48 protein-coding genes (2 of these 48 running past the window's edge) are annotated in these 57,671 nt (G+C 45.7%); 20 read left to right on the plus strand and 28 right to left on the minus strand.

Annotation, left to right across the window (positions count from 1 at the left end; all coding sequences use genetic code 11):
* Positions 1–7,484 carry the 5' portion of a non-ribosomal peptide synthetase gene (locus OCU74_RS20650; protein WP_087482884.1) on the minus strand. The gene continues 6,259 nt to the left of window position 1, outside the view, so 7,484 of the gene's 13,743 nt are visible here — the first part of the coding sequence; its start codon is at positions 7,482–7,484; its stop codon lies off the left edge, out of view.
* 1,208 nt (positions 7,485–8,692) lie between these two features.
* On the opposite strand from OCU74_RS20650, the gene OCU74_RS20655 reads away from it, so the two are divergent.
* Together OCU74_RS20655 and OCU74_RS20660 are read left to right on the plus strand one after the other, a co-directional pair.
* Entirely contained in the window at positions 8,693–9,307 is a 615-nt protein-coding gene (locus OCU74_RS20655) for a 3'-5' exonuclease (protein ID WP_087482883.1), read from the plus strand.
* Positions 9,308–9,532: 225 nt separating this feature from the next.
* Positions 9,533–10,683, plus strand: a protein-coding gene (locus tag OCU74_RS20660; RefSeq protein ID WP_087483081.1) for an IS3 family transposase whose coding sequence is annotated in 2 segments (ribosomal slippage) — positions 9,533–9,770 and positions 9,770–10,683 — 1,152 coding nt in all. Because the reading frame shifts where the segments join, the coding sequence is not laid out codon by codon here.
* Between the two features lie 36 nt (positions 10,684–10,719).
* Here OCU74_RS20660 and OCU74_RS20665 read toward each other — a convergent pair.
* From OCU74_RS20665 to OCU74_RS20700, 8 genes are all read right to left on the minus strand, one after another.
* Positions 10,720–10,866 (minus strand): hypothetical protein, encoded by a 147-nt coding sequence (locus OCU74_RS20665; RefSeq protein ID WP_159457472.1) that lies wholly within the window; start codon positions 10,864–10,866, stop codon positions 10,720–10,722.
* 90 nt (positions 10,867–10,956) lie between these two features.
* On the minus strand, positions 10,957–11,520 hold the full coding sequence (locus OCU74_RS20670; protein ID WP_087482551.1) for a uracil phosphoribosyltransferase: 564 nt from the start codon (positions 11,518–11,520) through the stop codon (positions 10,957–10,959).
* 11 nt (positions 11,521–11,531) lie between these two features.
* Complete coding sequence (locus OCU74_RS20675) at positions 11,532–12,785, minus strand: AAA family ATPase (protein ID WP_087482552.1); 1,254 nt, start codon at positions 12,783–12,785, stop codon at positions 11,532–11,534.
* The gene (locus OCU74_RS20680) at positions 12,782–13,690 is read right to left on the minus strand and encodes a radical SAM protein (protein ID WP_087482553.1); all 909 of its coding nucleotides are present in this window, start codon (positions 13,688–13,690) and stop codon (positions 12,782–12,784) included. The genes OCU74_RS20675 and OCU74_RS20680 overlap by 4 nt, the downstream gene beginning before the upstream one ends.
* Positions 13,687–14,916, minus strand: a complete 1,230-nt coding sequence (locus tag OCU74_RS20685; protein WP_087482554.1) for an ankyrin repeat domain-containing protein — start codon at positions 14,914–14,916, stop codon at positions 13,687–13,689. The genes OCU74_RS20680 and OCU74_RS20685 overlap by 4 nt, the downstream gene beginning before the upstream one ends.
* Before the next feature lie 452 nt (positions 14,917–15,368).
* Positions 15,369–16,355, minus strand: coding sequence for an aldo/keto reductase (locus OCU74_RS20690; RefSeq protein ID WP_087482555.1), 987 nt, complete (start codon positions 16,353–16,355; stop codon positions 15,369–15,371).
* A gap of 95 nt (positions 16,356–16,450) precedes the next feature.
* Complete coding sequence (locus tag OCU74_RS20695) at positions 16,451–17,398, minus strand: Gfo/Idh/MocA family oxidoreductase (protein WP_087482556.1); 948 nt, start codon at positions 17,396–17,398, stop codon at positions 16,451–16,453.
* A 167-nt stretch (positions 17,399–17,565) separates the two neighbouring features.
* Complete coding sequence (locus OCU74_RS20700) at positions 17,566–18,807, minus strand: LysR family transcriptional regulator (protein WP_087482557.1); 1,242 nt, start codon at positions 18,805–18,807, stop codon at positions 17,566–17,568.
* Between the two features lie 252 nt (positions 18,808–19,059).
* On the opposite strand from OCU74_RS20700, the gene OCU74_RS20705 reads away from it, so the two are divergent.
* From OCU74_RS20705 to OCU74_RS20740, 8 genes are all read left to right on the plus strand, one after another.
* Positions 19,060–20,091 carry an amidohydrolase family protein gene (locus tag OCU74_RS20705; RefSeq protein ID WP_087482558.1) on the plus strand — a complete coding sequence of 344 codons (1,032 nt, stop codon included), beginning with the start codon at positions 19,060–19,062 and terminating at the stop codon, positions 20,089–20,091.
* A gap of 3 nt (positions 20,092–20,094) precedes the next feature.
* The gene (locus OCU74_RS20710) at positions 20,095–20,772 is read left to right on the plus strand and encodes a 4-carboxy-4-hydroxy-2-oxoadipate aldolase/oxaloacetate decarboxylase (protein WP_087482559.1); all 678 of its coding nucleotides are present in this window, start codon (positions 20,095–20,097) and stop codon (positions 20,770–20,772) included.
* Positions 20,765–21,838 carry a 4-oxalomesaconate tautomerase gene (locus OCU74_RS20715; protein WP_087482560.1) on the plus strand — a complete coding sequence of 358 codons (1,074 nt, stop codon included), beginning with the start codon at positions 20,765–20,767 and terminating at the stop codon, positions 21,836–21,838. Before OCU74_RS20710 ends, OCU74_RS20715 begins: the two co-directional genes overlap by 8 nt.
* Before the next feature lie 53 nt (positions 21,839–21,891).
* Positions 21,892–22,770, plus strand: coding sequence for an amidohydrolase family protein (locus OCU74_RS20720; protein WP_087482561.1), 879 nt, complete (start codon positions 21,892–21,894; stop codon positions 22,768–22,770).
* Between the two features lie 2 nt (positions 22,771–22,772).
* Positions 22,773–23,129, plus strand: coding sequence for a protocatechuate 3,4-dioxygenase (locus OCU74_RS20725; RefSeq protein ID WP_087482562.1), 357 nt, complete (start codon positions 22,773–22,775; stop codon positions 23,127–23,129).
* On the plus strand, positions 23,122–23,961 hold the full coding sequence (locus OCU74_RS20730) for a class III extradiol dioxygenase family protein (RefSeq protein WP_087482563.1): 840 nt from the start codon (positions 23,122–23,124) through the stop codon (positions 23,959–23,961). Before OCU74_RS20725 ends, OCU74_RS20730 begins: the two co-directional genes overlap by 8 nt.
* A gap of 570 nt (positions 23,962–24,531) precedes the next feature.
* Complete coding sequence (locus tag OCU74_RS20735; protein ID WP_087482564.1) at positions 24,532–25,362, plus strand: shikimate dehydrogenase family protein; 831 nt, start codon at positions 24,532–24,534, stop codon at positions 25,360–25,362.
* Between the two features lie 23 nt (positions 25,363–25,385).
* Positions 25,386–27,251 (plus strand): bifunctional sugar phosphate isomerase/epimerase/4-hydroxyphenylpyruvate dioxygenase family protein, encoded by a 1,866-nt coding sequence (locus tag OCU74_RS20740; protein WP_087482565.1) that lies wholly within the window; start codon positions 25,386–25,388, stop codon positions 27,249–27,251.
* Positions 27,252–27,351: 100 nt separating this feature from the next.
* Here the strand turns inward: OCU74_RS20740 and OCU74_RS20745 are convergent, their stop codons facing one another.
* Positions 27,352–27,591 (minus strand): RNA recognition motif domain-containing protein, encoded by a 240-nt coding sequence (locus tag OCU74_RS20745; protein ID WP_087482566.1) that lies wholly within the window; start codon positions 27,589–27,591, stop codon positions 27,352–27,354.
* A 168-nt stretch (positions 27,592–27,759) separates the two neighbouring features.
* On the opposite strand from OCU74_RS20745, the gene OCU74_RS20750 reads away from it, so the two are divergent.
* From OCU74_RS20750 to OCU74_RS20760, 3 genes are all read left to right on the plus strand, one after another.
* On the plus strand, positions 27,760–28,461 hold the full coding sequence (locus OCU74_RS20750) for a hypothetical protein (protein ID WP_143693296.1): 702 nt from the start codon (positions 27,760–27,762) through the stop codon (positions 28,459–28,461).
* Positions 28,462–28,563: 102 nt separating this feature from the next.
* The gene (locus OCU74_RS20755) at positions 28,564–29,037 is read left to right on the plus strand and encodes a hypothetical protein (protein WP_087482568.1); all 474 of its coding nucleotides are present in this window, start codon (positions 28,564–28,566) and stop codon (positions 29,035–29,037) included.
* A gap of 68 nt (positions 29,038–29,105) precedes the next feature.
* On the plus strand, positions 29,106–29,603 hold the full coding sequence (locus OCU74_RS20760; protein ID WP_087482569.1) for a GNAT family N-acetyltransferase: 498 nt from the start codon (positions 29,106–29,108) through the stop codon (positions 29,601–29,603).
* Between the two features lie 314 nt (positions 29,604–29,917).
* Here the strand turns inward: OCU74_RS20760 and OCU74_RS20765 are convergent, their stop codons facing one another.
* The 10 genes from OCU74_RS20765 to OCU74_RS20810 all read right to left on the minus strand — a co-directional run bounded on the left by OCU74_RS20765 (position 29,918) and on the right by OCU74_RS20810 (position 40,769).
* The gene (locus OCU74_RS20765; RefSeq protein WP_087482570.1) at positions 29,918–31,429 is read right to left on the minus strand and encodes a tripartite tricarboxylate transporter permease; all 1,512 of its coding nucleotides are present in this window, start codon (positions 31,427–31,429) and stop codon (positions 29,918–29,920) included.
* 14 nt (positions 31,430–31,443) lie between these two features.
* Positions 31,444–31,953: a tripartite tricarboxylate transporter TctB family protein gene (locus OCU74_RS20770; protein WP_087482571.1), complete on the minus strand. Its 510-nt coding sequence runs from the start codon at positions 31,951–31,953 to the stop codon at positions 31,444–31,446.
* An 82-nt stretch (positions 31,954–32,035) separates the two neighbouring features.
* Positions 32,036–33,031: a tripartite tricarboxylate transporter substrate binding protein gene (locus OCU74_RS20775; RefSeq protein WP_087482572.1), complete on the minus strand. Its 996-nt coding sequence runs from the start codon at positions 33,029–33,031 to the stop codon at positions 32,036–32,038.
* Between the two features lie 687 nt (positions 33,032–33,718).
* On the minus strand, positions 33,719–33,940 hold the full coding sequence (locus OCU74_RS20780; RefSeq protein WP_087482573.1) for a VF530 family protein: 222 nt from the start codon (positions 33,938–33,940) through the stop codon (positions 33,719–33,721).
* Between the two features lie 120 nt (positions 33,941–34,060).
* The gene (locus OCU74_RS20785; RefSeq protein ID WP_087482574.1) at positions 34,061–34,294 is read right to left on the minus strand and encodes a thioredoxin family protein; all 234 of its coding nucleotides are present in this window, start codon (positions 34,292–34,294) and stop codon (positions 34,061–34,063) included.
* Between the two features lie 9 nt (positions 34,295–34,303).
* Positions 34,304–35,353 carry a permease gene (locus tag OCU74_RS20790; protein WP_087482575.1) on the minus strand — a complete coding sequence of 350 codons (1,050 nt, stop codon included), beginning with the start codon at positions 35,351–35,353 and terminating at the stop codon, positions 34,304–34,306.
* Positions 35,354–35,590: 237 nt separating this feature from the next.
* A complete protein-coding gene (locus tag OCU74_RS20795) occupies positions 35,591–36,163 on the minus strand; it encodes a sigma-70 family RNA polymerase sigma factor (RefSeq protein WP_087482576.1) in 573 nt (190 codons plus the stop codon).
* Positions 36,164–36,255: 92 nt separating this feature from the next.
* Positions 36,256–37,488, minus strand: a complete 1,233-nt coding sequence (locus OCU74_RS20800; RefSeq protein WP_087482577.1) for an anaerobic sulfatase maturase — start codon at positions 37,486–37,488, stop codon at positions 36,256–36,258.
* Between the two features lie 198 nt (positions 37,489–37,686).
* On the minus strand, positions 37,687–39,543 hold the full coding sequence (locus OCU74_RS20805) for an arylsulfatase (RefSeq protein ID WP_087482578.1): 1,857 nt from the start codon (positions 39,541–39,543) through the stop codon (positions 37,687–37,689).
* A 68-nt stretch (positions 39,544–39,611) separates the two neighbouring features.
* On the minus strand, positions 39,612–40,769 hold the full coding sequence (locus OCU74_RS20810) for a hypothetical protein (RefSeq protein ID WP_087482579.1): 1,158 nt from the start codon (positions 40,767–40,769) through the stop codon (positions 39,612–39,614).
* Between the two features lie 589 nt (positions 40,770–41,358).
* Between OCU74_RS20810 and OCU74_RS20815 the strand changes: the two genes are divergently transcribed.
* Positions 41,359–42,321, plus strand: coding sequence for a hypothetical protein (locus OCU74_RS20815; protein ID WP_087482580.1), 963 nt, complete (start codon positions 41,359–41,361; stop codon positions 42,319–42,321).
* Positions 42,322–42,474: 153 nt separating this feature from the next.
* Here the strand turns inward: OCU74_RS20815 and astE are convergent, their stop codons facing one another.
* The 7 genes from astE to OCU74_RS20850 all read right to left on the minus strand — a co-directional run bounded on the left by astE (position 42,475) and on the right by OCU74_RS20850 (position 50,522).
* Positions 42,475–43,473 carry a succinylglutamate desuccinylase gene (astE, locus tag OCU74_RS20820; protein ID WP_087482581.1) on the minus strand — a complete coding sequence of 333 codons (999 nt, stop codon included), beginning with the start codon at positions 43,471–43,473 and terminating at the stop codon, positions 42,475–42,477.
* Positions 43,474–43,495: 22 nt separating this feature from the next.
* Positions 43,496–44,836 carry an N-succinylarginine dihydrolase gene (gene astB, locus OCU74_RS20825; RefSeq protein WP_087482666.1) on the minus strand — a complete coding sequence of 447 codons (1,341 nt, stop codon included), beginning with the start codon at positions 44,834–44,836 and terminating at the stop codon, positions 43,496–43,498.
* Positions 44,837–44,878: 42 nt separating this feature from the next.
* Positions 44,879–46,360, minus strand: coding sequence for a succinylglutamate-semialdehyde dehydrogenase (gene astD / locus OCU74_RS20830; RefSeq protein ID WP_087482582.1), 1,482 nt, complete (start codon positions 46,358–46,360; stop codon positions 44,879–44,881).
* The gene (astA, locus tag OCU74_RS20835) at positions 46,357–47,391 is read right to left on the minus strand and encodes an arginine N-succinyltransferase (protein WP_087482583.1); all 1,035 of its coding nucleotides are present in this window, start codon (positions 47,389–47,391) and stop codon (positions 46,357–46,359) included. Before astA ends, astD begins: the two co-directional genes overlap by 4 nt.
* A gap of 74 nt (positions 47,392–47,465) precedes the next feature.
* Entirely contained in the window at positions 47,466–48,539 is a 1,074-nt protein-coding gene (locus OCU74_RS20840; protein ID WP_087482584.1) for an arginine N-succinyltransferase, read from the minus strand.
* Between the two features lie 66 nt (positions 48,540–48,605).
* Positions 48,606–49,820, minus strand: coding sequence for a bifunctional succinylornithine transaminase/acetylornithine transaminase (locus OCU74_RS20845; protein WP_087482585.1), 1,215 nt, complete (start codon positions 49,818–49,820; stop codon positions 48,606–48,608).
* 303 nt (positions 49,821–50,123) lie between these two features.
* A complete protein-coding gene (locus tag OCU74_RS20850; protein ID WP_087482586.1) occupies positions 50,124–50,522 on the minus strand; it encodes a hypothetical protein in 399 nt (132 codons plus the stop codon).
* 451 nt (positions 50,523–50,973) lie between these two features.
* Between OCU74_RS20850 and OCU74_RS20855 the strand changes: the two genes are divergently transcribed.
* The 4 genes from OCU74_RS20855 (at position 50,974) to OCU74_RS20870 (ending at position 55,728) form a co-directional block, all read left to right on the plus strand.
* Entirely contained in the window at positions 50,974–51,936 is a 963-nt protein-coding gene (locus OCU74_RS20855) for a transposase (protein WP_087482587.1), read from the plus strand.
* Between the two features lie 482 nt (positions 51,937–52,418).
* Positions 52,419–53,312: a helix-turn-helix domain-containing protein gene (locus OCU74_RS20860; RefSeq protein ID WP_087482588.1), complete on the plus strand. Its 894-nt coding sequence runs from the start codon at positions 52,419–52,421 to the stop codon at positions 53,310–53,312.
* A gap of 207 nt (positions 53,313–53,519) precedes the next feature.
* Positions 53,520–54,674, plus strand: coding sequence for a nitric oxide-sensing protein NosP (gene nosP / locus OCU74_RS20865; protein ID WP_087482589.1), 1,155 nt, complete (start codon positions 53,520–53,522; stop codon positions 54,672–54,674).
* Positions 54,667–55,728, plus strand: coding sequence for an ATP-binding protein (locus tag OCU74_RS20870; protein WP_200807782.1), 1,062 nt, complete (start codon positions 54,667–54,669; stop codon positions 55,726–55,728). The genes nosP and OCU74_RS20870 overlap by 8 nt, the downstream gene beginning before the upstream one ends.
* A 10-nt stretch (positions 55,729–55,738) precedes the next feature.
* Here OCU74_RS20870 and OCU74_RS20875 read toward each other — a convergent pair whose 3' ends face one another.
* Positions 55,739–56,359, minus strand: a complete 621-nt coding sequence (locus OCU74_RS20875) for a class I SAM-dependent DNA methyltransferase (RefSeq protein ID WP_087482590.1) — start codon at positions 56,357–56,359, stop codon at positions 55,739–55,741.
* Between the two features lie 289 nt (positions 56,360–56,648).
* On the opposite strand from OCU74_RS20875, the gene OCU74_RS20880 reads away from it, so the two are divergent.
* Positions 56,649–56,954, plus strand: a complete 306-nt coding sequence (locus OCU74_RS20880) for an antibiotic biosynthesis monooxygenase family protein (RefSeq protein ID WP_087482591.1) — start codon at positions 56,649–56,651, stop codon at positions 56,952–56,954.
* A 196-nt stretch (positions 56,955–57,150) separates the two neighbouring features.
* Positions 57,151–57,671, plus strand: the 5' portion of a protein-coding gene (locus OCU74_RS20885; protein ID WP_234993632.1) for an ArsR/SmtB family transcription factor. Its footprint extends 193 nt past the window's final position; only the first 521 of its 714 coding nucleotides appear in the window; its start codon is at positions 57,151–57,153; its stop codon lies beyond the right edge, outside the window.

Here is a 57,671-nt window from a genome sequence, read left to right on the forward strand (position 1 = left end):
AGACTTTCATGGGTACGCTGCACCGCAGCTCCGACCGATAAATCGCCCAGAGACAGGCGGATCGGCAGTGTATTGAGGAACATGCCCAACGCACGGTGAGCTCCATCTCCGGCAGCCATCCGACCGAATAGTACAGTGCCGAACACGATATCATCACGCCCGGTAGTCGCCCGCAGCACCATTCCCCAGGCAAGGTGGAACAGGCTGGCGGTACTGACGCCCAGTTTCCGGGCCTGTTCACGCAGATGAACAGCCAGCGTCTCATTCAGAGGCAGATGATGCTCCTGAATCTGCTGCCCGGCATTCTGCGCTTCCAGCAGACCGAACGGCGCACAGGGTTCATCAATATCGCCCAGCCGCTCGCGGAAAAATGCCGCCTGAGTTTCTTTGTCGGCTCCCAGACGAGTCTGAGCGACGAAGTTCCGGAATGGCAGTGGTGTCGGAAGCTGATCAAACTGCCCCTGTAGATAAGCACTGACTTCTTCAACCAGCAATTCAAGCGTGGTGTGGTCACTGTTCAGGTGATGATTGAGCAGACACAACAGCCAGCGGTTCTGCGCCGGATCGTTGACCAGATACGCCATCATTAACGGCGCCTGAGACACATCCAGCCGGGTCAGTGCCGGGCCAAAACGCTGCTGTAGTGTTGCGATAACATCATCGGATTCAATCTCCAGTGTCGCTACCGGCAGACGGGCTTCACGCCAGACCACCTGAACCGGCTCTTCCAGCCCGTCCCAGACCATGGCAGTGCGCAGAATATCATGGCGATTGATCACCGACTGCAAGGCTGTCACAAACGCATCCACGCTGTCTTTGTTGTCAAAGGCCAGAATCATCGGATTCACATAAGGGTCACCTTCCTGTTCCAGCATATGATGGAACAGAATCCCTTCCTGAAGCGGTGCCAGCGGGTAAATATCCTGAATATTCGCCATACCACCGGTTACCTGTTCAGCCACGGTGTCGATCTGTGCCTGAGTTAAGTCAACCAGCGGCAGCATATCCGGTGTAATCGCTTTGCAGTCTGCCGGGATCAGGTTCGGCGGAATGACCATCTCTGATTTTGCCGGCGTATCCGCCAGTTGGGCAGCCAGTTCTGCCAGTGATGGCTGATCGAACAGGGTTTTCACCGTGAGATGATAGTCTTCCTGACGCAGCGATTCGATCAGCCGGATCGCCAGCAGTGAATGCCCGCCCAGTTCAAAGAAATTATCATGGCGGCCGACTCTGGAAATTCCCAGTAAAGTCTGCCAGATCTCTGCCAGCGTTGTTTCCGCGTCACCCTGCGGTGCTTCATAAGCCCGCCGGATAAAGGCCGCCTCATCCGGTGCCGGCAGTACTTTACGGTTCACTTTACCGTTTGGCGTCAGTGGCATCTGCGCCAGCGCGACATAGGCCGCAGGCACCATATGTTCCGGCAGCCGTTCTCCCAGCTCGGCTTTCAGTGTTTCCAGCACAATCTCATTGTCACCGCTGACGTAATAGGCCACCAGATGTTTTTCCTGTGTGCCGCGCGCAATGACGACGGCTTCCTGAATGCCCTGACAGCTTTGCAGAGCAGAAGCAATCTCACCTAATTCGATGCGGAATCCGCGAATTTTCACCTGATCGTCATTGCGGCCCTGATATTCAATCGTCCCGTCCGCCAGCCAGCGGCCAACGTCACCGGTCCGGTACATTCTCGCGCCCGCTTGCGGTGCAAACGGATCATCAAGGAAACGTTCCGCCGTCAGTTCCGGACGATTCAGATAGCCACGGGCCACCTGCACACCACCGATATACAGCTCGCCACTCACACCCATCGCCACCGGATGACCCTGTTCATCCAGCACATACATCCGGGTGTTATCCACCGGAGCACCGATTGAGATACGATCTCCCGTCAGTGTTCGCGGACAGTGCCAGGCCGTCACATCCACCGCAGCTTCTGTCGGGCCATACAGGTTATGCAGTTCAACGTGCGGCAGACAGGCATACGTTTTTCTGACCGCCGCAGCCGACAGAGCTTCACCACTACAGAAAATCAGCCGCAGACTCGGACAGGCACCTTCGGGCAGACTTTCCAGGAACGTCAGTAACATCGGCGGTACAAAGTGCAGAATGGAAACCTGACGCATCTCGATCAGACGCCGTAAATAATCCGGATCTTTATGTCCTTCCGGTTTGGCCATCACCAGCGTTGCTCCGGCCCAGATCGGGCAGAAGAATTCCCATACCGAGACATCGAAGCTGAACGGCGTTTTCTGTAATACCACATCGTCCGGGCCAAAGCCGTAATCATCTTTCATCCAGCGTAGCCGGTTGACCACACCCCGGTGCTCATTCATCACCCCTTTCGGTTTACCCGTTGAGCCTGAGGTATAAATCACATAAGCCATATCCCGGCTGGTCAGTCCCAGTTCGGCTACCGGAAGATTATGCGCCGCACAGTTTTCCCACGGACGCAGCGCGCCTTCCATATCGATCACCGTCACACCAGCCGGCACATCGCCCAAGCGGGGCAACAGTGTCTGCGTGGTAATCAGTGCCACCGGTCTACTATCTTCCATCATGTAAGTCAGACGATCTTCGGGATAGCCCGGATCCAGCGGTACATAAGCACCACCCGATTTCAGAATCGCGACCAGTGCCACCACCAGATCACAGCTACGCTCCAGCGATACCGCCACCCGGCTGTCAGGACGCACACCCTGTCCGGTCAGCCAGTGAGCCAGCCGGTTCGCCTCTTCGTTTAACTCCCGGAACGTCAGTTGCCGGTTATCGCAGATCACGGCAACGGCATCAGCACTCTGCTCAACCCGTGATTCAAATAACTCGTGAATACAAAGCGTATCGGGGAAGTCTTTGTCAGTCCGGTTAAAGTCATGCAATACCCGCTGACGTTCGGCATCCGGCAGCAGATCAAACGACTCGATAACGGTCTCCGGAGCCGATGCCAGTGCGCCTGTCAGCTGTTTCAGAGCTTCCAGCATCATCAGACCAACCCGTTCACAACCGATACGCTGATCGACCTGAACATCGAGCGAGAAGCCATGAACCGGATCATCATTGACGCACAGCGTTACCGGATAATTGGTGCGTTCTTCGGTAAAGACAATATCCATTTTCAACGCTTCCAGCCCAAGCTGCTCGCTGCCGCCCTGATAACGATAGTTAAGCAGGCTGCTGAACAGCGGTGTCTGAGAAGCCAGACCGCTACACTGTTGCGCCAGCGCCAGAGGTGCGTGTTCATAATCAAGCAATTCGGCCAGTAACTGGTGTGTTTGCTGTACCATCGTGCCGACAGTTGTTGCGCCTAAAGACAAACGCAGCGGCAGCGTATTGAGGAACATTCCTAACATCCGGTTAGCACCTTCCCCGGCAGACATTCGGCCGAATAATACCGTGCCGAACACCACATCATCACGCCCGGTCGTCGCCCGGACAACCAATCCCCATGCCAGATGGAACAGACTCGCCGTACTGACTCCCAGAGTCCGGGCCTGTTCCCGCAAGCGCTGAGTCAGTTCATCTTCAACCACAAAATGCTGCTCACGGATCTGCTGGCTGTCTCCCTGAACATCCGCCAGACCGAATGGTGCCGACGGTTCATCAATATCAGCAAGCTGCGTCCGGAAATAATCTTCCTGCGCCTGACGGTCTACATTCAGACATGCCTGCGCAACAAAATTACGGAATGGCAACGGTTCGGCAAGCTGATCTGCCTGCCCCAGCAAATGTGCCTGAACTTCTTCAAGCAGCAGCTCTAAGGTCGTATGATCGTTACACATATGGTGCATTAACAGACACAGTAACCAACGCCCGTTTGCCGGATCTGCCGCCTGATACGCTTCAATCATCGGTGCATGAGAGATATTCATCCGGGTATGTGCCGGATCAAAACGCTGTTGCAACTCAGCCGCCACATCACCGGACTCAATCTCCAGCGTGGTGAGCGATAGCGGCGCATCGCGCCAGACCACCTGAACCGGTGTCGGCAGGCCTTCCCAGGCTACCGAGGTACGCAGAATGTCATGCCGACGGATCACCGCCTGAAATGCATCGGTAAAAGCTTTCATCTGCGCCGGTTCGGCAAAAGCCTGAATCAGCCGGGTAACATAAGGGTCGCCGTCCTGATCTAATACGTGGTGGAACAGCATTCCTTCCTGAAGCGGAGCCAGCGGATAAATATCCTGAACATTTGCCGCGCCACCGGACACCTGAGCCGTGATACGGTCAATCTGTTGCTGGGTCAGTTCGACCAGTGGCAACATCTCCGGAGTAATCCGGTCACAGGCTTGCGGGATGAGATTCGGTGGAATGTCGGTCTTCTGCTGCGCCGAACCTTCGGCAAGCACCACTCCCAGCGCTTTGAGTGTCGGTTGATTAAACAGTTCTTTGACCGACAGATGGTAATCTTTGTGCCGGAGTTGTTCGATCAGTTGCACGGCAAGCAGCGAGTGTCCGCCCAGCTCAAAGAAGTTATCCTGCCGGCCGACCTGCTCAACTCCCAGTAAGGTCAGCCAGATCTCCGCCAGTGTTTCCTCTGCTTTGCCCTGCGGTTTTTCGTAAACCTGATGGGCAAATGCACTTTCATCCGGGCTCGGCAGAGCTTTCCGGTCAACCTTACCGTTTGGTGTCAGCGGGAATTGATCCAGTGCCATATAAGCGGCCGGAACCATGTAAACCGGCAGTTGTTCATTCAACTGCGTTTTCAGGTGTTCTGCGGTTACTTCTGCTCCGGCATTCAGGGTATAGTAAGCCACCAAACGCTTGTCTTTTGCTGCGCCTTCCGTTGCCAGAACAAGCACATCCTGAATACCGTCACAACGTTGCAATGCTGCTTCAATTTCGCCCAGTTCAATCCGGTAGCCGCGAATTTTGACCTGAAAATCATTCCGGCCCAGAAACTCAACGCAACCATCGTCCCGCCAGCGACCTAAGTCACCACTTTTATACATCCGCGCCTGCGGATCGGATGAGAATGGATCCGCCAGAAAACGCTCTTCCGTCAGTGCCGGTTGACCGAGATAACCCAGAGCGACGCCGTCGCCTCCGATATAGATTTCACCGCTGACACCTTTGGGAACGGGTTGTCCCTGCGCATCGAGAATATAAACGGATGTATTACCAATCGGCCGGCCTAACGGAATACTTTGTGCTTCGTCATCCACGGACTTAATGTCATAAGTCAGGGCAAAAGTCGTTGTTTCTGTTGGCCCGTATCCGTTCAACAGATGCTGCGGCGGATTGTGTTGCAGTACACGCCGGATAACCGCAGGATCAAGCACATCACCACCAACCATCAGATAGCGCAGCCCCTGCAGTGCATGGCCGATATCTCCGGCATACTGATTAAATAAACCGACCGTCAGCCACAGTATACTGACCTGCTGGCGGATCAAAATATCGGCAAAAGATGCCGGATCCAGCAAGGACTCTTTCCGGACAACCACCACAGCACCACCGTTCAGCAGCGGCGCCCAGACTTCCAGTGTGGTTGCATCAAAAGCAGGGTTGGCCGCAAAGGCAACCCGGTCCTGAGCGGACAAATCAAGATAACCGTTATTGATCACCAAACGAACAATTGCCCGGTGTGGCACCACAACGCCTTTAGGCTGCCCGGTGGAACCAGAGGTATACATCACATAGGCAGCCGATCCGCTATTGACAGCAATGTCAGGGGTATCAAACGAGCCTTGAGTCACCAACGCTTCCGTCAACGCAATAATCCGGATATTCGCATCACCGGTCTGGGGTTCACTCTCACCACTCAGCATCAGCCGGGCGGCGCAGTCACTGAGCACAAAGTTCAGCCGTTCAGCCGGAGCATCCGGATCAACCGGTACATAAACTGCGCCACATTTCAGAATGGCAAGCTCTGCCACAATCAGCATGGCTGAACGCGCCAGATGGACAACAACATGATCACCGGCACTGACGCCATTATTCTGTAATACATGGGCCAGACAGTTTGCCCGGGCATTCAGCTCACCGTAACTCAGGCTCTGTTCATCACTCTGTCCGTCACAGACAACAGCCGGCGCCTCCGGATCCTGCATTGCCAGTGCTTCAAATAGTGAGTGGACACAGAACTGTTCCGGATAATCTCTGCGGGTCGCATTGAAGTCTTCCACGACTTCCCGGCGCTCGGCTTCAGAGAGTAACGGATACTCACGGACAGTCGCCTGTGAGTAATTAACGGCTTCAGTCAGGAAATGACTCAGCCGCTGCAGATGCTGTTCCAGAGTCACAACATCATATAAAGCCGAATTGGCGCCCAGACTGAGTTCCAGCCCATCCGCCGGTCCCCGGTCAAATACGGAAATAGACAAATCTTCGATCGGCCCGCCCAACAGGTTATGAACAAAGGCTTTTGCATCGCCAAAACAGATATCATGATTCGACGGAATAATATTAATCATGGTGGCATATAACTGATCCTGACCGGGAATCAAATTCAGATCGGTTCTTAAATCTTCGCCACGATAACGCTGGTGCTTCACCGCACCATGCACCTGTCGCTTCACTTGACTGAGACACTCGGTCAGCGTCATTTCTGCGGTGAGTTCAAGCCGTAACGGCACGACATTAGTCACCATGCCCGGAATATAACGTAAAGTCCGGCCAGCCCGGCCAGTTACAGGGAAACCCATTAGCAGATCGTCCTGCCCGGAGATTCTTCGCAGGTAAATACTAATCAGCGCCGTCAGTAACTGGGCTAATGTAACCTGACAATCGGTCGCCATCTGACGTAAAGCATCGTTTGCCTGCGATGGCAAATACATCCGCTGGTAAATCACTTCCGAGCAGTCAGCCATCCGGCCAGCCAGACTGACAGGATCCGGACGGTTTTCCAGCCGGGACAACCAATAGTCACGATCACGCTGAAACTGGGAAGACTGTTTGTATGTCAACTCCGATTCAATCAGATTGGCAAAGGGATCAAACGCGCTGGTTTGCAACTCACTCCCGGTCGTCAGAGACGTGTAAATATCAGCCATGCGCCGGGCAAAAATATGCGCACTGTACCCATCGGTGATAATGTGATGTCCACACTGATAAAAATAAAAACGGTCCGTATTTAGCCGAATTAATGCGAACGAAAATAATGGTCCCTGTAATAAATCGAATGCTTCGCTCATATCCGTTTGCATCCATTGATTTGCTACTGCTTCAGGGTCAGATTCATTACTAAAATCGAATATACGGAGTTGCCATTCCGGAAGACGGTCTAATAACTGCCGTGGGCCTTGTTCCGTATCAACAAAAACAGAATGGTAGGAAGTTGCTTCATCAATAGTTTGCCGAATTGCAACTTCGAAAAAATGAATATCAAGGTCACCGAATATTTCCATATATTCGGCCATTTTAAATACCGTGGGTTTGACATGAGAATGTAGCTGTTGGGAAAACCACAGCCCTTGTTGTGCGGCAGATAATGGCAGGACGGACAGGCCGTCCTCTCTTAAACCCAAGAGAAGATCTTTCTTATTAATCATAAACACACCAACTTTATTGACAGTTAAATTAAAATTTAAATTATTTATATATTAGATTTTTATTTATTAACGAATGGGCTGTCTTTATCTTCAAATATATTAGATGTTTTATTGTTATAAGTATTATGAAATAGGAAGAATAGCTTTGTTTGTTGAAAGGCAATATATCAAAAAAAAATACGCATTCAAGTGACATGGTTATTAAAACACGCACACAAAGTATTAATAATAATTTAATGAATATATCATACTGATTGCATATGAATTATAATAGTCCGACCAGTTGCATTCTATTTAATAATAAAAAATCAAACTACAAATATAAAAAATATATCAATACTTAAAAAACAATAACTATTTTATATAATAAAATACAATATAATTAAAAAACAAAATAGCTAAAATTAGAGTACCAACCTTAAAAACCATTATATTCAGGTGTTTTTTATTAATGAAGATCTCATAACCCATGAGATTCTAAATAAAAATAATATCATCATCTAAATAGCAGCGACATCTTATCTAAGCCATTATATTGAGGTGATTTCTCAATAATTAAAACATAGATTAATATATGCCAGAATAAATTATAATTTTATAATCACACAGGTCATGAACGTCCTGACTGCTCAGACCACTTCAATGATAAAATTAATTTAAAAATTCAAAAAAACATATCATGGCCGAGTTTAATATTTTATTGTCAAAAATTAATATTCATTAATTTTACATATCTATTATAGAAATGTTGATCGTTATTAGGACACTATGTAAAAAGTCATTTACTGATAACAAGCAACGGTTAACCATTATTTCCGGCAACAGATAGTATGCACTCATCAAAAGTTTAGGTTAATTTGTGGTTAATTTCTGGAGAATTTGGTGCTCCCAACCTCAGTCGATTTCAATAATATTTTCATCCACATCTCAGATAATTATGTGTAACCAGCGTATTCGGAAACGTTTTCTATCACAAAAAGAGCCACAACACAGCGTGGCTCTGAGTTAACTTAGTTTTAAACAACAACTTTATTCCGGTACTTCCACCTTCTGTATTGTCACTTCACCGATTGATGTATGAAACCATGTCCGTGTCCGGCACTTCGCTAGTTTAGGCTGCTTTGGTTTTCAGAGAGGCGGTCATCGCCTTTCTTTTTCTACCACTTTCGATGATACTTTTGCACATTACTGTTTAGTTGGAAAACTTCATGCCTCAAGCAAATTCCGTGGTCGTACTCGACTTTGAAACCACTGGCCTCTCTCCCAACATTGGTGACCGCGCAATCGAAATTGGTGCGGTTAAATTAGTTGATGGTGTGGTTGTCGATAGTTTTCAGCAATTGATGAATCCAGGCTTCAGAGTGAGCTCATTTATTGAAAACTATACCGGCATCACCAATAACATGTTGCGTACAGCACCAGGCTGCGATGAAGTGATGGCATCGTTTAGTGAGTTCATTGCCGGTGAGAACCTTATCGCTCACAACGCTTCGTTCGATAAACGATTTCTGGACGCCGAACTTGAGAGAATCAGCAGTGGTTATTCAGGAGAGTTCGCTTGCTCCTTACTGGTGGCAAGGCGACTGATTCAAGATGCACCGTCACACAAACTAGGTGAGCTTGTTCGCTACAAACACATCGACAACGACGGTGTTTTTCACCGCGCATTAGCAGATGCACAAATGACAGCTAAACTCTGGCTTCAAATGATAGAGGACTTAGAGCAATCAGGAATCATCAAGCCAAGCTTTCAGTTGATGCAAACCATTAGTAAAACCGCGAAAGGGAAAGTGAACCAGCTCCTCGCTAAAAGTCGTGCTTAGCTCACTCTTGCTCAGACGATTCTTTATTAAATATTGAAAAACATTTGATTTCTGGTTTTTCGATGTTGGGGAGTATTCAGAAATGTTCATCGTCATAGTAAATGTCACTGTGTTCCTGTAACACAATGAAGATGAGTAATTCATAAGCATTTTTGGACAAATTGAATAGCCACCGACTTGATAGACACCTTTTAGTTAGACAAAATGACTAACAGAGAGGTGCTTATGAGCAGCAAAAGATATCCAGAAGAATTTAAAATTGAAGCGGTAAAACAGGTCACGGAAAAAGGTCATAGTGTGGCTGATGTTGCCAACCGCTTAGGGACGACTACCCACAGCCTTTATGCTTGGGTGAAGCGCTACGGTCCCGACTCCTCCCAACACCAAGCTCAATCTGATGAAAGTGCCGAAATTCGCAGGCTTCGAAAAGAACTGCAAAGAGTCACCGAAGAGCGGGATATACTAAAAAAAGCCGCGGTGTACTTCGCAAGCCAGTCCGACTGAGGTACGCCTTCATCAAAGCCAATCAGTCTATTTGGCCTGTTCGACGGATGTGTAAAATCCTTGGGGTTCATCCCAGTGGTTATTATGCCTGGTTAAAACACCCTGACAGCAAACAAGAGAAACGGCGTAAATATCTTCTCGGGCTTATCAAACAGTTTTGGTTGGAATCAGGCGGGGTTTATGGCTATCGAAAGATATACAGTGACCTACGAGATGAAGGTGAATCCTGTGGGATCAATCAAGTGTATCGCTTGATGAAGCGAGAAGGCTTACAGTCACAACGCGGATATCGTAAACCCAGAGCTAAAGCGGGTACTGAGCATGTCATTTCGGCAAACAAATTAGCCAGAGAGTTCAATCCAACGGCTCCAAATCAATCATGGGTAACCGATATTACCTATATAAAAACACATGAAGGTTGGTTGTATCTTGCCGTTGTTGTTGATCTTTTTTCTAGAAGAGTGATTGGCTGGTCGATGAAAAGTCGAATAACTAAAGAGTTGGTTTTGGATGCGCTTTTAATGGCTATATGGCGACGTTCTCCAATCCAAAAGGTACTTGTACATTCCGATCAAGGTAGCCAGTATACAAGTCACGACTGGAACAAGTTCTTAAAGCAACATGGACTAGAAGCCAGTATGAGCCGTCGAGGTAATTGTCACGATAATGCTGTGGCAGAAAGCTTTTTCCAGCTACTGAAAAGAGAAAGAATCAAACGCAAAATCTACTCCACACGGGGAGATGCTCGCATGGATATCTTTGAATACATAGAGATGTTCTACAACGTGAAGCGCAGGCATGGTTCCAATAATCAATTGTCACCTGTAGAGTATGAGAAGCAATATGAGAGAAGACTAACTAGTGTCTACTGACTCGGTGGCTATTCAGTTCACTTAATATGTTAAAAACTAAACAAACTCTTCTGTATCAATCTCTTGCTGCTGGGCGGAGTTATAGCGGCTGCCGTACACGGTATGATAATTGATGAGCTGATCAAGCTGCTTCAGGATCGCTGGATCCAACACAATATCCTTTGCATCTAAATTTTCTTGCATATGTTCAGCTGAGCGCGTTCCCGGGATGGGCACTGCAAACAGATTCGATAACTATTCACTTACACCGGCAATGAAACAAAACACTTTTTCTTATTTGTATGTACTAAACAATCTGTCACCTGTATCAGGTCCTTTACCACCAGAAATTACCTGAACCTTCGCTCCCTCATACTTGTTATTTGATACTCGTACAGTATACAAATCGTAGCTTTTAAGTAATTCAGTCGAAGAACTTGGGATAACCGTTGTAACAAGTTTTATAGTGTTAGTATCTGGAAGTTGTTCAATCAGGCCAAAAACGCTTTTCCCCGAATTTATAACAGCATCAACAATGATGATTTCTTTACCTTTAACAAATTCTAAATCTTCTTTGGAAACCTTATCATCATTAACAAAAATTATAGATACAGTACTACCAAGCTGTTCAAGCTTGTCTGCAATGCCATTACCAAAGCACAAACCTGCTCGCATCAGAATCAGTACAGCATAGTTTTGCTGTTGGTTTGAAGACCGTGAGATTGGCTCTGCGATAATCTCTCCTAACTGATAGTGTGCATTTCGAAGTTTGTAGCCCATTGACATTGAACTACTTTTACAAATTTCAATCAGTTGATCAACACAATGCATTTGGCAGCTTTCATTTAATATATACATAATTATACTTCTTATAATTCACAACATTTTTTAAGGTTATAAGAAACCCCAGCGTCAAATATTTGCTCAATATTTGTACATCCCATTCCTGTAAAGTAAGACTCCACAGCTGTGTTTAATTTTTCGTGAGCGATCAAATACCCTTGATTTGCCGCTTCTAACATTGGAATGTCGATCATCGAATCACCAATAGCTACTACGTGTTTACCTTTTTCTCTTAGTAGCTTCGCTATTGCTTTCTTGAACAATGGAGTTACAAGGTATTCAATTTCTGATTTACAAGTATTACCTAGCAAAACATCGAAAACTTGATATTTTTCATTAACTAAACTCCAAATATCAAATACACCTGACGTTACACCGATAACAACAGAATCTTTCTGACACGCTAAATAGTCGAATACGTCCTGGCTTAGACTTATCTTTTGCAAAGTTTGAATAGCAGATTCTTCCACTTTAATAGGGTTTTGCTTTCTGTATAGATTCCATACTTTAAAGAATTGGTATGAAGTATACCTATCATTTCTAAATACCGACTTTAGCTCTTCTTTTCTTATTCCCAAATATCTACAAAAATCATAAGTTCCATCATTAATTGAAACTGTCTTATCACAGTCAATAAGGATTATCTGAGTTGACTTTTCTAGTAACTCTTGATGCCTATTATAAAAGTCAAGAGCTGAGGCTTGATTGCAAAGAGTTGATGAGTATGAGTCCAACCAGTAAGAAATAAATTGAACGCTAGATTTAGTATCTTCATCTAAGATGACTAGCTCTTTATTATTATGATTGCAGATATTCTCTAATTCAATTTTTTCAAACTTCTTCCAGTTGCGTACTTGTTCAACAGTAATATCTATGTTTCTTTTTTCACCTTTACTTATTCTTGAAAACTCTACAATCATTTCTGATGGAGTATCCAAATAGAAGAAGTGGTCGTAAGTATTTTCATCCTGTTCTGTGAAAACGATGTTATAAGAATCACTATCGATAAAAGAATAATGACCATCTACGAGCACGAGATCGTATTCTGAATCTTTTTTATCAACTATTTCAGTAAAATTCTCTCGTATAGTATTTTTGCTAGACTCATCTAGACTTTTAAAGGTTTTCTGGAACTTATCCTGAGCAAGAGCATTCAATGTCTTTGACCCCTCAATATGAATCACAGTTAAGGTAGTATTTGCTTGCAAGTAGGCTATTACATTCTTGATAAGATAGTCTTTACCAGCTCTAGACACTCCATAGATAGCTAATTTCATCATTTAACCTCAACATACTTATCGTAGTAGCATTCACCGTCCTCTAGTGGCTTCATCTGGCTCATTTGCAACTCTAGATTCTCTAGATTCATATCGAATACTCCATAATTATAATCTTCATTTCCATAAAACCTGCCACACGGATAGATACCACGTTTAGTAATGAATATATTGGTTCGACCTACTCCACAGAGCGTGCCGTACATCGTACAATCATATTTCTTTTTATTATTTTCATCGAGTTGTCGTACTTCGAACTGACTTCCTTTAAAATCTTCAAGTAAGGATTGATATTCAACTTTTGATATTGTCATACTTTCATCGTGAGAATCAAAAAGACGTGAGAACGTTACATCTTTAAAGTTGTTATCTTCAAGATAAGTTCGCAGTTTAGTTTTATTCAAAATAGTTTGGCTATGCACTGTACAGTTTATAGGTGGCTTATGTCCGAATTTAGACTCATAATTTTTAATTCCATTAAAAACAATATTATATTTCTCTCGACCTAGATTATGAAGTTCTTCGTAACCATCTAATGAAAAGCACATTTTTATCAAATATTTGTGTTCCAAGAAAAAATTCAACATTTTTTCTGTTAACATCGTTCCATTTGTTATGGTATAAAATGCTAAACGTTCAAGATTATTTTGTTTTACATGTTCAATTAGACTAACAATTTTTCTATATTGTAATATAGGTTCACCAGAGCCAACTATCCCAATTTTGAAAACATTTAGATTATTAGTGATTGCATAGTCATTTATATTATTAGCTATTCTTATTAACTCATTAGTAGTAAATTCCTGTGGTACCCCACTTAATTTACCATTACCTTCATTATGAAAATGACAGTAAGCACATTTTAAATTACATTTCTCTCCAAGAGAGATGCAAGCTCGATCAATCATTTTAACTTACCTTTGAATAATTCAAATATCGCACTACTTTTCGGATTGTTAGCATCTAAATAGTCAATTGCAGTTTTGTTATTTCTACACCTAATCATCAAGTCTGTTCTGTCAATTAGCTTTTCGACCATTTTTAGATCGTGTTTAATGCAAGCCTTCATTAAAGGTGTATAACCGTTATTATCTTGTTGGTTTGTACAAGAATCGTGAGATAAAAAGTAATCTGCCGCTTGTAGAAATCCACTCCACGCAGCAATCATTAGTGGTGTATTGCCAGCATTCTTACCTCCACTCCCATAGTCAATGTCTGCTCCGTTTTCTACCAATAGAGTTATCACTTCCATTTTTTTTATCTGTGTGGCGTGATGAATAGCTGAGAATCGGTATTTGTGCTCATCCCTTACATCAAGATTGATGTCTTTTAGTGTGAGGAGATGTTTGATCATTGGTATATCACGATTTCTTACAGCACAAATCAGTGGTGTTAAGCCACTATCAGGACTATGAAAGTTGACATCAACACCCTGCATATCAAAATCCATAGCTTGTTGAAGTTTCTTTCTTTTAACTAAAAATCCGAACTCAATTGAACGTACAACATCATAATCGTTGTCTGTGGTATGGAACTTCTCTATGTACATAGAGGGGGTAATTGCAGTGAGATTTCTTGGCTCTCTAGTCAAAAACTGAAAATAGATATCATCACTTAACAAATACACATCATCGTAAAGGCAAGCTTTGGCTCTCTTGATCGCTACATCAGCGATCTTTTCATCATTGTTCCCATCTGTTTTGTTGGTTTTTTCTATACAAAATTTTGCTTTCTTCTCAGTAATTGATTTCATTGCCAACCAAGCTTTTTGTCTTGTAGAAGGATTACCTCTGTCTTTCAGATTATTCAATTCTGAAACTACTACTTCTGGTATCACGACCTCTTCAAAGAACTCTTCAAGCTCGTCAATGATCGATGGTCTTTTGATCAATGCAGAGGTATCAGCAACGATAACTTTCTTCTTGATTGAAGTGTTTCCAACTAACTCATCAGCCGAAGTTTTGAATATTTTCGACAATTTGAGCAACTGAGACGAAGATGGTTCATTTTTGCCGTTTTCCCAATTTGATATTACAGGTCTTGCAATGTTAAGTTGCTCTGCAAGCTCTTTTTGAGACAGCTTATGTTCATCTCTAAATCTTTTAATATTCTTTCCGATTAACTCTGTCAGCATAATTTACACACATATCCTTTGATTATGCAATCAACACCTTATGTGTATTGAAGCATAACAAGGCGTTAGCCGTAGCACAAGGAATAACTTGTTGATGTATAAATATTTTACGGCGTGTAACTATGCGTGACATATTTTCCTATTGCATAAATTGGTGTGGGGATCACATAAGTAATATTGAGAAAATATTACTTATTTACGAAGGACATCAGGGGCGAAACCGTTTTACCACCCTATCTTCCACCCCAAAATACACTGATTCACAGAACTCCAGATTAAAAAAGGTGCCGACCCTGACTCGATCCAACATACAAAATGCGAGTAATCAATTCACGTAGAGCGGAGGCACGCAGATATTAACCACGTTCTGAACTGGAGCTGTGCAACGAATAACAGCAGGTGGAATGGTTTCTTGTCCGGGCAGGAAAGTTGTTCACTGAGTATGTTAAAAACTAAATAAACTCTTCTGTATCAATCTCTTGCTGCTGGGCGGAGTTATAGCGGCTGCCGTACACGGTATGATAATTGATGAGCTGATCAAGCTGCTTCAGGATCGCTGGATCTAACACAATATCCTTTGCATCTAAATTTTCTTGCATATGTTCAACTGAGCGCGTCCCCGGAATGGGCACGATATGCTCGCCCTGAGCCAGTAACCATGCGAGAGCCAGTTGGGCTGGCGTGATATGGCACTGCTGGGCAATCTGGTGATATTCGCTTAACAAGCGGAGGTTTTGCTCAAAATAAGGAGACTGAAAACGGGGCATATGATTGCGGATATCTGTGGATTCCAGCGTGGTGACATCATGAATACCGTTCGCTAAGAACCCACGGGCGACCGGGCTGAAAGCCACCAGCGTAATTCCTGACTGACGACACGCTTCCAGTACTGCAATTTCAGGGTTCCGGGTCCACAGCGAGTATTCACTCTGGACGGCTTTAATCGGGTGAACCGCCTGTGCTCTGGCAAGGGTTGCAGCCGAGATCTCCGACAAACCGATGGCTCCGATTTTTCCTTCCTGAACCAATCCGGCCAGCGCTGCGACACTTTCTTCGATGGGCGTGTCGGGATCAAGACGATGCAGATAATAGAGATCAATATAGTCGGTATTGAGCCGGCGCAGACTGTGCTCACACTGCACTTTGATACTCTCCGGTCTGCCATCGATCCTTTTCTTTCCGCTGGCCGGGTCGATATACATTCCGCATTTACTGGCGAGGAAAACGGAATCCCGCTTCCCTTGCAGCGCCTGACTCAGCAGTTCTTCATTGGCACCTTTACCGTAAAGTGTCGCGGTATCTAAATGGCGATAGCCCATTTCTAAAGCGGCATGAATCGCGTCAATACCCGCCTGTTTCGAAACAGATGTGCCATAGGCATGAGATAGGTTCATACAACCCAGACCGATTCGTGGTGAACCGAACAGACTATCGTTCATTATTCCGCTCCATAGGATTGGCTCAATCCGTTATTGGTTAAAGCCGTACTTTGTTAAGACCCGTACTTTGTTAAGACAATGATTTGTTGCAACATCTAGCGGTTAAAGCACTGCTCGATTTGATACAGCGTTTCCATCGCAGGTAAACATTGTGCAACGCTGCTGTTGGGTTCGCGTCCCTGCAAAATAGCGGAGATAAATTCACGATCCTGCAACTCAATGCCATTATCGGAAATGGCGACATCACTGAGGTCAATCTTGTTATCGTATCCGTCAAACAGATCATCATAGCGCGCAATATAAGTGCCGTTGTCACAGATATAGCGGAAGAATGTGCCCAGCGGACCATCATTGTTAAACGAAAGCGACAGTGTACAGAGTGCGCCGCCCGGAACCTGCATCCCGATACTCATGTCCATCGCAATGCCAAGCTCCGGATGTTCCGGCCCTTGCATTCCCTGAACTTTACATGCGGTCTCACCGGTTTGGTACTGGAACAGATCCACAGTATGACAGGCATGATGCCACAGCAGATGGTCCGTCCATGTCCGGGGCTGACCCAGCGCATTTTTATTGGTCCGGCGGAAGAAATAGGTTTGTACGTCCATTTGCTGAATTTTTAATTCACCCGCAACAACTTTGTTGTGAATCCATTGATGGCTCGGGTTAAAACGGCGGGTGTGTCCGGCCATTGCCACCAGACCGGTGCGTTGCTGAACTTCAACCAGTCTGCGCGCATCTTCAATATTATCGGCCATTGGAATTTCAACCATGACATGTTTGCCGGCTTCCAGGCACTGAATCGCTTGCTGCGCGTGCAACTGGGTCGGCGTAGCAAGAATAACGGCATCAACATCATCACAGGCTAAGGCGTCGGCCAGATCGGTACTGTAATGAGGAATATTTCTTTCTGCGGCAATGTCCTTAAGTGAGTCAAGGTCAGCACCGACAATAGAGGTAATGAGCACATCATCAATGGCACCAAGCGCATCCAGATGTTTTGTACCAAAAGCACCAGAAGCGCCAGCAACACATATCTTCATTATTCTTTTTCTCCTGAATTGGCTTTCGTAAATTCTTATCGGTCTATAGCGTCGTTGTATGCGCCATAGGAGCGTTGAGTGGAATTACTCTAACACCCTCGCAGCAGGTTGAATAATTCAATAACTAATAGAGGTATTCAAAAATGAAAATATGGCGAACGATTTTGCTAATATTTGTACGCATCCGCTGCCTGACGTAACAGGGTTAAAAATGATTGCTGTGCCGGTGTGGGCTGCCAGTTTTTACGCACCGTAATCCCAATCGGACGACGTGTATGATTGAGTTCATAAGGGAAAATACGCAGTAAGCCTAAGGACCGTTCGCGTTCAATCTGGTGGCTGGAGATCAGCGTCAGACGGTCGCTGCCGAGTAGTAATTCACGTATCAATATTTGCGAAGTCGTTTCAACCACATTGGTGGGAAAAGGGCTGTCCTGATCGGCAACAGTCTGATCGGTAAACAGACTGTCAAAGAAATCACGGGTCGGTGCGCCGCGCCGAGGAACCACCCACGGATACTGAGCCAGTAACGCCAGAGTGATATTCGGTTCATTCTCTAACGGATGCCCTTGCCGGCCAACGACAGTCAGTGGTGGTGAGATCAGCTCCTCCTGCAAAATATCATCCGCAGGAGCCGGAAAACGTAAAGCACCCAGTAAGAAATCCAGCTCACCGTGGCGCAGGTGATTTAAGAGATCGTGGTATGGCGCATCAAGGATATCCAGCTGCACATTCGGGTGCTGTTCCGTAAACTGGTTGATCGCCTGCGGTAAGATAGACGTACGTGCCAGCGGCATACTGCCGACAATGATTTTCCCGACCTCACGGGACTGCAAAGCACTGATTTCAGAATAGGCCTGAGTGATCTCGTTAAATCCGAGTTTTGCGGCGGTACTCAGCGATTTCGCCGCCTTGGTGGTACTGATTCCGGTATTGGTTTTTTCAAACAGTGTCACGCCCATCAGGTGTTCGAGTTCACGGGCAGCACGATGCAGTGAAGACTGAGACACGCCGATATTCCGGCTGGCAACCGTGAAATTTTCTACATCACTGACAGCCATTAAAGCGCGTAACTGGGTGGTCGTCAGCTGCGGTAAGATTTTGCTGACGCATCCGCCCTCATCCCGGTTTTTGCGTATCGCTTCTTTGAGCCCTTGTTCTATATGCTCCATACAACGCGATACCCGGTTGAAATACACCTTCCCTTCCACGTTGATGTACATGCCATCGCTCTGTCTTTCAAATAATGAGGTATCGAGCTGTCGTTCCAGTTTCGCTAATGCCTGGGTAATCGCTGGCTGAGAAAGGAAAACCTTCGGTGCTGCCTGACTGATACTGTGGCATTTCGCGACTTCCAGAAAAACACGTAAGTGACGCAGATTCGGAATTGGAACCGTTTTATCCGACATGATTTTTAGCTTGTTCGATTACAGGATTCTAAAAATCTAATAGGCCCGGATTCAAATTGAAATAGCTAAACCAGTGGGTTAGATAAATACTGTAGTGGCTGTCACATTGGAATATAAATTTATTTACAAATGTGCAACATAAATCACAGCAATGATAAAAACTAATGAATTAAGAGTGTCCAAGACTGTCGTTAATGTATTGAATTAAAGCAGAATTTGGCCTCATTCTCAGGATGACAAGAGAATCTTAACATGATAATTGACTGCCACGGCCATTACACAACCACGCCTCCTCAGGTTGGTGCTTACCGGGATAAACAGAAGGAACAAGTCCGGAAAGATCCCGCCTTTATCGGGGAAAAAGGTCAGATCATCATTAGCGATGATGACATTCGTGAATCAATAATGAATAACCAGCTTCGCTTACAACAAGAGCGCGGTACGGATTTAACTATTTTTTCGCCACGGGCAAGCTGGATGGGTCATCACATCGGTAACGAACACACCAGCCAGTACTGGACTGAGCATCAGAATGACCTGATTCGCCGTGTGTGTGACCTGTTTCCGGATAATTTTGTCCCTGTGGCTCAGTTACCTCAGTCTCCGGGAGTTGATCCAGCCAAGTCTGTTCCTGAGATGATTCGTACTGTTGAAGAAATGGGATTTATCGGGATCAACCTTAACCCGGACCCGAGCGGCGGTCACTGGCATGGCAGCGCCTTATCAGATCGCTCGTTTTATCCGATTTATGAAAAAATGGTGGAATACGATATTCCGGCCATGGTGCATGTCAGCGCGGCATGTAACGAATGTTTCCACACGACCGGATCACATTATCTCGGCGCAGATACTACAGCGTTCCAGCAACTGATGATGTCTGATGTGTTTAAAGATTTTCCGGAACTGAAAATTATCATTCCTCATGGCGGAGGCGCAGTGCCCTACCACTGGGGACGTTTCCGGGGACTCGCTCAGGATCAGGGATTTGATCTGGAAGAGCGGGTACTGAATAACATTTTCTTTGATACCTGTGTTTACCATCAGAAAGGGATCGATCTGCTGCTTGATGTCATTCCGACCCGGAACATCCTGTTTGCTTCAGAAATGATTGGGGCAGTCCGCGGTGTTGACCCGGAAACCGGTCACTATTTTGACGATACCAAACGTTATATCGATGCAAACCAGTTGCTTAGCCCGGAGCAAAAACAAGCCATTTTTGAGCACAACACACTCAATGTTTTTAGCCGCCTGAAGGCACAACTCGCAAAGAATAGTGGAGTATAAAATATGACCGAAACTGTTGTTGTTCAAAATATTGAACGCGCACCGCAAGCAGTCATTGACGGATTAGCACAATGCGGCGTGGCGACGATTCACGAAGCGCAGGGTCGCTGTGGCTTGCTGGCGGATTATATGCGCCCGATTCAGATGGATGTGTGTGTCGCGGGTTCGGCCCTGACTATCAGTGGCGCTGCCGGTGATAACTGGATGATGCATGTTGCAATTGAGCAGGCTCAGGCCGGCGATATGTTAGTTTTCGCCCCCAGTTCTCCGGCAAATCACGGCTTTTTTGGCGATTTGTTGGCGACTTCAGCTCAGGCACGCGGTGTGGTGGGATTAATCATCGACGGCGGTGTGCGCGACACCCGGGATCTGCGGCAGATGAACTTCCCGGTCTGGTCTAAGCACATTTATTCACAGGGGACAATTAAAGAGACTTTAGGCAATGTGAATCTGCCTTTAGTCTGCGCTGATGCACTGATTCATCCGGGAGATGTGATCGTCGCCGACGATGATGGTGTGGTTGTTGTCCGGCGTGAACGGGCAGCAGAAGTACTGCAACTGTCACAAGAGCGCATTGAACGTGAAGAAGCCAAACGTGTCCGTTTAGCCAATGGTGAGTTAGGTCTGGATATTTACGACATGCGTCCGCGCCTAAAAGCAAAAGGGCTGAAATATGTCTGATGGCATTCCCTGCATGTGGATGAGAGGCGGCACTTCAAAAGGCGCCTACTTTTTAGCGGCTGATCTTCCCGCTGACCCGGAGCAACGCGATGCGCTGTTACTCTCAATTATGGGCTCGCCGGATGCGCGGCAGATCGACGGGATTGGCGGCGCGGATCCGCTGACATCAAAAGTTGCGGTGGTGAAACCTTCCCAGCGCGATGATGCGGATGTCGACTATCTCTTCTTGCAGGTTTTTGTCGATCAGGCGCTTGTGACGGATGCGCAGAACTGCGGCAACATTCTAGCCGGTATCGGACCATTTGCTATCGAACGTGGTTTGGTTGAGGCCGCAGAAGGCACAACCTCAGTGCGTATCTTCATGCAGAATACCGGACAAACTGCCATAGCCAGAGTACAAACACCCGCTAAGCAAGTGACTTATCAGGGCGCGGCGAAAATTGACGGCGTTCCCGGAACATCAGCACCGGTCGCAGTTCAGTTCAATGACATTGCCGGTTCAAGTTGTGGCGCTTTACTTCCCACGGGTTCAGTCAAAGACTGTATCGATGGGGTTGACGTAACACTAATCGACAACGGTATGCCGGTGGTGATCATGCGGGCTAAAGACATGGGCATTACCGGCAGAGAATCGCGGGAAGAACTTGAAGCCAATGAGTCACTCAGACACAAACTGGAGTCGATTCGTCTTCAGGCCGGACCGAAGATGAACCTGGGTGATGTGACGAAAAAGTCAGTGCCGAAAATGACCATGATTACTGAGCCGACTCAGGGCGGAGCCATTACAACCCGGACTTTTATTCCGCACCGTTGTCATGCTTCTATCGGGGTTCTCGGCGCCGTCAGTGTTGCCACCGCTCTGGTGCTGCCCGGTTCGGTCTCTGAAGGTCTGGCTGAAATACCATCGGGTGAGAGTAAATCGCTTTCCGTTGAGCACCCGATCGGTGAAATGACGGTGATTCTTACCCTCCCGGAGCAAGGTGAAGTGATGTCAGCGGCGATATTGCGCACAGCACGTAAGCTGTTTGACGGTGCAGTATTTCCGCATCAATACCAACAAATATAACAATAACGACAGCAGTAAAACAGTTAACCAATAACGACAAGGTAACCCATATCATGGATAAGGACTACTTACCCTATCACCCAAATCCTTCAAAACCTGAGTTCAGGGTTCCTGAAGGTGCAGTAGACGCACATTGCCACGTTTTTGGCCCGGCAGAACGTTTTCCGTATCATCCCAAACGTAAATATACCCCTTGTGATGCGCCGAAAGAGTCGTTGTTTGCTTTACGTGACAAGCTGGGTTTTCAACGCAATGTGATTGTTCAGGCTTCTTGTCACAGCACAGATAACTCGGCATTAATCGATGCCCTGCAAACCGCTGGCCCGCTGGCTCGGGGGGTTGCAGTGGTAGATCAGAGCATCACAACAGAAGAGCTTCAGACCATGGATAAAGCGGGAATCCGCGCCGTGCGGTTTAACTTTGTGAAGCGTCTGGTCGACAGCACTCCCCGGGAAGTATTTATCGATATCGCCAATAAAATCAAACCGCTGGGCTGGCATATTGTGGTTTATTTTGAGCCACAGGATCTTGAGGACTTAATTCCATTTCTGAATGACCTGAATATCACCATTGTGATTGACCATATGGGCCGTCCGGATGTTACTCAGGGTGTGGAAAGCGAAGGTTTCCGGCGTCTGATTTCCTTCATGGAAAATAACGATAAAATCTGGGTCAAAGTCAGTTGTCCGGAACGTCTGACCCAGACGGCACCGGATTATTCCGATGTCGTTCCTTTTGCCAGAGCGCTGGTTGATCAATTCCCGGACCGGGTATTGTGGGGCACAGACTGGCCGCATCCGAATATGAAATCTCATATGCCGGACGACGGAAAACTGGTGGATGTGATTCCGCTGATCGCAACCGATGCCGACAAGCAACAGCAGTTGCTAGTCACCAATCCATTACGGTTATATTGGCCAGAGGAGTGCTGAACATGAGCGATGATATCGATTTGGCAACGATAAAATTTGATGGGCAGATGTCCGTCAGGGGTTATCCTCTGAACAAAATGTGTTACTCGTTTAACGGTGCAGAGGGGCGCGAAGCGTTTAAGCGTAACGAAGCTGCATACTGCGATAAGTTTGGTTTGAGCGAGGCACAAAAAGCGGCGGTTTTACAGCGTGATATTCTTGGCATGCTCAAAGAAGGCGGCAGCATCTATTATCTGGCGAAATTTGCCGGTTTACTCGGATTGAACGTTCAGGATGTGGGCGGATTGCAAACCGGTCAGACGACAGCAGAATTTCAGGCATATTTAGATAGTCAGGGACGGGGAAAACATCATGGCTAAAATCATCGGCGGAATTACCTCCTCTCATATTCCTGCTATCGGCATGGCAATGGATCGCGGCTTAGAAGACACCGACTACTGGCGTGATTTCTTCGCCGGTTATCCACCTGTCCGCGACTGGATGAATAAAGAGCAGCCCGACATTGCGATCATTTTTTATAACGATCATGGTCTGGAAATGTTTCTGGATAAAAAACCAACCTTTGCACTCGGCTGTGCACCTGTGTATGAAAATGCCGATGAAGGCTGGGGAATTGCAACCATCCCTACGGTCACCGGTGAAACCGAGCTTTCCTGGCACATTGCCAATACTCTGATTGAAGATGATTTCGACCCGGCTATCTGTCAGGAAATCAAAGTCGATCATGGTTTAACGGTGCCGCTTTCTCTGATGTACCCGGATAAACAGTATCAGCACATTAAAGTTATTCCGGTCTGTATTAACTGCGAACGTCATCCGATGCCGAAACCATCACGTTGTTATGCGTTTGGTCAGTCGATTGGCCGCGCGGTTGAATCGTTCGCCGGTGATCAGAAAGTGGTGGTGCTGGGCACAGGCGGATTATCTCACCAACTGGATGGGCAACGCGCCGGTTTTATTAACACCGACTTTGATCTGGAATGTATGGATAAACTGGTCGATGACCCAGTCGCATTAACCCGGTATACAAACGACGATTTGATTGAAATCGCCGGAGCACAGGGCGTAGAGCTCAACATGTGGATTGCGATGCGCGGTTGCCTGCTGGGGAATGTCACTGAAGTCCACCGCAACTATGTGGCTCCGATCTCTAACACAGGCGCAGGTTTACAACTGTTGCTGAACGAATAAATTATTCTGTTCCTTTAATTACTGCTTTCACCCAACTCTTGGCCAGGTTTTCTCATACCTGGCTTTTTTTCATTCCGGCTAATGCATTTCTGCCTATATCAAAAATGAATAGCTTGGTTGAATGAATCAAATAGCAATTCCACCTAGAAGGGTTACTATTAGCTCACATGAGATATAACTTTTTGTTTACATCATTAGCTCAGCTGTGTAAATACAACGGTACAAATACAGATGTAGTGAATTGTAATCATAGGCTTGTCTGCGGATGAAAATATCTGGGTAAATAAGAATTTAATCCGGTCATCCTGTGTCATCATTGCAAAAGAGTCTCAACATATCTGGAGACCTTTTACGAGAGTGTGTTTTGTAACTACATGATTACATCCTCTCTTTTTATGTTAAATCGGGTTCTTAAATTTGAATAATCTCTTGTTTGGTTGATTCAAAATTTCTGGTGCTTTTATAAAAGACGGGCAGCTTGATTACCCCGACTTCAAACATAGAAAATAGCAAACCGGTAAACAACAAGTTTAAATTGGGTTACACCGTAACCTGATAAGGAGTAGAACAATGAAATTAGGTCTGGTAGGACAACGTATTCAAAAAAGTCAGTCAAAAAAATTACATGAATACTTAGGCGAGTATTACAACCTCGGCGCAACCTATGATTATTTCGATATCGAGCTGGATGGTCATCAGGCTTTGGAAGACAAACTGGCGGAGCTGAAAGAACAGGGTTACCGGGGCGTCAATGTCACTTTCCCGTATAAAGTCTGGGCGTGGGATCTCATCGAACAAAGAGAGCACACCGATCCGACTCTGGGCGCATTGAACACCGTTGTGCTGAATGAAGATCAGATCAAAGGCACCAACACTGACTGCACCGGATTCGCCCGGGCATTGCAAACCGGCCTTGAAGGGAAAAGTGCCGGTAAAGTGCTGTTAAAAGGAACCGGCGGCGTCGGCCGTGCGATCGCTTTCGGGCTGGCGCGTTGTGATGCAGAACATATCTACCTTTACGACGAATCAGCCGATAGCCAGACCACCCTGCTTCATGCACTCACTGGCGCGGGTATTTCTGCCTCTATCGTGGAAAAACAGGATATCGATGCCTGTGCCAGACAGTGCGATGGCTTAGTCAATGCTACACCGATTGGTCACTATACCATGCCGGGTTCGCTCTTCCCTGCCGAATTATTAGGTTCACAAAGCTGGGCATTTGATGCGGTTTACACGCCGGTGATGACTCAGTTTCTCACCGATGCGCAAGCCGCAGGACTGACACTCATCACCGGGTTTGAACTGTTCTTGTATCAAGGCATTGATGCATTTGAATTTTTCACCGGAGTGAAGGTTGATCCTGAAGTAGTACGCAGCTACTTCGCCGAAACCGGAAAATAAAAAAAATGAATTAGGGGAAAGATATGAAACGTTCTATTGCGACAGTCAGCATCTCAGGAACGCTCGAAGATAAATTTAACGCCGCAGCTCAGGCTGGTTTCGATGGGATTGAGATTTTTGAGAATGACCTCACTCAATCGGCAATGAGTCCGGTTCAGGTGCGCCAGTTGGCTGAATCGCTCAATCTGGAAATCATTGCACTTCAGCCATTCCGGGACTTTGAAGCAATGCCGGATGCGCTGCGCAGCAAGAACTTTTACCGGGCGCAAAAGAAATTTGAGCTGATGCATGAACTCGGCACCAAAAATCTGATGGTCTGTTCGAACGTTTCTCCTTTCACCATCAATGATCCGGCACGGGCGGCGCATGATCTCTATGAATTAGCCGAACTGGCAAACAAAGAAGGCTTCCATATCAGTTATGAAGCACTCGCCTGGGGCATTCATACGAAAGATTATAATCAGGCATGGGAAATCGTAAAACAGGCCGATCACGATCAGCTTGGTATTGTCCTTGATACCTTTCATATGTTTGTTCGTGGCAATACGCTTGATCTGCTGCGCGACGAGATCCCACTCGATAAAATATCACTCGTACAGGTCGCCGACGCGCCTCGCTTGCAGATGGATTCGCTCTACTTCAGCCGTCATTTCCGCTGTTTCCCCGGTCAGGGTGACTTGCCGGTCGTCGACTTTGCTCGTTGCCTGCGTGAAAAAGGATTTCAGGGCTACCTTTCTCATGAGATTTTCAATGATGAGTTCCGCGCTTCATCACCCTATGAAAAAGCGGTCGATGGAATGCGTTCGCTATTATGGCTGGAAGAACAATCAGAGCTGCCTCTTTGCGATGAGAAAACAGAGGTTCCCAGTGTTGAAAACATTGAGTTTGTTGAAGTGGCATCCGGTGGCGAAGCCGGTGAACAGTTCGTCAATCTGTTTCAGGCGCTCGGCTTTCAGGAAACCCATCGCCACAAGTCAAAAGACATTACACTGATGCGTCAGGGCGATATCAATATCGTACTGAACCGCGAGCCGGAAAGTCAGGCTCATCAGCACTTTGAAAAGCATGGCGCTTCAATATGTGCACTGGGCTTTGCCGTCAATCGTATCAGCGAACTGCTCAGTAAACTGGATTACTACCGTTGCAGCCAGTTTCAGAACCAGACCGGCCCCGGAGAGCTCAATATTCCGGCGATTCGCGGGGTTGGTGACAGCTTAATCTACTTTGTCGAAAATCAGGACAACTATAAATTTTATGACATTGATTTTGCTAAACTCGCTCAGCCTGATGCCGATCAGCCGTCGCAACGGAATCTGGGATTAAAAGCGATTGACCATTTGGGTCAGACCGTCGCTCCGGCAGATTATCTGCACACGTCTTTCCATTATCGCTCTCTGTTTGATTTTGATATTACACCCACTCAGGATTTACCTGATGTCTACGGTTTGGTCGTGAGCCGGGTTGCTTCCAATTCAACCCATAAAGTTCGCATCCCGATCAATATGTCGATGGCGAGTGACGCTTCCTCACAGCGTTTCTTAAAACATACCAACGGCGCAGGCGTACAACAGATTGCGTTTGCATGTGATGACATTTTTGCCGCAGCCGATCAGGTTGATAAAAGCTATGTATTAGAGATTCCGGACAACTACTACCGGGACCTTGAAGCCCGTTGCCAGTTGGATGAAGCATTTCTTGCCCGCCTGAAGCAGTTCAATCTACTTTATGATGAGAATGCTGACGGTCAGTTCCTGCACTTCTATACCCGCGAGATTAACGGTGTTTTCTTCGAAGTGCTGCAACGGATAGGCGACTACGGTAATTACGGAGAGATCAACGCTCACATTCGTCTGGCTTCTCAGGCCAGAGAAACCGCCAAACAGCGCTAAACCCACCCGCTCCATTCTCTTTCTGTTCCCGACAATGTAACAAGCCACCTGCTCTACGCGGTGGCTTTGAAACGCTTAGTGAAGGTTTACTGGCTCATAGTTAGTTCTGAGCGAACTTAACTCTGATTTTGCTTTTGGCCACAGTTGATAGATTTAGGTTTTCAACAGCTGCTTTTGCTTCTTTCTCGTCAGGCATTTCAATAAATGCGAAGCCTTTTGACAGGCCCGTTTCCTGGTCTAATACTAAGTTACATTCTGTGACCGTACCGTAAGTTGAGAACAGAACGCGGATTTCATGTTCAGTCGTTTTTCGCTCTAAATTGCGAACTAGAAGTTTCATAATGATTGCCTTATATAGAATACTGGCCAAGTGTGTCAGTTAAGTGGTAACAAGCCAAGTAAATACGTCGTTGAACTGGAAATTTTGCACATAACAAGCGCGTCAAAGGCGACGCTCGTACCTCGCGCGCTTTACGCGGGCGTTAGAAATCTCAGGAAGAATATCACTTTGAATGATCAGGAAAATGAATCACTAGTAAAAAAGACAGTGGGAATACTTGCCGCTGTTGCAGCTTTCGTCGTTTCTGCAATCGCCATCTATGAGTTTGCAATAAAACCTGATGGGCCAAAGATAGAGGTAGTTTTTGCTTTAACTGGTACAAATGAAATAACAATTGCCCCTGAAGTTAAATCACAAAGGGCAGAATGGACAGAAATCTTCCCTTTAGGCCTTCAGATAATTAACTCAGGAGATACTGAAGCAAAGAATGTGAGCATATATTTAGAAAGTGCTCGGAATTTAGCGCTAGTTTCCCAGGGGGTCAAAATTGAGCCCCATCTAGTATTTAACAATAATGGTATTGATATGGTTTCTCACCAGATAAAGGTAGAAAGTATTAATCCCGGTCAAAAGATACATCTTGATAATGATCTTTATGGGTACACAGAGAACCATGTTGATTTGGCCGTAGATGTTACCTTTAAAGATGGCGTTTCTGGTGTTATCCCAATGTCTGTGACTTTAACCCACGATCTCAAAGTAAAAGTTTCAGCTTCAAATATGGTTCAAACTGAACTGCCATTAAAGTTGACTCTAGGCCGCCTAGATATACTCTCTGAAAAGCCAGGGGTTATATTTCAGTATACAGACGGCGTTCTTACTAAATATCGCGGTAACATTTCTAACAAATCAAGCAGCGGGACGCCATAACCGGCGCCCCTTCTTGAGGCGTTAGCCATCACTAAAGTCCGCAGCAATAACATACCGTACTAATATTACTTATGCAGCTATGATCGAGAGGGATTATTTGACATGAGAAATATTGAAATAAGTGATTCAACGTATAGTGAGCTAGCAAAGTTGGCAGAACCTTTTGAATCACCTGATTCTGTTATTGCCAGGTTAATTCTGGAGCACGGAGCTAGTTTTGAACCAGCTAAAGATCGTACGCCTCAAAATGGTCGTCTTTTTTCAAATAGAGAAATACAAGAACGTATATCACGGGTAGCTTCAAAGCTTACACCATCTAAATTGCATGAGCTATGTGACGCTTCGTATTCAAAGGAAACGTTTGGAATCAATTTCCCTTTGTTAGTTCGGCTTCCGGTGGGGGCTCGACAGGAAGATAAAAGCAATTTAGTAAAATCAGCTGATGGGGTAAATAGATGGACATGGAAGTTTGGTTTTATTAGTGATGGTTACGAATATGCCATTTGTACTCAATGGTATGATTATAATGATAAAAATGTAAAATATTGGCTTAGCCGTTACGAAAGTGAAGGCTAACAAACGCGTCAATTAGGACGCTCGCTAGCTCGCGCCTATTACGCGGGCGTTAACTGGCAAGGAGAGAAATGGAAGTTCAGCTAGTAAAAATAAAACGAGAAGAACGGCACGTGCTTGAAAATTTGTTCTGCTATTACGTATACGACATGTCAGAGTATATGAAATGGAATCCGGATAAAGATGGTACGTTTGGGGGCTACGATGTTTCAAAGTTCAACCCTTATTGGGAGCTAGACGACCATATTCCGTATTTTATAAAGGTGAATAATGAACTTGCAGGGTTTGTACTAATTCGTCGATATCCTAGTGACTTAACATTATACGACATTGCTCAATTTTTTGTTCTTCGCAAGTTCAAAGGTCAGGGCGTGGGTACGGACATTTTGGCGCAAATCGTTAAAGCTTTTCCTGGTAAATGGCAAATTCGAGTTCTTCTGGAAAACTCCGGTGCACTAAGTTTCTGGAAATCTGCTGTTTCGAGTATCGTAGGTGAAGATTACAGGTTGTCAAAAGCGAATGATGTCGATCTTCTAATGTTCTTTATACACTTCGAGACAGCCAGTTAACAAGCGGTTCAAGAGGGACTACCAACGCTTGGCGGATTTAGTTCAAATTATAGTGGTTTAATAATCCCGGACACCATTTCAGATAGAAAAATCACCATCACAGAAAAAGAGTTCTATGACAAAACAACGTTGCTCCTTTTCAGCAGAATTTAAACTCGAAGCCGCCAGTCTGGTTCTCGATCAAGGGTTATTCCGTTGAAGCTGGTTATCCTCATGGAAGAAGGATTAAGGACAGAAAACAAAACAGGTCAGGCTTATTCAGGCCTGACCTGTTTCATTTCGAACGATTGCAAGGACTATTTTAATGATGGAAATCAGGCATAGCTCTTTCTCAATACACATGACTTAATTTTTGGCCAGAATGGTGTATTAGACAGATAAATCAGTGTGATCGATACAAATAGAACGATTGAGATCGGACTCGTGAAGATGCTCGCAATTACAGCATATAAATTATCATCTTCAGATAATAATGCCCGGCGCCAGTTTTGATCCATCAGATCACTCAGTATCACACCAAGAATAACCGGGGCAACCGGGTAATTATAGACTTTGAAAAAGTAACCCACGATACCGAAACCTAACGCCCACCAGACATCCGTAATCGAATTGGTAATCGCATACGAACCCACGATCGACAAGATCATAATCAGAGGAATTAATATCCCTTTCGGACAACTCACCAGCTTGGTAAAAATACGAATTCCCGTCAGGCCGAAGATTAAAACAAAAATATTAGCCAGCACCAGATTGCCCACGGTAAACCAGAAAATTGTTGGGTTCTCAACCAGCAGTAGAGGACCGGGATTTAAGCCATGAATATACAACGCGCCAATAAATACCGCTGTCACAGCATCACCGGGAATACCGAGAGTCAGCATCGGAATATATGCCCCGCCGACTGCCGCATTATTTGCCGCTTCGGGCGCGATTAATCCTTCTCTGGCACCCTGACCAAAAGGAACTTCAGGATTTTTGGTGGTCCGTTTCGCATGGTCATACGCCATCAGCGCTGCAATATCACCGCCAGTACCGGGCAAAGCACCGATCGTCACGCCAAGCAGAGAGCTCTGTAAGCTCAAAGGAAGATAACGCCGGACATCGGCCCACTCCGGGATGATTTTTGTCAGCTTCTGCTTCACTGATGCTTTATCCATATGATGGAGTTGATTGAGTGCTTCAGAGACACCAAACATCCCGATCATTACGGCAACAGGGCTGATTCCATTCCATAATTCGACAATACCAAAAGTAAAACGCTCTTCAGCAGTCAGTGAATCCAGACCAACAGTGCCAACCAGAATTCCTAAAGCTCCGGTGAACATCCCTTTGGCAAAACTCCCCTGAGATAAAGAACTGATTAGCATAATGCCAAGCATACCCAACATCAGATAATCACGCGGCTGAAACTTAATGGCAAACTGGCTGACTACCGGGGCTGCAACAACCAGTACAATGATGCCGACAAAACCACCGATAACCGACATCACGGTTGATAGTCCAATTGCCCGGCCAGCTTCGCCTTTCTGCGCCATAGGATAACCATCAAGGGCTGTCGCAATCGCGGAAGGTGCGCCAGGGATATTGAGCAAGATCGCGGTACGAGAACCGCCATAAACTCCGCCCATAAACACACCAACCATCAGACATAACGCATTGTTGATATCCCACGAAAAAGTAAATGAGATAAGAATAGATACAGCCATAGTGACTGATAACCCGGGAATCGCTCCGATATAAACACCTAAAAACGTGCCTAATGCAGTTAAAAATAACAGCTGAGGAGAAACCCAGGATATCGCAAAATTTTGAATAACGTCGAGCATGATGACTTCCTAAATTATGCAAACCAGTGAGCGATATAAGCTAAGATCTCTCCTTCAGGAACAATTCCTTCCGGTAAGACAACAGAAAAAGCCAGACGAAATATCGCATATATCACGAAGATAGATAAAAGAGAAATAAATAGCGTTCTGACCATACCGTTCTTATACAGAACAGATATAGACACGATCAAGAACACAAGCGAAGTAATTAAAAACCCAATACTTTCTAAGAGAACAGAATAAGTAATAACGAGCGCAATCATGAATGAAACAAGATTGGGAATAACTTGCTTTTTAAATGCTGAAAAAGTGAATTTTGTCTTATTTTTCCCATAATTATTAACGACGGTAACACAAGAAAAAACCAACATGATAAATGCAGCACTCATCGGGAAAACCCCTGCCGAACTTAATGTGCTGAATCCTGAAATTTTATAGGCTTGCCATAATAAAAATATACTTACACCGACCATCAATAAACCAAATACGGTTTCTCCAGGTACTTTAGATTCTTGGGTCTGCATATTTTACACCTTTTATTCGAGAGTCCAGATAAAATAGTGGCAGACACATCTGCCACTATTTTCTGGATATAACTATTTTTATTTATTGTGCACGAGGTATATCAAATTCTTCAGGAGAATGTTTAGCAATACCATTTTCATACACTAACCATGACGCAACTGAACGGAAACGGTTCAGGTATTGCTTCGCAGCATCACCGGTCAGGTTAAGCACGGAGAGTCCACGCTGTTTCAGTATATTGCGGAATTCTGCTGAGTCAGCTGCAACATTGAAAGCGTGAGTCAGCTTTTCGATAGCTTCCTGAGGGGTTCCTTCTTTCACAAACACGCCAAAAAATGGGCTGTAAGGGAGCTGAGGCGCGAGATCCGGGTAGTATGCAGTAATTGGTTTCACGTCCGGCAGATCAGCATTTGCTGTTTTGTCCAGCAAACCGATCACTTTTAGCTGGCCAGATTTGATGTACTCTTTTGCGGCACTAAATGTCGCTGGCTCCATATCAATCGCACCACCTAAAAGCGCTGTGATTGCCGGGCCGTCGCCATTATATGGAATCGTTTTTACATCAAGCTTTGCCTGTGAGTTGAGCAGTGCCATCATGATGGAAGGAAGACCGCCAGGGCCAGTTGAACCGACTTTCACTTCTCTCGGGTGTGCCTGCACGTAATCGACAAATTCTTTGATGTTGTTGTATGGTGCATCGCTGCGTACCACAAAGATCGATGCTGCCTGAGCCAGTACATTGATTGGCACCAAATCGCTGTAGTCGATATTTGCTAATCCCATGACTTTATAGAGCTGTGGGTTTTCTGCGCCCATGAGAACCGTGTAACCATCATTCTTTTTCGCATAGACGTATTTGGTCGCAATCACACCAACACCGCCGGGACGGTTGGTCAGGATGAAATCACCGCCAAGTACTTCTTCAGCTTTTGGTGTGACTGAACGCATGACCGTATCGGTTGCACCACCAGCAGACCATTGAATAATCCCCTGAATGTCCTTCTCCGGGTAAGCAGCATATGCCATCGATGAGCTCAGACATAATGTGCCAAGTAGCAGTTTAATTGAGTTCTTCATGTTCTCTTCCATTTTGATGTTGCGCTTTACAATAATGAGGGATTGGTACTCCACCTTGCGGTGCAATCGGCATCCTCAACATTACCCTCATCTGTACAGTCTTATTGTGTTGTCGTTGACCATATCAAACAAGAGACCTTAAATTCCACCCTTAGATAATAAGCAGACTACCTATTCAAATCGAATTCAATTTTGTTTATGTGTATTCAAAATTTGAACGCGATAAGAAAGGGGGCTGAAGCTAATCAGGTCGTTAAAAATAACATTGAATGATAACGGATGTACAAAAATTATTTTTAGTTATACAAAATCAAGGAGTTGATACTAATATTGCTTTCATTATCAAGAGCAGTCCGAGGTGAAAAGTGTGAACTTGGATATAAATTAAAGTGAATCATTTATCATATCGGGTGGATGAGCCTGTGGGTTTACCGGGTAGGATCGGTGGATACCGGGACTGATGAAAACGATACTTCGTCTGTCAGATGTGACCGGCTATTGACCAAAGGTCAGCATGATGATGCCTCCTGACAACATTTTGGCCTATTCAGCCATGATGACCAGTGTCAGATGATAAACGGTTGTTACTCTGAATCCGATGCTCAGAAACGGCGCCATGTGAAATAGTTATCTTTCTAAAAATTAATTTAACTATTGACGCCATATCCGTTTGTTCTGCAAATTTCCTTATTTGCAGAACGTTTCAATATACAATGCTTCGACCTTCTCTCTTGCCCATTGAGTTCTGCGCAAAAACTTTAATGACGATTTAATCGATGGGTTATTGTAGAAACAGTTGATTTGAATTTCTGCATCTAAACCTTCCCAACCATAATGTTCTTGTAAACGCACAAGGATCTTTTCTAACGTCAGACCGTGAAGTGGGTTATTGGGCTGTTCCTGACTCATTTCCGGAAGTTCCTACAGTACCTGAATTTAAAGACAGAGTTTACCAGAATAAGCCTGGCTATTTGCAGTTTTCGCCAAGTGAAAGCCCTACATAGAACCCAACCAGCATTCAGGTCTCAGTCACTTCAGCCACGAAAGCACGGTTTCAGCCTTTGGCACACCTCCCGAATGGACAACCTGTTCATCCATCACCACACCGGGCGTCGACATCACACCATAGAGCATAATGGTTTCTAAGTCGGTGACTTTCTCAACCGTCACATCAACCCCCTGCTCTTGTGCAAGTTCCTCGATCAGCCGGGCAGTGTTCACGCAATTGGCACAGCCAGAACCCAATACTTTAAATACTTTCATCTGCTTCTCCTAAAAATTCCAGTAAGGTAAGTTAAATATCCATCCCATCAGGGTAAATGCTGTCAGTAACAGTACCAGCAGCAGCCCTAATAACCGCCACTGCATCACCTGTTTGAGCATTACAAACTCAGGCATACTCGCAGCAACCGTACTCATGCAAAATGCCAGAGTCGTCCCGATGGGTAAGCCGTTTTTCAGTAAACTTTCCATAATGGGAATGACTCCCGTCGCGTTAGAGTAGAGCGGAATTCCCATCAGAACCGATGCAGGGACAGTCCACCACTGCCCTGCACCTAGATGTGCCTGAATCCAGCCATCAGGCACAAAACCGTGTAAACCCGCACCGATACCGACACCAATCAAGACCCATTTCCAGACTCTGCCGACAATTTCCTTCATCTCAGTTTTTGCAAACACATGGCGTTCCGCCAGTGTCATTCCACTGTCAATGGAATCGTCGGGAAGCGGGTGGGAATGTTGCTCCACATCCGAATTATCTTTTGTATTCGGCTGATTTTTTGCTTTAGGCTTATTTGCTGCGTTAGACATAGCCTTCGCCACAAATGGCTGTAACCAGCGTTCGGCACCGATACGGTCCAGAAACCAGCCACTGAATACACCGATCAGCATGCCGATGACGATATACATCACGGTAAATTTCCAGCCCAGTAAACTGAATAAAAGTAAGATAGCGACTTCATTAATCAGTGGTGAAGTGATTAGAAATGCCATGGTGATTCCCAGAGGAATTCCGGCAGAGGTAAAACCAAGAAAAACAGGAATGCTGGAACAGGAACAAAACGGAGTGATCACACCAAAGAAGCTGCCGGTGAAGTAGCCGAACAACCGCCTTTTCCCGGCTAAATAATCGCGGACCTTCTCGACATTCAATGCCGCACGGAACAGTGCAATGACATAAATCATGACGACCAACAGCACCATGATTTTGCTGGTATCTTCGATAAAAAAATGGACTGCGTCTGCTAACTTTGTCCCGCTTTGCAACGTGAATAACCGGTATGTCATCCAGTCGGCAAGATAGGTAAAAACCTCAAACATCTGTGCGCCTCATTGTTTTCGTAACAACGAATCGTTCTTGTGATAACACTTGTCCTTGTGATAACAATCGTTCTTACGACAATTAATAGTCTTCATGACGGTTTATGTACGCCATGCATCCTGTGTTTATCAGTAAGACGAACCAAGGGCGCGAAGGATGCAGTTTTTTTCAATGAGGTGGCGGATATTTTTCAGAGAGTCGTCAAACGTACGGATTTGCTCCTCACAACAACAGTGTTAGTGATTATTCTCGTCATCCGCGTAGAAGCAGCAGACACGCTGCTGAGAGTCGAACCGGATATGGCACTGCTTTTGTAATACGGCTTTGAGCTTTCTGCGGGCTCGCTGTATCCGGGATTTGGTTGCCACCAGCGTCAGCCCGTTATCGGCAGCAAATGCTTGTTGAGTCTGTCCTCTCAAATCGCACTGCCGGATCACTTCTCTGTCCGGCGGACTTAATTTTTCCAGTGCTTTCGGCAGGCACTGCGCCAGACTGTCAACGGCAGGTTGTTCCTCATGTACGGAAGCGATTTCATTCTCATCCGCAGAAGAAACCAGCAACTTTCCGGATTTTCTCTTTTCATCCATTAGCAGATTATGGGCAACCCGGTACAACCAGGCGCGCTGGTTATGGATATCACAAAACTTTTTTTCCTGTTGTAAGGCGCGCAGAAACGTATCCTGAAGCAGGTCAAAGCTCAGATCGGCGTCCCCGCTCTGCTTCAGGAGCCAGTAATAAATATCGGATTCGGAGAGATGCCATGTTTCAATCAAACACGGCACTGCTGAAGATTTACTAGGATTGGGCATCGTATTTATATCTTATGTAATCAGTTCATCATTCTGGGCTATATTCACTAAGATAGCCGCTGAAGCAACAGCTGACTACCCGAACCATACGATTATCGGGCCTGATAAAACTCTTTTTTAATCAATTTCTTCATTTTGCTGTAAGAGGCTTTCTCATGCAGTAACTTTAATATTCTGTGCATGACGGGAAACGCATGGCTTAGATGAATAAAGTAACCATCACAGAAATAGTTCTTATTGGGTTTACCATCGCTGGAAATCAGGAAACGATGCTTTGGACAGCCGCCATTACAGACCGGTTTAACGATACAGTTCCGGCAGTCTGAACTAAGGTTGGTCAGCTTCTGCTGCCCAAATTCAATATTCTGTGGCAGGTTGACTAAATCCAGCATCTCCTGTTCATTGATATTGCCCAGTTTATGCTCGGGATAGACAAAATGATCGCAGGAATAGACATCGCCATTAGATTCGATCACCAGATTCCGCCCACAGGTTTCATTGATAACACAACCACTAGCCTGCCCGGTCAATTTGGTCAGAGTCTGCTCAAAATTCATCACAAAGACGGAGCCAATATCATTCTGTATCCAGTGGTCAAATATAGTATTTAAAAACCGGCCGTATTCTTTTGCCGGAGCTGACCATTCGGTCACTTCACTCTGACCGGAAAAATCAGGCTGAATCAGTGTCAGGCCATTCTCATCGGGCTGATTTGCGCGACGCTCAACCAGTGGAATAAACTGCATATAGCGGCTGCCGATTCTTTTCAGGAAGTTATAAACATCCATCGGCCTTTTAACGTTTTCGGCATTGACTACCGTGAGCGTATTAAATTCCACTTTATGTTTTTTGAGTGCATCCAGTCCTTTCATCACATCGTCAAAAGTGCTTTTCCCGGCCCGGGTATGGCGGTGCGCATCATTACTGATACGGTCACCGTCAATGGAAAGACCAACCAGAAAGTTGTGCTCTTTCAGAAAAGCAGCCCATTCGTCATTAATATTGATGCCATTGGTCTGCAAATAATTATTAATTTGCTTGTTGCCTTTATACTGGTTCTGCAATGCAATCGCTTTGCGGTAGAAATCAATCCCCAGCATTGTAGGTTCTCCACCCTGCCACACGATATCAACCACATCCGAACGCTGAGACTGAATATTCTGGCGGATATAGTTTTCGAGGGTTTCATCATCCATTTTCCAATGGCTTTTTCGTTCTGGATACAGATGTTCTTTCTCCAGATAGAAGCAGTAAGAACAGTCTATATTACATACGGATCCGGACGGTTTTGCCATCAACTGGAAGTTTTCTACTCGCTGGTTCATCTACTGCTCTCCTGATTGCGACACATTGGATTTTATATTTTTTATATTCTGAGTTTTGGTATTTTCTGATGCAGACACGGTTAGACATCATCCGGATGAGTTCTGCACCAGACTCCCGAAGAATTAAAAACGCAGGTTACTGAAACAAATTTCCCAGTAACCTGCCTTTATGAACATCACAACATCATGTGTGATTGTTTAATCGGGAAATGCATCTTCCATGTGGTTGAAGTGGTACAGAAGATCCCACGGCTTAATATATGCCGGATCACTATACTTTTTCGCTTCTTCCCACCATAGCTTTTTCATCTCAGCCAGTTTCTTCGGATACTTGTCAGCAACATTGGTTGACTCGGAGAAATCAGCCTGAGTATCGAACAGTTCCCACTGATCATCAGCAAAATCGGTTCCGATTTTATGCATTGCAACTGCTTTCCACTTACCTTGTGTAATCGCTCGCTGACCACGCAATTCAAAGTACTGAACATTACGGGTTTTGGCATGCTTGTTGGTAAATGTCGGCAGAATAGATTTACCGGCAACCGGGATCTGTTTAACGCCATCGACAGATTTTGCAAACTTCGTTCCTGCGGCTTCCAGCATGGTTGGCGCTAAATCCACCAACTGTACATATTGATGACGAATTGCACCTTCATCTTTAATATGACCAGGCCAGGATACGATCAACGGTGTTCTCACTCCACCGGCGAAAGGCCATAGTTTATAACGGCGGAATGGTGTTGCTCCGGCCCATGCCCATGGACGCTGATACAGCATATAAGTTTCCGGACCACCGGCTTTATCCAGATTGGCATCCATTTCAGCAACGGTGGTTTTATCCATATAAGCATGGTAGAAACCGCCTTTCTGGGAACCTTCAGAAGCCGCACCGTTATCTGTTGCGAACACAATCAGCGTATTGTCATACTGACCGGTTTCTTTCAGGTGTTTCACCAGACGACCAATCTGCTCATCCGTATGAGTCAGGAATCCGGCGTAAGTTTCCATAAAGCGAGCAAACACCCGTTTATGCTGGTCATCTAAAGAATCCCAGGCCAAATCGCCTTTCTCACGCGCAGGCAGTTTAGTATCAGCCGGGATAATACCCATTTTTTTCTGACGTTCGAAACGCTGCTGGCGTAGTTTGTCCCAACCCATATCGTACTTGCCTTTATAAGCTTCGATATAGGATTTAGGCACATGGAGCGGCGCATGCGCAGCACCCATCGCAAAATATAAGAACTTAGGCTGAGGATCATTTTGATCCATTAAATGAATCGCATGGTCCGTCAAATCAACAGACAGGTGATAGCCCGGCATTTGTGGTGTCGGAATTTCCTTGTTGTTTTCAATCAAGTCCGGATGCCACTGATCGGTATGACCACTAATAAAGCCATAGTAGTAGTCAAAACCTTTTTTCAACGGCCAGAACTGATGGTTCCGTTCTTCATTTCCTTTGCTGTATTCAGGAGCCAGATGCCATTTACCCAAAGCAAATGTCTCATAACCGGCAGCACGGAAGGCTTCAGCTACGGTTTGCGCATTGGTTGGCAGCTCACCGCTGTTTGCCGGCCCGGATCCCAGAGGAACACTGGCATCAGGTCCTGGTGCTTCTTTGATTCCCGGCATATGTTTCGGTGGCAAATCTTCCATATGCACAGTCTGAGCATTCCGTCCCGTAATCAGCGAAGCCCGGGTCGGAGCACAGATAGCGTTGGTATCAAAGCGGTTATAACGCAGACCAGAAGCCGCCAGCGCATCGATATTCGGCGTTTTAACTTCCGAACCAAACGCTCCCAAATCGGAGAAACCAATATCATCAAGCAGAATCATGATGACATTCGGCTGCTGTGAATTATGGGTCTGTGCCTGTGCCGCATCGACAAAACCGGACACAGATAAAGCAGAAGTCACAGCGGCGATCGAAAATACGTTGAGAAGGTGTTTTTTGGCAACAGCGTTGATTCCCGCAGTCGTCTCAGACTTTCCGTCCTGATGACTGGAGCGGTTTCCCAAAGCGCCGGATACCCGTTTCCTTAGTTTGCTTAATTGCATAATTTATCCTTTACATCACGTTCTATATTAACTAACCCAAAGAGTGGATTCAGTGAGCCGGAAGCAACTTAGAAATCGAACTGGAATTCCAGTTTTGTCACATCCTGACCACTCGAATTCATCACATGCGCAACCCACACTCTCATGTACGGTTTGATGAAGTATTGTAATTCCGGAGCCAGCGTTGAACCGAATTCATCTTGTGAAACGGTCACAATAGGCGAGAAACCGACGAAATTATCCGGGAACATCTGATAAGTTGCTGTGGCCGACCACCCCAAACCTTCAGTCGCAAAGCCAGCTTCTTCAATATCTGCCGCAGATTCACCTGCTGCTTTTTTAGAATAGGCCATATTGGCTGCGATTTTATGTTTCATTCCAAACTGTTTATAACCTTCTACAGAATAGGTATACAAACTTTCAGAATGTCTGTTGCGTCCGGTATCGGATTCAATATTACTGCTCGTATCTACGTTACCGATAATATAAGTACCATCTCCGTTTTCTAACATCGGTTGCCCGTTATGAACAGAGAAATAAACACCGTATGAATCTGGCATATAAGCATAAATATCCGCAGTCTGATAACCTAAATCCATGCCAACAATATCGGATTCGGTATCGTAACTGGCATTAATAAATATATTATTATCCAGTTGGTGTTTATAAATAATCTTGTTGGAATTTTTCGCACCGGCGTCGCCCTGAGTATCATAAAGTCCCTGAACACCAATATCTGTGACAAAGATTCCCCAGGTTGCCGTATGCTTCGCCAGCATCAGCGCACCAAAACGATCTGATTCAAAACCGGTTCTGAACTGTTCCCATTTGACCGTATCTTCCAGCGCACCATTGAATTCGTTGGTTGTCTGACCGTCGGTTTTTCTGTAATTTTCCTGAACTTTCAGCCAGAAATCACCGATAAAACCGATATCATCCGTGAGCATCGTTTTGCCACGTAATCTGAGGTTTCCTTGTAGGTAACCATTGTCCCGGTCAAGTTTGCCCTGCTCTTCATATGAGTGCTGCATGTTTCCTTTCAGTCTCACAGTGGCATACCAGCGCGAGCCATTTTCCACATCGGAAATTTTAGAAATTTCACTGCCTTTGTTTGCAGAGAGGTAGTTTTCAACAACGTCGGAGTCCCAATTGGTCGTCGGACTTTTTGCGTATGCTCCGGAAGTTAATAATAGGGATACAAGTACAACCAGTTTCTTCTTGTCCATCGTCTTTTCCTTATAGATATACTATTTCAGATCGGTAAACCACACTGCCATATGATTTATCTTTCACTTCACACTGCTATTGATAAAAATAAAAACTACGTTAATTCAGTCTAGGATAATTTCTTGCATTTCAGGTACAAAAAAACCCGGGACATCCAGTTTAAAATAATCTGGACACTCCCGGGTTTTGCCCTGCATGTGGTAACAATCCCGACGAAATAAATTTTATATATAAAAAAACCTGACTGTTTTAATGGCATAATAATGCACTAATAAAACATGTCAGGTCTTGCCCGCAAAAGCGGTAACAATCCAATATCTGTTACTGTTGAGACTAACTCTTGTCCTATTTATGTTCAATTAACTAAATTATCAACTGTGACGCACCTCAGTTATTTATCGCATAAACCCTGAAAAATACCGATTCAAATCACATTCTGTAATCGATTGCGACTTTCATTATATTACCAGACATTGGAGCGGGAACTCAAAACCCATATCGGCCACTCACCACCTGCCATAAAGTGACAAATGCAGATATGCCAGTCACTTATCCGTAATAAACGTCTAATCGTCAGAGAGAAATACATTGAATATTAATCAAGCAAATGCCCTTCAGCCCAAAACTCTCCCTGCAGGAGATCCACACCCAGTTCAACCTCAGGGACAACTCGCAGTTCAGGGACGTCATCTGCCGGTGCAAATCGATCACACTCCGAACCATTCAACAACGCCATTTTTCACAGCAGCAAAGAATTTTCTACTTTGCCGCACAGAGCTGACAGGAAAAGCCGATGAGTCAACCAGCATGTCTTATCAGGATAAATATGAGGTGGTAAAAAACCAGTTTGAACACCCCATTCCCGCCAAAACCGAAAAGATGACAGAGGCTCAAAAGGCTTTAATCGACAAGCATTTTGATGCGGCAGCCCGGATCTATCTGGACAGAAGAGAATCTTTTGCCATGAAACACGCCGATCTAAAACTGGGTGCCCGATACCATTCAGAACTACCTGAACCTCATTTTTATCCGAATTCGAACAAAACTGTACGCTATATGCAGGATGCATCTGCACAAAAAGTGACACTTAACCATGGTCATCTGCCACAGATTACTAATCTTGATGGCACGAACGTCGCTCCGGGAAAAGCAAAGAAAGCTATCATTTTTGTCAGAAGTAATTCATTGAGTTCCATACAAAATCAACAGACTTACGCGACTCCCAAAATGAGTACGGTTGAAGATAATGTCCGGAAAAGAACCCAACACAGTTCGTTCAAACAGGGGGGAAATGTTGTCAGTGCCGGGAAACTCATCTTTAACAAACAGAATGAGCTGAAAACAGTTATCGCCCATTCAGGGCATTACCACCCCACAATAGAGTCGATGTATAAATTTGCAGAGTTTGGAAAACAGACAGGGCAGTTTGATCCGGACAAAATCATCTGGAAAGATCACGATGAACATAAACTTCCCATGAATCAGGCCAACCGGATGAAAGCCGTACTTGATTGGGCCGAACAACATCCTAAATCTTCAGACAGCGAATAGCGGTAAACAGAGCACATAACCATAAATAAGAAGCGGGTGGAAAATCCAGCCCGCTTTATGAGTTGCTGTTTTAAATGTACGTCGATCTGATGATATTTTCTGAATAGTGCAGCAGTTTCCAAAACCCGTGATATCGGTTTCTCTGCCCCTGACCTACATCAGTGCATCCAGATCCGCTTCGGCCAGCATCAGTCCGGCCCGCAGACCACTTTTTACTCCGGCATTGGGGAAAATCAGCCATTCATTCGCACGTTCAACCCGATAAGTAACATCACCATCCTGTGCGATCAAAGCTCCCTGAGCAAAGCTGGTGAAATTCTTGGCATCGTCACTGACATCGATAAAATGAAAATCGTCTGAGAGCTTTTTCAACTCACGTGCAACCTGATACACCTTAATCGGTGCCAGCATATCGGCAGAGAAAGTTTCCCCGCGAATAAAGCATCCAAGAGCCTTATCCGCCGCCGCAAACTGAGTCAGATCATTCTCACCGAACGGCCGGGCTTTTCCCAGTTCTAAAGTGCAGCTCTGCACCTGCATCACCGCATGGGTATAATAGCTGAATGTCCCGCCGGGAATCGGATTGATCACCAAGGCTTCCAGTCCCATACCGATTAGTCCCTGAAGGAAATCATCGGAAGCCAGCCTCTTTTGCGGTAGCAGTCCGAAACGAATATGGAAAGACTCCCGAATCGCCGTGTGCAGATCAAAATGGAACCGTTCCTGCCCGACATCGGCAAAAAAATCTTCAACGATATTTTCCAGCTCAACCGCCCGCGTTGTCTCATCACAAACCGGATAATCCCGGTGATGACCGTTGAACAACCGGTTCAGGTCGATCGTCTGATAACGCACTCCGGCCCGGATGGCTTTCGGGTTTCCCAACACCACCAGCAACCGGACAGCCAGTGGCATTTCTCCGGCCAGCAGTCGGTTGACATGACGTGATAAAATTTCGATCGGCGCTGTTTCGTTGCCATGCACTCCGGCCGACATCAGCACACTTTTGATTTCACCGGTTATTCCTGATGCGATCTTCGGCTCCAACAGCAGTACGCCATCAGTCAGCCATCGCCAGATTAAATTTGCATTGTCACCGGATGTCGCTTCTGGTGTCTGTCCCTGTAACGTCGTCTGAAGAAAATCCTTCATTTTTCCTCCTTCCCCACCACGCTTAACGCTGGAACGGGTATATGGATCCTAAATGCAGAATCTGGGTCAGTTCATCCAGGGCAGTCCAGTTTTCCGTCAGCAACTGCGGATCGGCCAAATCACTTTCAGAAAGGCGATCCCGGTAATGTTTTTCAACCCAGCTCGTCAATGTCTGGTAGACATGGTCATTCATCAATACATGGGAGTTTGCTGCCTGAAGCTCAGCTTCATTCAGCACTACCCGTAAACGCAGACAGGCCGGTCCTCCGCCATTACGCATGCTTTCCCGTAAATTGAACACCTGCACTTCATCGATCGGACCACCGCTTTGCGTTAACGCAGAAAGATAATCCCATACACCGTTATGCTCACGGGCTTCCTGCGGTACGACAATCAACATCTTACCATCCGCTTTGGTTAAAAGCTGGCTGTTAAACAGATAAGTGTTAACTGCGTCAGCAACTGATACCTGTGAACCCGGTACTTCAATAGGTACAAACTCACATCCGGTCGCAGACAGCTTACGGCTGATCTCCGCAAAAGCTGCTGACGTATTGAGAAATGCTTCCTGATGGTAGAAAAGCACCGGCCCGTTACTGACTGAAATAACATCATTGTGGAATACACCCTGATCAATCACAGCCGGGTTCTGCTGGACGAACACTGTCTGCTCCGGGTTCAACTGATGCAGGCGGGCAATTGCTTCACTGGCTTCCCGGGTCTGACGCGCCGGATAACGTTGTGGTTCTGCCCCGCCACCATAGGCCTGACGACCATAGACAAATACTTCGACACCGGCATCACCGTAACTCCGGCATAAGCGGTTGTGATTGGCAGCACCTTCATCTCCCATCACCGCTTGCTGCGGCAATGCAGCATGGTGGGCAAAGTGTTTTGGATCGGCAAAGATACTGCGGAGCGCGTTACCGGTTGTCTCCTCTTCAATCGCCCGGTGAAACTTATTATTCAGATTCGCCACCGTGAAGTGAACCCGCCGATCCTGCGTATCAGCCGACGGAGAAACCGTTGCAGCATTGGCAACCCACATTGAAGAAGCCGAACTGACCGCCGACAGAATTTCCGGTGCCTGTCTGGCAGCCTGCGTGATCACCTGCGCATCGGTGCCGCTGAATCCCAACTGACGCAGTGTACTGACACAAGGCCGTTCCTGCGGTGGAAGGACGCCCTGTTTCAGTCCCATATCCGTCAGCGCTTTCATTTTCATCAACCCTTGCAGCGCTGCCAGCTTCGGATTGGCCGCAAGGCTTTTGTTACTGGTCGAGGCCACGTTGCCGAATGACAATCCGGCATAGTTGTGTGTCAGCCCGACCAGCCCATCGAAATTAACTTCATAGGCTGACAGCAGTGGTTGTTTTCCTTCACTCATTCTAATACTCCCTCATCACTAGCCTGCTGTGGAAAAATCCAGTCCCGGAGAAACCGTCTCCGGCATCTCCAGTTGATCGGCTTCCATCGAAGCCATCGGCCAGGCGCAGAAATCGGCACTGTAAAACGCACTCGGACGATGATTACCTGACGCACCGATGCCACCAAACGGCGCAGTTGCAGCAGCACCGGTCAACGGGCGGTTCCAGTTGACAATTCCGGCCCGAGCGGCGGCAGCAAACTGTTCGTAATCGGCCCGGCTGGTCGAGACAATTCCGGCAGACAAACCAAAGCGAGTCTGATTCGCCATAGCAATCGCTTCATCCAGTGTCTGATAGCGGTTCACCGTCAACAACGGACCAAAGAATTCTTCATCAGGAAGATAATGTGCCCCTGAAACATCCAGAATCCCCGGAGTCACTATCGCTGTATTCGGATCGGGCCGGGTCATCTCCAACAAAGGAACAGCACCGTCTTTACAGAAATTGCGCTGAGCTTTGAGTAATGATTCTGCGGCCTGATTTGAGACTACCGCTCCCATGAAAGGTGCAGGATCGTCATCCCAGCGACCAACGCGAATCTTCCGGGTCACTTCGACTAATCGTTCAATCAGGCGATCACCTTGTTCTCCCTGTTTGACCAGCAGACGCCGGGCGCAGGTACAGCGTTGGCCGGCAGAAATAAACGCCGACTGAATAACCAGATTCACCGCCGCATCCAGATCAGCGTAGGATTCGATCACCATGGCATTGTTGCCACCCATTTCCAGCGCCAGAATTTTTTCCGGTTGTCCGGCCATCTGACGGTGCAGGCTATAACCGGTACTGGCACTGCCGGTAAACAGTAGTCCGTCGATTTCATGATTGGAGGCCAGAGAAATACCAGTATCTTTTTCTCCCTGCACCAGATTAATTACTCCTGACGGCAGACCGGCACTGTGCCAGATTTCTATCGTCATCTGGGCAGTCCGGGGAGCCAGTTCACTAGGTTTGAACACTACGCAGTTCCCGGCCAGCAGGGCTGGAACGATATGACCGTTCGGTAAATGTCCGGGGAAGTTATACGGCCCGAAAACAGCCAGCACACCATGCGGGCGATGACGAAGTACCGCTTTGCCACCCGGAATGTCCGTCACTTTTTCACCGGTCCGTTCGTGATAAGCCTGAATGGAAACCTGAACTTTGTTAATCATTCCCTGAACTTCAGTCAGCGCTTCCCAACGAATTTTTCCGGTTTCACTGGCAATCACTTCTGCCAGCTCATCTTTACGGGCCGTCAGCTGTTCAACAAAACGTTGCAGCAACGCAATCCGCTGCTCCAACGATGTTTGCGACCAGGGCAGAAAAGCCTGCCGGGCCGCACTGACCGCCTGAACCACATCTCCGACATCGGCTGCATAAGAAGACCAGATCACGGTATTAGTGGCCGGATTCCGTTTTTCCATTAGCTGTCCGCTACCGACAGACCAAACACCATTAATATAAAGACTGGGCTGATTCATGAAAGATTCTCCTGTGCAAAAAGTGGTGCCAGACGGACCGTATCACCGCTGGTCACATGCAGTGCCTGAGCCTGCTCTCTGGTCAGTAAAATATGGGATTCTGTGATTTCCGGAGTTCCGGTAATAGCCCGGTAACCGGCAAAACTTTCATTACCGATCAGACAGTGAATCTCTCCTGTCGGCTCTGCTGATGTGATTTCGACGGTTCGGGTCTGAGATTTACGCACCACCCGTAAATCATTGACATAAGCTTCCAGTGTCGGTCCGGCATCAAAAATATCGACATAGCCTTCGTAACGCATGCCTTCGCTTTCCAGAATTTTCCGGGCCGGAATGGTATTGGGATGAACCTGAGCAATCACGGCTCTGGCTTCATCACTGAGAAAATCAACATAGAGCGGATGTTTCGGCATCAGCTCGGCGATAAAAGATTTCTGCCCGACGCCGGTCAGATAGTCGGCATGAGCAAAATCGATGGCAAAAAAGTGGCGACCAAGGTTTTCCCAGAATGGAGAATGTCCATGTTCATCGGAGACGCCACGCATTTCTGCGATCAACTTATCGGCAAAACGTTCCTGAAATGTTGCAATAAATAGCAACCGGCTTTTCGACAACAGATGCCCGTTTTTACCGTGACGGTATTGAGGATCGAGAAACAGCGTACATAACTCGCTGTAACCAGTATGATCATTACTTAAAAACAGCGTCGGCATCTGCGTGTAAACATCCAGCTCCTTGGATGCATGAACCAATGTGCCGACCCGGTAGTTGTACCAAGGTTCACTCAGCCCGATAGCAGCCTCAATTCCGCAGATCCCAACCACCTTGCCACTGTCGCTGTCTTCCAGAACAAACAGATAACCCTGCTCTGAAAGCGGAGCCTGTTGATCCCAGGTCCGCAACATCCGCTCAATCCGATCATTCAACTGGCTTTCATCATCTTGTAACGAGGTAAAACCAACCCCCGTTTTCGTCGCCAGTTCTGTTATTGCATTTCGGTCGCTCCTTGCAACCGGACGGATTACCATCATTTTTCAATATCCCTGAATCACTTGTGTTCACTATAGTCACTGAACGGAAAGATCGTCACTGAACGGAAAGACCGTCACTGAACGGAAATATAATCACTGAACGAAAAATAGCTGTCATTGACCGGAAAACACCAAACCTGTCTGCCACTTTCTATACTGCCGGAGTTAGCGATTCCCAGTGCCAGAAGCGCTTCATCTTCGAGCAGTAGTGTCGAGCCTTCCAGCCATGCTTCAGCCATCACCGCCCGGAAATCCGTTTCAGTACTGACACCAATCAGATATTTCTGCGCCTGAGGTAGACGCTCGACCAATTTTACCCGGCACAGTCTGTGGTTCTGCCAGATATCAAGGGTGTTACGGTTGGCGGTCAGAATCGGCCCGGCATCGAAAATTTCAACATATTTATCGGGCTCGAATCCCTGCTCGCTCAGTAAGCCACATTGCAGTTCCGCATCCGGATGAACCTGCCCCATGACCGCCTGAGCTTCTTCATCAATTAACGGGACATACAGCGGATGGTGCGGCATCAGTTCGGCAATGAAGGTTTTATCCCGGGTGCCGTTGTAGTATTCCACCTGATTGTAATCCATGCGGAAAAACTTCCGGCCGACATGTTCCCAGAACGGCGCCCGGCCATTCTTATCGGCAACGCCCGGAATCACAGCCAACCAGTCGTTAGTGAAACGCTCCGGATGGATCGACATAAACATCAGTCGCCCTAAAGTAATCAATGCCGGATAAAGGCTGTTTTTCAGCGCCGGAATAACATAGAAAGAACAGAGCTGAGAATGATCACTAAGATCGTGATTCAGCGTCAGCGCATGAATCCGGCTATGAACTTTCAGCTCCCGGGAGGAATGGATCAGAATATCATTACGCAGTGCATAAAATGGTTCCTGATACCCGGCCAGCGCGTTGATCGCGCCGGTTCCCAGAATCTGGCCGGTCATGGTTTCTTCCAGCACGAAGAAATAACTTTCCTCACCCGGAGAAAACACATCCTGCCGGAATGAATCGATCGAGCGTTCTACTTTTTTAATCAGATGGGAACGCTGGGCGGGCAAGGTATAAACCATCGGCCCACTTTCATGAGCCAGACGTTCGATTTGTTGGATGTCACTCAGTTGAGCGGGACGAAAAATAATCATCAACACCTATCCTTGGGCAAAAACCGATTTCCTGATGCAAACTTGTTCCGGTACAGTTCTTCAAGTTTATTTTTGTACATAACGTGTCAGTGCGGCTCTGAATCGCTGGCAGCCGTTTTCCAGCTCGTCGGCAGAAATATTCAGTGCCGGAGCAAAACGAACCACATCCGGTCCGGCAATCAGTGTCAGTACGCCTTCTTCAACAGCCATCTGACTGATTTGTTTTGCCTGCCCGGCATACGTTTCATTCAGCTCACAACCGATCAACAACCCGGCTCCGCGAATGTCGCGAAAAACCGCCAGCTCCCGATTGAGTTGTTGCAATGTGTCGACCAGAAACTGGTGGCGACTGACCACGCCACTTAAAAACGCTGGCTGACGAATAATTGAAAATGCTTTTCCGGCCACTGCCGTCGCCAGCGGATTACCGCCATATGTCGTACCGTGACTACCGACAGATAGCGCCGTGGCGTAACGGTCTTTTGTCAGTATAGCTCCGATGGGAAAACCGCCGCCGAGTGCTTTCGCAGTCGACAGCACATCCGGTTCCACACCGTAATTCATATACGCATACAGTGAGCCGGTTCTACCCACTCCGGTCTGAACTTCATCAAAAATCAGCAGCGCGTTGTATTCATCACACAATGCCCGCAGCCCTTGTAAAAACTCAGTCGTCGCCGGAATCACACCGCCTTCCCCTTGGATCGGTTCGACAATCACAGCGCAGGTGCGTTCTGAAATCACTGCTCTGACAGCATCAAGATCATTATAAGCAACATGATGAATTCCGCCGGGCAGTGGTGCAAAGTCCTGAGAATACTTTGGCTGCCCGCCAGCCGAAACTGTAAACAACGTCCGGCCATGAAAGGCGCTGGTAAATGCAATAATTTCATTTTTCTCCGCCCCGGACTGCTCCAGTGCATATTTCCGGGCCAGCTTCAGAGCTGCTTCATTGGCTTCCGCCCCCGAGTTACAAAAGAAGACTTTCTCAGCAAAAGTAGCCTCGACCAACTGCTTCGCCAGCGCCAGCACCGGTTCATTGGTATAACCATTCCCCATATGCCAAAGCTTTCCTGCCTGTTGCATTAATGCTTCTTGTAGTTCGGGATTAGCATGTCCCAAGGCATTCACGGCAATGCCTCCGGCGAAATCGATATAAGATTTGCCACTCTGGTCAAATACGGTAGAACCTTCACCCCGAACGGGAATAAAAGCAGCAGGTGCATAGGTCGGAACGAGATAATGGTCGAAATCTTCCCTGACAGGTGTATCGCTGTTCATCATGAACCTCTTCTGGTGAGAACAAATTTGTCTTAGGTTCTTAGACTAAGGGAGTTTGCGGGAAAAAGATTATGGAAATCTGACCTGATTTTATAGTTTTACGCCGGGATGGAGATGTTTCATACGAGGGATTTTGAATAAAAGGGACAAGTTTTATCTTTTTACTATCTTCACGTGCGTCGCTCACAACGTCAACCTAGTCAAAAGTACAACCGACCTTGCCCACTTTAAAATTCTTGAGTTCAACTAGCTCTTATTTGATTGTTCGAAATTACCGAATTCTTCAATAAACAAATTTACAAATTAAAAAACACCTAATTGTCCAAGTCTTGTACACTGGCGAGTCTGAACATGGGGGTAATGAATGTTGTCACAAGTCGCAGATGTAGTGATCTGACCCGTACAGCCATAAAAACCCCACTGTCCTCCAGGGAGGTTCCCTTCAACTCCATTAGGGCATTGATAAACAACGACTGATTTTTTAGCAGATTTTTCCGGCAAACTCTGAGGAACTAAATTACCGGCATCATCATACATGAGTACCTGTCCTGTCTGACCTTTAGCAAAGATCGGACTTGAGGTTTCTCCTTTTACTTCACAGCTCTCAGGATCATACTTATCGGTACACTCATAAACATCAGCCTTCGCATATAATGAAAATAAAACACTTGAAACGACAGCGATGGTTAAATAAGATTTCATACGATATAACTCCTTCATAATTAACATTTTACAACAAATTATTCCGGCAGCATTTGAACTTATTTTCATATAACAATCAATTCATGTTTCTATCTGTGATCTCCTGACTGAGAGTATTATCACTTTTTCAGAAAGCTGGTGGTCGGATACCACAATACTGATCACATATATGAATTCTATTACATACCTGCCTGATGCTATTTATTGAGAAAAATACCAATACCAGAATATGGTCAACATCATGTAAATTAAATGGGATAAATTAAATGGGACACACACCGTTGAACAATTAAACGGGACACACACCGTCAATCGGTCCTCATCTTTATGAAAGAGCGATATCATTTATCAACCATTACTTTGAATTTACTCGTAATTGTTCATCAAACCACTTTCTCTATCGTGTCTAATTAGTCACGATTCATACATGTTTCACGATACCGACTAATCCATGACAACCGCTCGCTCACAACAGATTTGTCCTGAAATCACACCATACTACCATTGCGTCTCCCGGTGTGTGCGACGCTCATTTCTATGTGGCTACGATAGTTACAGTGGTAAATCTTATGAACATCGGCGTGATTGGGTTGAATCACGGATATTTGAGTTAGCCGCAATTTATTGTATTCGCATTTGCTCCTACTCCGTGATGAGTAACCACTACCATCTGGTTGTCTTCATTGACAGAGAGGCAGCCCTGGCCCTTTCTGCATATGAAGTAATTGAACTATGGTGTACTGAACATCAGATGCCTCCGCTGATTGAGCGTTTTATCTCTGGACAACTGTTTTCTAAGGCAGAATACGATGCCTGTGATCAGATAATTGAAACCTGGCGTCAACGACTCTATTCCCTAAGCTGGTTGATGAAGGAGATTAATTATGAAATTGCAGTTCAGGCTAATAAAGAAGATCAATGTACCGGGCGCTTCTGGGAAGGTCGCTTTAAATCTCAGGTATTACTTGATGAGAAAGCATTACTGGCAGCAATGGCCTATGTTGATCTCAACCCTATCAGAGCCAATATTGCCGAAATTCCTGAACAATCTGAACATACATCAATAAAAGCCCGGCTAATGACACTAAAACAGGGACAAACCGAGACACCACCACTTGCCAATTTTATGGGATGCGCACACCAAGGGAAACAGTATGGAATTCCCTTCAGACTAATGGATTACATCGAACTGGTGGATTGGCTCGGGCGACAAATCAGAGAAGGCAAACAAGGATATATTAACCAACGACAACCAAATATTCTGACCCGCCTATCCATCTCCCAACAGGAATGTCTTATCCTTTGTACCGAGCTTGAAAAGAAACCGAGGATTTGGATTGGCACCTCAGAACGGATCACCTTTGCCAAACATCATCTCAAACGACAGCGGATAGTGGGAATTTGTATCTCTTAATCTACAAGTTCCCCAAACCCAATTTAATTATTGGTGTATTGCGAGCATATCTTGATGATTTCACGTCTTCGTTCCATAAAATCAACTAACCTTTTCATTGCCTGATCCAAATCAGAAGGGCACTTCAGAGAGTACCATAGGGAAGAGTGATGGCTATGTGAGTATATTCCCTATGGTGAGCACTGTATTCTTTTAAGGTGTGTGTCCTTGTTATAAATTCACTTGTTAAATTGAGATTTATGCATAACACTCTTTTAGATACCTTCAAACCACCTTTCTTTGCATTAGGTTGTCGTCATTTACATAACAGATATTAAGTGGAATTATATTGATAACATGATGTTAAAGAGAATATAAATACATGCCATAATCAAAAATGAAACACGTATGAAATTGACATATTTGGAAAACTTAATAACCTCTACGCTTATGTAATTCATAGTATATTTATCACTAAACAATAACTACAAAGGTTAGGTTTTATGTCGGCATCCAATAATCGAATTTTTTCGATAGTTTCTGAACAAGAAATATCCCGACTAGATGAAATGATGAAAAATTTCGACTTGGATGTTTCCATTTCAATGTCTTATATAAGACGAATTCAGGGATTACAATTCAAACACTTGGAAAGACGATTCTCTGGAATTCAGGGGAATACATTAAAACGATACATGCACCAAAGCTACCCTTCAATGCGTCCTCTCCATATAGTTGCTGCATACTCATGGATCACAATGGTTCCAATGACCGCATTTTTCACCAACTTAGGCAAAAAAAAGTTCTATAGTGGGATGAACAGCAACTTAGTCGAAGCACTTGCCTGTATCGGGCGCTTGCCTACAGAGACTCTGGACTCGTTTCTGGCAATGATCTGTAGCATGATAAACAAAGAGTCAAGGCTGGAATTTCTAACGTTCAGAAGCAAGCTAGAATCGGAATATGGAAAGATGGATGACCACAGTCATCTATTCCCTCCTGACATACTGGATCTCGACGTTTTTGCCATTGATTACTATCGTTCCGTCGCGATTGCAGTAAAAAAATTCCGAGAGGAAAATAATCTCTCAATCGCTACGATGTCCAGAGTTCTTGGTTTATCAAAACACTCCTATAGTGCTTTAGAAAACCCCAATAAAACCACCCATTTCCCCGTATCAATCGGGTTTAGGGTAATGCAAGGCTTTCAGCTCAATACCCATGTTAATTTTACCAGTGAAATGAAATACTTCCCTGAATTTCATAAACTCAGACAGGTTCAACATATCCAACATGTTCGAGAGAGACTGACGGTTGAAGCATTGAGACGGCTTGGAGAAAGTGAGCGAGAATCAATGGTTAAAATTCTGATAATTTTATTAGACACATATAAATAAGAATACGCCTTCCACTAAATTTAAAGTGCCTGTCCTTATTCGCTTCTTATTAACCTTTATTGCATGCCATCTATTTGATTTTCCGAAGCCCGATTACCCCTAATGCCAGATATCGACTACAGTCTAAACAGGTGTTATCTATAATTTTCACATCTGGACTGTGCTCTCAGGATTAAGAAAGCACAACAGCAATCACTGGAGGAAGTCATGGGTAAGGTAAACCAGATTCTGACAGGTCATTCTTGTGCAACTGATGCTGAGGCAGCCGTTGCAGAACTGAGCGCCCAGATCGCTCAGCCACAAATAGCTTTGGTGGTTTTCTTCTGCTCCAGCCATTACGACTTGCAAAAACTGGCTGTAGCAATCAATCAACATTTACCTGGCATCACCGTTGTAGGCTGTACCACTGCTGGTGAAATTGGTCCCTCTGGTTATCTGGAGCACAGCATTTCCGGCATGAGCTTTTCTGCTGCATGCTGTACAGCGGTAGTCGGCCATCTGGATAATCTGCAATCTTTTGAAATCTCCCGTGGACGAAACTTTGCACAGGATCTGCTTCGTCAGTTGGAAAGCTCAGAATCTTATGTCGATACCAATCGTAGTTTTGGATTGCTGCTGATTGATGGTTTATCGGTACGGGAAGAACCGGTCACTCATGCTCTGCAAGATGGTCTGGGAACCATTCAGATGATCGGCGGTTCCGCCGGTGACGATCTGAAACTTGAACAAACCTGGGTATTCGTCGATGGTAAATTTCATACTGACAGCGCTGCGCTGATACTGATCAACACGACACTGCCGTTCCACCTGTTCAAAACCCAGCATTTTGTATCCAGCAACGAACGAATGGTCGTCACCGAGGTGGATGCAAAAAACCGGATAGTAAAAGAAATCAATGGATTACCGGCAGCAGCAGAATATGCCCGTATCGTTAATGTAAAACCCGAGCAACTGACATCCGATCATTTTGCCGCCTGGCCGGTTGTCGTGATGATTGATGGCACTGACTTTGTCCGCTCGATCCAGCACTCCAGTCCTGATGGCAGCCTGACATTTTATTGTGCGATTGATGAAGGTGTGGTGCTCAGAGTCGCTCGTGGAGAAGACATTCTGGGTAAACTGGAAGTGGCTCTTCAGGAACTGGAAGAGAGCTTAGGCCATATTCAGGGAATGTTGGTTTGTGACTGTATATTGCGCAGCCTAGAAGCGGCCCGTAATGGTAGCAAAGAGGCTGTTACACAGCTGCTGTGCCAACACAACGCTGTAGGGTTCAGCACCTATGGCGAGCAGTTTGGCGGGGTTCATATTAACCAGACACTGACCGGAGTTGCTATTGGTAGCAAGGAGGAAACGGATGTCTGAGCAGGACAGTGACACAGAATCCCTGCGTCAGGAGATTGAGCGTCTCAACAAAGTGGTGACTTCTCTGATGGATCGGGCAGAGCGTGAGGCAAACAAACTGACCGGGAATTACGGCTTGTTTCAGGATGCCGTCATGCTGGAAAATCAGGTGCGTCGCCGGACTGCGGAACTGGAATCTGCATTACGCGAAAATGAACGGATAAACCGCGATTTAACCCGGGAACGGGAAGAACAGCGTAAATTGATCAAAAAGCTGGAAGATGCCCATAATCAGTTGCTGCAATCGGAAAAATTAGCATCTATTGGTCAACTGGCCGCAGGTGTCGCCCACGAAATTAATAACCCGATTGGTTTTGTCAATTCCAATCTGGATATGCTGGAAGAGTATGTTGGCCAGTTGCTTCAGCTGCTTGATAAATACTCAGGGTGCGAAACGGAGTTATCACCTGAGTCACAAGCACCAATAGCAACGCATAAACAGAAGATCGACATCGACTATCTGCGTCAGGACATCGTTACCTTAGTTCACGAATCCATTGATGGTGTGGCACGCGTGCGCAGAATTGTGCAGGATTTACGTGACTTCTCACGCCCCAGCGACTCCGAGTGGCAAAGTGCAGACATTCATGCCTGTATCGACAGTACACTCAATGTGGTCTGGAATGAAATCAAGTTCAAGGCAGAAGTGGTCCGTGAATATGGAGAAATCCCCCATATTGAGTGCTTACCATCCCAGTTAAATCAGGTCTTCCTGAATTTGCTGGTCAACGCAGCTCAGGCCATTGCTGAGTGGGGAACCATTACGATACGTACAGCAATGGACAATGATCAGGTCGTTATCTCAATCAGTGATGATGGCGTCGGAATCGATGAAAAAGTCATCGCCCAGATCTTTGATCCTTTCTTTACCACCAAACCGATTGGCAAAGGAACAGGACTGGGACTTTCGGTGACTTATGGCATTATTGAAAAACACGGCGGTCGTATCGAAGTTGATTCCACTCTGGGGAAAGGAACCACTTTCACCATACATCTTCCGATAAAGCGTTCCTGAATTTTTCTGTTTATACAGATTTTTTTACCACCAACAAGAACAGTGGATAAACACCTTCAACCCCATCATCGTTCTTCTTGCGAATCTCGAAATACTGCTCTGTGCTTTGTACGATAAATCCTGAACTTTCCGCAATGGCGACCAATTCCGGAATATCAAATCCATTGTGTCCGGAAAACTCCGGATGATGTTGATGAAATGAACCATCTTCCTGATAAAGATCGGCAATAATCATCGTTCCCCGGCTTTCCAGAACATCATATGCATCAGCAAAAAATCCCTTCACATCAGGAATATGATGCAACGTCATTAATGTCACGATTGCTGAATATTTTGAGTTTAACTCTGACAAACGCTCTATCTGATGAGTATGGATATTACTGATATCTGCTTCATCAATTTTCTTCTGCGCAACATTCAGCATTTCCTGCGATGAATCGGCAAGATGAACATGGGTAAAAGTATCCCGGAACTGAACACCCAACAAGCCAGTGCCACTACCGAAATCAACAATACTGTCGTACGACTGAAAACCAATTTCCTTCACTCTTTCAGCAGTAACCTTCGACCGCTCAACCTTCATCGGGTTACTGTCCCAGGAGCTTGCTACAGAATCAAAATAATGGCTCATGGTGCTTCCTTGTGTTTAAAAAATCTGGAGAGAATGGATTTTCATCATATCTTACCTTTGGGGAAGATACATATGGTTTGTTGTATTTGCCTGTGGTGGTATTGAGGTGTGTGTTTGGTTTATTTCGTTCCAGCAAAATTCGTGACACATATTTTGTTAATTGATTTGACTTGTATGTCATGTTAATGACCGAATGATCTCAAACACCACATTTCGTTACTCACCGAAGTATCCATTTTCTATTTGGCTATAGTGTCCGTAAATCAGTCACATCACCGAAGGAAAAATAATGATAGCGGTTCTTTTTGAGGTAGAAGCCATACCAGGCAAGAAAATGCGCTACTTCCAACTCGCGGAACAGTTACGGCCTCTGCTCGCCGATATTGATGGTTTTATTTCTGTTGAACGATTTCAAAGTACCACAAACCCAGAAAAATTTATCTCATTATCTTGGTGGAGCCATGAACAAGCAATCAAGCAATGGAAACAGAATATCCAGCATCAACTAGCACAGAATGAAGGCAAAGAAACGATTTTTTCTTCTTATAAAATTCGGATTCTCAACTTAACCAGAGAATATGGTCCCAACCAATAAAAGAGAAAAAGATATGTATAACATTCATATTATTTTAAACAATAATCCGGGGGATCTTGCCCGGCTTAGGACAATTCTTGGTAATAACGGTGTGAATATCATAACTCAATAATTATAGTCCCTATGCGAATTGCTTGATACTCATAACGAATAACTATACAGTTGCGCAAACAGTAACCAAGAATTGGTAAGTCTGATGCTGGATCATCAAAAGGACGTTTCATCAGAATGGGAAACATATATTCCGGAATTATCAATGGCAACTCTGGCAGCCGCGATGTCCGACACCTCACGGATGAAAATTCTTTGTGCACTGATGGACGGGCGGGCATGGACAGCCACAGAACTCTGTTCGGTGGCAGATATCGCCCCATCAACAACGAGTGCTCATTTATCCCGTCTGTTAAAAGCAAATCTAATTACCTGTTTATCTCAGGGGCGCCACCGATATTTTCGTCTTTATAGTTCACACATTGCTTCATTTCTGGAAAATATGATGGGAGTTTCTTTTCATACAACTCACCCATCACGCAAGAAAGTACCACAAGAGTTATTAAAAGCGAGAACATGCTACGACCATCTAGCCGGTGAAATCGCGGTGCAAATCTACGATTTTTTATCAAAAAACCAATGGATTACCGATGACGGAAACAATTTAACAAAATCTGGCAGAGAGGGATTTACACAATTAGGTATTCATTTTGATGAGAAAGTAAA

Origin of the sequence: Vibrio mangrovi, from assembly GCF_024346955.1 — a bacterium.
GTDB lineage: Bacteria > Pseudomonadota > Gammaproteobacteria > Enterobacterales > Vibrionaceae > Vibrio > Vibrio mangrovi.

Coding starts and splice junctions, on each gene's coding strand:
- OCU74_RS20655 (WP_087482883.1), top strand. CDS start 8,693: ATGCCTCAAGCAAATTCCGTGGTCGTACTCGACTTTGAAACCACTGGC.
- OCU74_RS20665 (WP_159457472.1), bottom strand. CDS start 10,866: ATGCAAGAAAATTTAGATGCAAAGGATATTGTGTTGGATCCAGCGATC.
- OCU74_RS20670 (WP_087482551.1), bottom strand. CDS start 11,520: ATGTATATATTAAATGAAAGCTGCCAAATGCATTGTGTTGATCAACTG.
- OCU74_RS20675 (WP_087482552.1), bottom strand. CDS start 12,785: ATGATGAAATTAGCTATCTATGGAGTGTCTAGAGCTGGTAAAGACTAT.
- OCU74_RS20680 (WP_087482553.1), bottom strand. CDS start 13,690: ATGATTGATCGAGCTTGCATCTCTCTTGGAGAGAAATGTAATTTAAAA.
- OCU74_RS20685 (WP_087482554.1), bottom strand. CDS start 14,916: ATGCTGACAGAGTTAATCGGAAAGAATATTAAAAGATTTAGAGATGAA.
- OCU74_RS20690 (WP_087482555.1), bottom strand. CDS start 16,355: ATGAACGATAGTCTGTTCGGTTCACCACGAATCGGTCTGGGTTGTATG.
- OCU74_RS20695 (WP_087482556.1), bottom strand. CDS start 17,398: ATGAAGATATGTGTTGCTGGCGCTTCTGGTGCTTTTGGTACAAAACAT.
- OCU74_RS20700 (WP_087482557.1), bottom strand. CDS start 18,807: ATGTCGGATAAAACGGTTCCAATTCCGAATCTGCGTCACTTACGTGTT.
- OCU74_RS20705 (WP_087482558.1), top strand. CDS start 19,060: ATGATAATTGACTGCCACGGCCATTACACAACCACGCCTCCTCAGGTT.
- OCU74_RS20710 (WP_087482559.1), top strand. CDS start 20,095: ATGACCGAAACTGTTGTTGTTCAAAATATTGAACGCGCACCGCAAGCA.
- OCU74_RS20715 (WP_087482560.1), top strand. CDS start 20,765: ATGTCTGATGGCATTCCCTGCATGTGGATGAGAGGCGGCACTTCAAAA.
- OCU74_RS20720 (WP_087482561.1), top strand. CDS start 21,892: ATGGATAAGGACTACTTACCCTATCACCCAAATCCTTCAAAACCTGAG.
- OCU74_RS20725 (WP_087482562.1), top strand. CDS start 22,773: ATGAGCGATGATATCGATTTGGCAACGATAAAATTTGATGGGCAGATG.
- OCU74_RS20730 (WP_087482563.1), top strand. CDS start 23,122: ATGGCTAAAATCATCGGCGGAATTACCTCCTCTCATATTCCTGCTATC.
- OCU74_RS20735 (WP_087482564.1), top strand. CDS start 24,532: ATGAAATTAGGTCTGGTAGGACAACGTATTCAAAAAAGTCAGTCAAAA.
- OCU74_RS20740 (WP_087482565.1), top strand. CDS start 25,386: ATGAAACGTTCTATTGCGACAGTCAGCATCTCAGGAACGCTCGAAGAT.
- OCU74_RS20745 (WP_087482566.1), bottom strand. CDS start 27,591: ATGAAACTTCTAGTTCGCAATTTAGAGCGAAAAACGACTGAACATGAA.
- OCU74_RS20755 (WP_087482568.1), top strand. CDS start 28,564: ATGAGAAATATTGAAATAAGTGATTCAACGTATAGTGAGCTAGCAAAG.
- OCU74_RS20760 (WP_087482569.1), top strand. CDS start 29,106: ATGGAAGTTCAGCTAGTAAAAATAAAACGAGAAGAACGGCACGTGCTT.
- OCU74_RS20765 (WP_087482570.1), bottom strand. CDS start 31,429: ATGCTCGACGTTATTCAAAATTTTGCGATATCCTGGGTTTCTCCTCAG.
- OCU74_RS20770 (WP_087482571.1), bottom strand. CDS start 31,953: ATGCAGACCCAAGAATCTAAAGTACCTGGAGAAACCGTATTTGGTTTA.
- OCU74_RS20775 (WP_087482572.1), bottom strand. CDS start 33,031: ATGAAGAACTCAATTAAACTGCTACTTGGCACATTATGTCTGAGCTCA.
- OCU74_RS20780 (WP_087482573.1), bottom strand. CDS start 33,940: ATGAGTCAGGAACAGCCCAATAACCCACTTCACGGTCTGACGTTAGAA.
- OCU74_RS20785 (WP_087482574.1), bottom strand. CDS start 34,294: ATGAAAGTATTTAAAGTATTGGGTTCTGGCTGTGCCAATTGCGTGAAC.
- OCU74_RS20790 (WP_087482575.1), bottom strand. CDS start 35,353: ATGTTTGAGGTTTTTACCTATCTTGCCGACTGGATGACATACCGGTTA.
- OCU74_RS20795 (WP_087482576.1), bottom strand. CDS start 36,163: ATGCCCAATCCTAGTAAATCTTCAGCAGTGCCGTGTTTGATTGAAACA.
- OCU74_RS20800 (WP_087482577.1), bottom strand. CDS start 37,488: ATGAACCAGCGAGTAGAAAACTTCCAGTTGATGGCAAAACCGTCCGGA.
- OCU74_RS20805 (WP_087482578.1), bottom strand. CDS start 39,543: ATGCAATTAAGCAAACTAAGGAAACGGGTATCCGGCGCTTTGGGAAAC.
- OCU74_RS20810 (WP_087482579.1), bottom strand. CDS start 40,769: ATGGACAAGAAGAAACTGGTTGTACTTGTATCCCTATTATTAACTTCC.
- astE (WP_087482581.1), bottom strand. CDS start 43,473: ATGAAGGATTTTCTTCAGACGACGTTACAGGGACAGACACCAGAAGCG.
- astD (WP_087482582.1), bottom strand. CDS start 46,360: ATGAATCAGCCCAGTCTTTATATTAATGGTGTTTGGTCTGTCGGTAGC.
- astA (WP_087482583.1), bottom strand. CDS start 47,391: ATGATGGTAATCCGTCCGGTTGCAAGGAGCGACCGAAATGCAATAACA.
- OCU74_RS20840 (WP_087482584.1), bottom strand. CDS start 48,539: ATGATTATTTTTCGTCCCGCTCAACTGAGTGACATCCAACAAATCGAA.
- OCU74_RS20845 (WP_087482585.1), bottom strand. CDS start 49,820: ATGAACAGCGATACACCTGTCAGGGAAGATTTCGACCATTATCTCGTT.
- OCU74_RS20850 (WP_087482586.1), bottom strand. CDS start 50,522: ATGAAATCTTATTTAACCATCGCTGTCGTTTCAAGTGTTTTATTTTCA.
- OCU74_RS20855 (WP_087482587.1), top strand. CDS start 50,974: ATGACAACCGCTCGCTCACAACAGATTTGTCCTGAAATCACACCATAC.
- OCU74_RS20860 (WP_087482588.1), top strand. CDS start 52,419: ATGTCGGCATCCAATAATCGAATTTTTTCGATAGTTTCTGAACAAGAA.
- nosP (WP_087482589.1), top strand. CDS start 53,520: ATGGGTAAGGTAAACCAGATTCTGACAGGTCATTCTTGTGCAACTGAT.
- OCU74_RS20870 (WP_200807782.1), top strand. CDS start 54,667: ATGTCTGAGCAGGACAGTGACACAGAATCCCTGCGTCAGGAGATTGAG.
- OCU74_RS20875 (WP_087482590.1), bottom strand. CDS start 56,359: ATGAGCCATTATTTTGATTCTGTAGCAAGCTCCTGGGACAGTAACCCG.
- OCU74_RS20880 (WP_087482591.1), top strand. CDS start 56,649: ATGATAGCGGTTCTTTTTGAGGTAGAAGCCATACCAGGCAAGAAAATG.